The sequence below is a fragment of the Oceanobacillus sp. CF4.6 genome, from assembly GCF_051262635.1.
Lineage (GTDB): Bacteria > Bacillota > Bacilli > Bacillales > Amphibacillaceae > Oceanobacillus.
Genome location: NZ_JBIMEX010000003.1, coordinates 173,015 through 230,685 on the forward strand (window position 1 = coordinate 173,015; position 57,671 = coordinate 230,685).

48 protein-coding genes, 1 pseudogene and 1 riboswitch (2 of these 50 running past the window's edge) are annotated in these 57,671 nt (G+C 39.4%); of the genes and pseudogenes, 18 read left to right on the top strand and 31 right to left on the bottom strand.

The window, feature by feature from the left end:
- From ACHABU_RS07720 to ACHABU_RS07735, 4 genes are all read right to left on the bottom strand, one after another.
- Positions 1-1,122, bottom strand: the 5' portion of a protein-coding gene (locus ACHABU_RS07720) for an acetyl-CoA C-acetyltransferase (RefSeq protein ID WP_435764003.1). It extends 66 nt beyond the left edge of the window; 1,122 of the gene's 1,188 nt are visible here — the first part of the coding sequence; it begins with the start codon at positions 1,120-1,122; the stop codon falls past the left edge of the window.
- A gap of 205 nt (positions 1,123-1,327) precedes the next feature.
- Positions 1,328-3,427, bottom strand: a complete 2,100-nt coding sequence (locus ACHABU_RS07725) for a (Fe-S)-binding protein (RefSeq protein WP_435764005.1) — start codon at positions 3,425-3,427, stop codon at positions 1,328-1,330.
- 321 nt (positions 3,428-3,748) lie between these two features.
- A complete protein-coding gene (gene argS / locus ACHABU_RS07730) occupies positions 3,749-5,419 on the bottom strand; it encodes an arginine--tRNA ligase (protein ID WP_435764007.1) in 1,671 nt (556 codons plus the stop codon).
- On the bottom strand, positions 5,416-5,856 hold the full coding sequence (locus ACHABU_RS07735; protein WP_435764009.1) for a DUF1934 domain-containing protein: 441 nt from the start codon (positions 5,854-5,856) through the stop codon (positions 5,416-5,418). The genes argS and ACHABU_RS07735 overlap by 4 nt, the downstream gene beginning before the upstream one ends.
- Before the next feature lie 183 nt (positions 5,857-6,039).
- Between ACHABU_RS07735 and ACHABU_RS07740 the strand changes: the two genes are divergently transcribed.
- Positions 6,040-8,067 (top strand): transglycosylase domain-containing protein, encoded by a 2,028-nt coding sequence (locus ACHABU_RS07740; RefSeq protein WP_435764011.1) that lies wholly within the window; start codon positions 6,040-6,042, stop codon positions 8,065-8,067.
- Between the two features lie 666 nt (positions 8,068-8,733).
- Here ACHABU_RS07740 and ACHABU_RS07745 read toward each other — a convergent pair.
- The 3 genes from ACHABU_RS07745 to ACHABU_RS07755 form a co-directional block, all read right to left on the bottom strand.
- Positions 8,734-9,258 carry a YwhD family protein gene (locus tag ACHABU_RS07745; RefSeq protein WP_435764013.1) on the bottom strand — a complete coding sequence of 175 codons (525 nt, stop codon included), beginning with the start codon at positions 9,256-9,258 and terminating at the stop codon, positions 8,734-8,736.
- An 84-nt stretch (positions 9,259-9,342) separates the two neighbouring features.
- Complete coding sequence (locus ACHABU_RS07750; protein WP_435764015.1) at positions 9,343-9,834, bottom strand: YwgA family protein; 492 nt, start codon at positions 9,832-9,834, stop codon at positions 9,343-9,345.
- Positions 9,824-11,143, bottom strand: coding sequence for an HD domain-containing protein (locus ACHABU_RS07755; RefSeq protein WP_435764017.1), 1,320 nt, complete (start codon positions 11,141-11,143; stop codon positions 9,824-9,826). The genes ACHABU_RS07750 and ACHABU_RS07755 overlap by 11 nt, the downstream gene beginning before the upstream one ends.
- Before the next feature lie 85 nt (positions 11,144-11,228).
- Here ACHABU_RS07755 and ACHABU_RS07760 point away from each other — a divergent pair, with 85 nt between their 5' ends.
- Positions 11,229-12,083, top strand: a complete 855-nt coding sequence (locus ACHABU_RS07760) for a lipoate--protein ligase family protein (protein ID WP_435764019.1) — start codon at positions 11,229-11,231, stop codon at positions 12,081-12,083.
- A 595-nt stretch (positions 12,084-12,678) separates the two neighbouring features.
- Here the strand turns inward: ACHABU_RS07760 and pta are convergent.
- The gene (pta, locus tag ACHABU_RS07765; RefSeq protein ID WP_435764021.1) at positions 12,679-13,656 is read right to left on the bottom strand and encodes a phosphate acetyltransferase; all 978 of its coding nucleotides are present in this window, start codon (positions 13,654-13,656) and stop codon (positions 12,679-12,681) included.
- Positions 13,657-13,894: 238 nt separating this feature from the next.
- Here pta and hemQ point away from each other — a divergent pair, with 238 nt between their 5' ends.
- From hemQ to ACHABU_RS07780, 3 genes are all read left to right on the top strand, one after another.
- The gene (hemQ, locus tag ACHABU_RS07770; RefSeq protein ID WP_435764023.1) at positions 13,895-14,644 is read left to right on the top strand and encodes a hydrogen peroxide-dependent heme synthase; all 750 of its coding nucleotides are present in this window, start codon (positions 13,895-13,897) and stop codon (positions 14,642-14,644) included.
- Between the two features lie 232 nt (positions 14,645-14,876).
- Entirely contained in the window at positions 14,877-15,338 is a 462-nt protein-coding gene (gerQ, locus tag ACHABU_RS07775; protein ID WP_435764025.1) for a spore coat protein GerQ, read from the top strand.
- A 99-nt stretch (positions 15,339-15,437) separates the two neighbouring features.
- Positions 15,438-15,689, top strand: a complete 252-nt coding sequence (locus ACHABU_RS07780) for a hypothetical protein (protein ID WP_435764027.1) — start codon at positions 15,438-15,440, stop codon at positions 15,687-15,689.
- A gap of 36 nt (positions 15,690-15,725) precedes the next feature.
- Here ACHABU_RS07780 and ACHABU_RS07785 read toward each other — a convergent pair whose 3' ends face one another.
- From ACHABU_RS07785 to ACHABU_RS07805, 5 genes are all read right to left on the bottom strand, one after another.
- On the bottom strand, positions 15,726-16,097 hold the full coding sequence (locus ACHABU_RS07785) for a DUF423 domain-containing protein (protein WP_435764029.1): 372 nt from the start codon (positions 16,095-16,097) through the stop codon (positions 15,726-15,728).
- Positions 16,098-16,121: 24 nt separating this feature from the next.
- Entirely contained in the window at positions 16,122-16,415 is a 294-nt protein-coding gene (locus ACHABU_RS07790) for a YwdI family protein (protein ID WP_435764031.1), read from the bottom strand.
- Between the two features lie 112 nt (positions 16,416-16,527).
- Positions 16,528-16,695: a hypothetical protein gene (locus ACHABU_RS07795; protein ID WP_435764033.1), complete on the bottom strand. Its 168-nt coding sequence runs from the start codon at positions 16,693-16,695 to the stop codon at positions 16,528-16,530.
- 847 nt (positions 16,696-17,542) lie between these two features.
- Entirely contained in the window at positions 17,543-17,857 is a 315-nt protein-coding gene (locus ACHABU_RS07800; RefSeq protein ID WP_435764035.1) for a phasin family protein, read from the bottom strand.
- 13 nt (positions 17,858-17,870) lie between these two features.
- On the bottom strand, positions 17,871-19,514 hold the full coding sequence (locus ACHABU_RS07805; RefSeq protein WP_435764037.1) for an ABC1 kinase family protein: 1,644 nt from the start codon (positions 19,512-19,514) through the stop codon (positions 17,871-17,873).
- Positions 19,515-19,739: 225 nt separating this feature from the next.
- On the opposite strand from ACHABU_RS07805, the gene ACHABU_RS07810 reads away from it, so the two are divergent.
- Positions 19,740-21,083, top strand: a complete 1,344-nt coding sequence (locus ACHABU_RS07810) for a YjiH family protein (RefSeq protein ID WP_435764039.1) — start codon at positions 19,740-19,742, stop codon at positions 21,081-21,083.
- Between the two features lie 148 nt (positions 21,084-21,231).
- Here ACHABU_RS07810 and ACHABU_RS07815 read toward each other — a convergent pair whose 3' ends face one another.
- The gene (locus tag ACHABU_RS07815; protein WP_435764041.1) at positions 21,232-22,239 is read right to left on the bottom strand and encodes an acyltransferase family protein; all 1,008 of its coding nucleotides are present in this window, start codon (positions 22,237-22,239) and stop codon (positions 21,232-21,234) included.
- A gap of 682 nt (positions 22,240-22,921) precedes the next feature.
- The gene (locus ACHABU_RS07820) at positions 22,922-23,776 is read right to left on the bottom strand and encodes a Ku protein (protein WP_435764043.1); all 855 of its coding nucleotides are present in this window, start codon (positions 23,774-23,776) and stop codon (positions 22,922-22,924) included.
- A gap of 112 nt (positions 23,777-23,888) precedes the next feature.
- Here ACHABU_RS07820 and ACHABU_RS07825 point away from each other — a divergent pair, with 112 nt between their 5' ends.
- On the top strand, positions 23,889-25,682 hold the full coding sequence (locus tag ACHABU_RS07825; protein WP_435764200.1) for a DNA ligase D: 1,794 nt from the start codon (positions 23,889-23,891) through the stop codon (positions 25,680-25,682).
- A 209-nt stretch (positions 25,683-25,891) separates the two neighbouring features.
- On the opposite strand, the pseudogene ACHABU_RS07830 reads toward ACHABU_RS07825, so the two are convergent.
- The 4 genes and pseudogenes from ACHABU_RS07830 to chrA all read right to left on the bottom strand — a co-directional run.
- Positions 25,892-25,957: pseudogene (locus tag ACHABU_RS07830) on the bottom strand (hypothetical protein); the annotation flags it as partial.
- Between the two features lie 34 nt (positions 25,958-25,991).
- Complete coding sequence (locus ACHABU_RS07835; protein WP_435764045.1) at positions 25,992-26,756, bottom strand: FixH family protein; 765 nt, start codon at positions 26,754-26,756, stop codon at positions 25,992-25,994.
- Positions 26,757-26,983: 227 nt separating this feature from the next.
- Entirely contained in the window at positions 26,984-27,424 is a 441-nt protein-coding gene (locus ACHABU_RS07840; RefSeq protein ID WP_435764047.1) for an OsmC family protein, read from the bottom strand.
- Positions 27,425-27,463: 39 nt separating this feature from the next.
- Positions 27,464-28,645, bottom strand: a complete 1,182-nt coding sequence (gene chrA / locus ACHABU_RS07845; protein ID WP_435764049.1) for a chromate efflux transporter — start codon at positions 28,643-28,645, stop codon at positions 27,464-27,466.
- Positions 28,646-28,846: 201 nt separating this feature from the next.
- On the opposite strand from chrA, the gene ACHABU_RS07850 reads away from it, so the two are divergent.
- The gene (locus tag ACHABU_RS07850; protein WP_435764051.1) at positions 28,847-29,050 is read left to right on the top strand and encodes a hypothetical protein; all 204 of its coding nucleotides are present in this window, start codon (positions 28,847-28,849) and stop codon (positions 29,048-29,050) included.
- A gap of 629 nt (positions 29,051-29,679) precedes the next feature.
- On the opposite strand, the gene ACHABU_RS07855 is transcribed toward ACHABU_RS07850, so the two are convergent.
- Positions 29,680-30,471, bottom strand: a complete 792-nt coding sequence (locus ACHABU_RS07855) for a TerC family protein (RefSeq protein WP_435764053.1) — start codon at positions 30,469-30,471, stop codon at positions 29,680-29,682.
- 625 nt (positions 30,472-31,096) lie between these two features.
- Positions 31,097-32,839, bottom strand: a complete 1,743-nt coding sequence (locus tag ACHABU_RS07860; protein WP_435764055.1) for a phospho-sugar mutase — start codon at positions 32,837-32,839, stop codon at positions 31,097-31,099.
- A gap of 281 nt (positions 32,840-33,120) precedes the next feature.
- On the opposite strand from ACHABU_RS07860, the gene ACHABU_RS07865 reads away from it, so the two are divergent.
- Both ACHABU_RS07865 and ACHABU_RS07870 read left to right on the top strand, forming a co-directional pair.
- Positions 33,121-34,215 carry an AI-2E family transporter gene (locus ACHABU_RS07865; protein WP_435764057.1) on the top strand — a complete coding sequence of 365 codons (1,095 nt, stop codon included), beginning with the start codon at positions 33,121-33,123 and terminating at the stop codon, positions 34,213-34,215.
- Between the two features lie 31 nt (positions 34,216-34,246).
- A complete protein-coding gene (locus ACHABU_RS07870) occupies positions 34,247-34,432 on the top strand; it encodes an SE1832 family protein (protein WP_435764059.1) in 186 nt (61 codons plus the stop codon).
- 41 nt (positions 34,433-34,473) lie between these two features.
- Here ACHABU_RS07870 and ACHABU_RS07875 read toward each other — a convergent pair whose 3' ends face one another.
- The gene (locus ACHABU_RS07875; RefSeq protein WP_435764061.1) at positions 34,474-36,324 is read right to left on the bottom strand and encodes a cation:proton antiporter; all 1,851 of its coding nucleotides are present in this window, start codon (positions 36,322-36,324) and stop codon (positions 34,474-34,476) included.
- A 306-nt stretch (positions 36,325-36,630) separates the two neighbouring features.
- Here ACHABU_RS07875 and recQ point away from each other — a divergent pair, with 306 nt between their 5' ends.
- A complete protein-coding gene (recQ, locus tag ACHABU_RS07880; protein ID WP_435764063.1) occupies positions 36,631-38,778 on the top strand; it encodes a DNA helicase RecQ in 2,148 nt (715 codons plus the stop codon).
- Between the two features lie 591 nt (positions 38,779-39,369).
- Here recQ and ACHABU_RS07885 read toward each other — a convergent pair.
- The gene (locus ACHABU_RS07885) at positions 39,370-40,614 is read right to left on the bottom strand and encodes an aminopeptidase (protein ID WP_435764065.1); all 1,245 of its coding nucleotides are present in this window, start codon (positions 40,612-40,614) and stop codon (positions 39,370-39,372) included.
- Between the two features lie 305 nt (positions 40,615-40,919).
- Between ACHABU_RS07885 and ACHABU_RS07890 the strand changes: the two genes are divergently transcribed.
- Positions 40,920-41,249 (top strand): winged helix-turn-helix transcriptional regulator, encoded by a 330-nt coding sequence (locus ACHABU_RS07890; protein WP_435764067.1) that lies wholly within the window; start codon positions 40,920-40,922, stop codon positions 41,247-41,249.
- 74 nt (positions 41,250-41,323) lie between these two features.
- Here ACHABU_RS07890 and ACHABU_RS07895 read toward each other — a convergent pair whose 3' ends face one another.
- The 3 genes from ACHABU_RS07895 to megL all read right to left on the bottom strand — a co-directional run bounded on the left by ACHABU_RS07895 (position 41,324) and on the right by megL (position 44,700).
- On the bottom strand, positions 41,324-41,836 hold the full coding sequence (locus tag ACHABU_RS07895; RefSeq protein WP_435764069.1) for an acyl-CoA thioesterase: 513 nt from the start codon (positions 41,834-41,836) through the stop codon (positions 41,324-41,326).
- Positions 41,837-41,870: 34 nt separating this feature from the next.
- Complete coding sequence (gene cls, locus ACHABU_RS07900; protein ID WP_435764071.1) at positions 41,871-43,310, bottom strand: cardiolipin synthase; 1,440 nt, start codon at positions 43,308-43,310, stop codon at positions 41,871-41,873.
- Between the two features lie 205 nt (positions 43,311-43,515).
- Entirely contained in the window at positions 43,516-44,700 is a 1,185-nt protein-coding gene (megL, locus tag ACHABU_RS07905) for a methionine gamma-lyase (RefSeq protein ID WP_435764073.1), read from the bottom strand.
- 169 nt (positions 44,701-44,869) lie between these two features.
- Here megL and rarD point away from each other — a divergent pair, with 169 nt between their 5' ends.
- The 4 genes from rarD (at position 44,870) to ACHABU_RS07925 (ending at position 50,201) form a co-directional block, all read left to right on the top strand.
- Positions 44,870-45,775 carry an EamA family transporter RarD gene (gene rarD, locus ACHABU_RS07910; protein WP_435764075.1) on the top strand — a complete coding sequence of 302 codons (906 nt, stop codon included), beginning with the start codon at positions 44,870-44,872 and terminating at the stop codon, positions 45,773-45,775.
- Between the two features lie 658 nt (positions 45,776-46,433).
- A riboswitch (SAM riboswitch) is annotated at positions 46,434-46,552 on the top strand.
- Between the two features lie 102 nt (positions 46,553-46,654).
- Positions 46,655-48,376: a PLP-dependent aspartate aminotransferase family protein gene (locus ACHABU_RS07915; RefSeq protein WP_435764077.1), complete on the top strand. Its 1,722-nt coding sequence runs from the start codon at positions 46,655-46,657 to the stop codon at positions 48,374-48,376.
- A gap of 272 nt (positions 48,377-48,648) precedes the next feature.
- Entirely contained in the window at positions 48,649-49,554 is a 906-nt protein-coding gene (locus tag ACHABU_RS07920) for an SGNH/GDSL hydrolase family protein (protein WP_435764079.1), read from the top strand.
- An 11-nt stretch (positions 49,555-49,565) separates the two neighbouring features.
- Positions 49,566-50,201, top strand: coding sequence for a YpmS family protein (locus tag ACHABU_RS07925; RefSeq protein ID WP_435764081.1), 636 nt, complete (start codon positions 49,566-49,568; stop codon positions 50,199-50,201).
- A 43-nt stretch (positions 50,202-50,244) separates the two neighbouring features.
- On the opposite strand, the gene ACHABU_RS07930 is transcribed toward ACHABU_RS07925, so the two are convergent.
- The gene (locus ACHABU_RS07930) at positions 50,245-51,225 is read right to left on the bottom strand and encodes a helix-turn-helix transcriptional regulator (protein ID WP_435764083.1); all 981 of its coding nucleotides are present in this window, start codon (positions 51,223-51,225) and stop codon (positions 50,245-50,247) included.
- A gap of 604 nt (positions 51,226-51,829) precedes the next feature.
- Complete coding sequence (locus ACHABU_RS07935) at positions 51,830-52,441, bottom strand: hypothetical protein (protein WP_435764085.1); 612 nt, start codon at positions 52,439-52,441, stop codon at positions 51,830-51,832.
- Positions 52,442-52,723: 282 nt separating this feature from the next.
- Here ACHABU_RS07935 and ACHABU_RS07940 point away from each other — a divergent pair, with 282 nt between their 5' ends.
- Complete coding sequence (locus ACHABU_RS07940) at positions 52,724-54,343, top strand: ABC-F family ATP-binding cassette domain-containing protein (RefSeq protein ID WP_435764087.1); 1,620 nt, start codon at positions 52,724-52,726, stop codon at positions 54,341-54,343.
- Positions 54,344-54,592: 249 nt separating this feature from the next.
- Here ACHABU_RS07940 and ACHABU_RS07945 read toward each other — a convergent pair whose 3' ends face one another.
- Positions 54,593-55,531 (bottom strand): L-threonine 3-dehydrogenase, encoded by a 939-nt coding sequence (locus ACHABU_RS07945; protein WP_435764089.1) that lies wholly within the window; start codon positions 55,529-55,531, stop codon positions 54,593-54,595.
- A 39-nt stretch (positions 55,532-55,570) separates the two neighbouring features.
- The gene (locus tag ACHABU_RS07950; RefSeq protein ID WP_435764091.1) at positions 55,571-56,761 is read right to left on the bottom strand and encodes a glycine C-acetyltransferase; all 1,191 of its coding nucleotides are present in this window, start codon (positions 56,759-56,761) and stop codon (positions 55,571-55,573) included.
- Between the two features lie 198 nt (positions 56,762-56,959).
- Between ACHABU_RS07950 and ACHABU_RS07955 the strand changes: the two genes are divergently transcribed.
- Positions 56,960-57,091 (top strand): hypothetical protein, encoded by a 132-nt coding sequence (locus ACHABU_RS07955; protein WP_435764093.1) that lies wholly within the window; start codon positions 56,960-56,962, stop codon positions 57,089-57,091.
- 84 nt (positions 57,092-57,175) lie between these two features.
- On the opposite strand, the gene ACHABU_RS07960 is transcribed toward ACHABU_RS07955, so the two are convergent.
- Positions 57,176-57,671, bottom strand: the 3' portion of a protein-coding gene (locus ACHABU_RS07960) for a LysM peptidoglycan-binding domain-containing protein (protein ID WP_435764095.1). It continues 299 nt past the right edge of the window; the window shows 496 of its 795 coding nt (coding positions 300-795); its start codon lies off the right edge, out of view — the gene reads right to left on this strand; the stop codon is at positions 57,176-57,178.

Below are 57,671 nucleotides of genomic sequence, written 5' to 3' on the forward strand. Positions count from 1 at the left end.
GCCAAGGCCACCACCACGTCGCTTGAGTTCATGGATTAAAGTTAATATAATACGTGCTCCGCTTGCACCAATTGGATGACCCAATGCAACCGCACCACCATTCACATTAATCTTTTCATTATCGATTCCGGCAATTTTCCCACTTACAAGTGATACTGCTGCAAAGGCTTCATTAATTTCAAATAAATCAATTTCCGCTATGGAATGTCCCGTTTTTTCAAGTAATTTATTTATAACAAGTCCTGGTGTTTGCGGGAAGTTTTTAGCTTCTACAGCTACTTCTGCATGGCCAAGAACGGTTGCCATTGGTGTTTTCCCTAGTTCCGCTGCCTTGTCATCACCCATGACAACAAATGCACATGCACCGTCATTGACTCCAGGTGCATTTCCTGCCGTAATCGTTCCATCTTTGTCAAAAGCTGGTCTTAGTTTTGCTAAACTTTCAACTGTTGTATCTTTCCGCGGTGCTTCATCGGTATCTACAATAATTGGATTGCCTTTACGTACCGGAACTTCAACGGGAACGATTTCTTCGGCAAACTTGCCATCTTCAATTGCTTGGATTGCGCGACTGTGACTGCGGTAAGACCATTCATCCTGTGATTCACGTGTTAGCTCAAATTCCTCCGCAGTAGAATTCCCATAATTCCCCATATGATCGCCGGTAAATGTACAAGTCAGTCCATCATGAACCATCATATCGACAACGCGTTTATCGCCCATTCGGCTTCCCCAACGTGTGTCTGGGAGAAAGTATGGTGCATTGCTCATGCTTTCCATTCCACCCGCTACGATAATATCTTCATCTCCAAGGCGAATCAGTTGATCTGCAAGTGTTACACTGCGAAGTCCTGATGCACATACTTTATTGATTGTTTCGGTTTTCACTTCCCATGGCATGCCAGCAACTCGTGCTGCCTGTCGGGAAGGAATTTGACCCTGTCCACCTTGCAAAACGGTACCCATGATTACTTCATCAATTTCAGAACCGTCCACCCCGGCACGGGTCAATGCTTCCTTAATTGCTTTTCCTCCAAGTTCGGATGCGGTAAGAGGTTTCAACCCTCCACCAAACTTACCAAATGGTGTTCTTGCTCCTGAAACAATAACTGTTTTTCTCATCTATTTTCATCCTTTCTTAAACTATGATTTCGTTTTTGCTATGGCTAATTTACATTTGGAAAAATTGAACTAGCTCGCTTATTTGGTCTACGGATTATTTACGATTTGATTTCCTACAGAACTCTCGATTGAACGCTCGCTCACCAAACTTCGAAATAGAGAGGGGTCTCCAAAGCAAGCCCCTCTATTATTCTAACATGTTAGCTTATGCAGTTTTCGATTGTTCTCCTTCGAATACAGATATTGCCAGAATTTCAGCAACATCCAATGTACTGATATCTTCATCGACCTCTTTTGCTTTTGTTCCATCACTTAACATCGTTAGGCAATACGGACAAGCGCTGGAAATCATCGTCGGTTGAACGGCTAATGCCTGCTCCGTACGGGCAACATTAATTCGGTTTCCGGTTGTTTCTTCCGTCCACATCAGTCCTCCACCTGCACCACAGCACATTCCATTTTCACGGTTGCGATTCATTTCAACTAACTCAAGTCCTGGGATTGCTGTCAAAATCTCTCTTGGCGGATCGTAAACCCCATTATATCTTCCTAAATAGCAGGAATCATGATAGGTTAATCTTTCATTTATCGCCAGCACGGGTTTCAGTTTAGCTGTTTTCACAAGGTCATATAACAGTTGGGTATGGTGATATACTTCTGCTTCGTAGCCGAAATCCGGATACTCATTTTTAAAAATATTATAGGCATGCGGATCAATTGTAACGATCTTTGTGACACCATTCTTTTCAAATGTTTTTATATTTTTCTCTGCAATTTCCTGGAATAAAAATTCATTTCCGATACGACGTGCCGTATCTCCGGAGTTTGTCTCCATATTACCTAAAATTGCAAAGCTTACACCAGCCTGATTCATCAATTTAGCAAAGGCCATTGCAATTTTTTGACTGCGGCTATCAAATGATCCCATTGAACTTACCCAGAAAAGATATTCAAACGTTTTATCCTCTTTTTTCAGTTCTTTAACTGTTGGAATATAAACAGATTCATCTTCATCACGCCATTTGATACGGTCTTTTTTGGATAGTCCCCATGGATTTCCTTGACGTTCAATATTTGTTACTGCACGTTGTATATCGGAATCCATTTTCCCTTCTGTCATGACCAGATAACGACGCAAATCAATAATGGTTCCCACATGCTCATTATTTACTGGACAAGCATCTTCACAGTTTCGGCAAGTTGTACACCCGGAAAGCTCTTCCGCTGTAATCACATCACCGATTAGACTTGCACTTTGAACTGTAGCCGCTGCCTCTTTATTTGCACTTGCCACATTTCCTGTTGCACCTGAAAAAGCATACGATGGAACCCAGGCGGATTTTCCTGTAACTGCCGCCCCTTTTTCTGTCAAATGGTCACGGACTTTAACCATAATATCCATTGGAGAAAGCATTTTCCCTGTTCCAGATGCAGGACAGACATCTGTACAGCGTCCACATTCCACACAGGCATAAAAATCAAGCATTTGATGCTGTTCGAAGTCTTCTACCTTACCGACGCCGAATGTAACCTCTTCTTCACTATCTTCATCAATCTCGAAATCTATTTTTTTCAATTTGCCAGGAACCTGTTTACTTAAGAAAACATTTATCGGCGCTGCAATTAAATGAGCATGCTTTGATTGTGGTACATATACAAGGAAGGACAATAAGGTAATCGTATGTACCCACCAGGCAATATAGAATAATACCGTTGCTGCTCCTTCTGATAACCAACCGAAAGTCATTGCTACTAAACTTGCAACAGGTTCTGTCCATGCCGGGTCATGTCCATGCCAAATCATAGCCATCCCATTACCGAATAATACAGAGACCATTAGTGTTCCAATAAAAATCAGAACAAGTCCTGCTTTAAATCCTCTTTTTAAACGGACGAGCTTTTCCATATAGCGACGATAGAAAGCCCACGCCACAGCTACTAGAATCATTAATGTAACTAGTTCTTGAAAAAATACGAACCCAGGATAGAACATTCCAAATGGTAAATGATTTCCCGGCGAAAGTCCTTTTACGAACATATCAATCGCACCTAATTGAACAAGAAGGAAACCGTAAAACATCATCACATGTATTGTTCCAGATTTTTTATCCTTCAGTAGTTTGGATTGACCGAATACAATCTTCCAGACCCTTTTCAAGCGCAATTTTATTTCGCCATCAAACTCGGATTTATGCCCTAGTCTTATGTAAGCAATTCTTGTTGTAACGACTTTTACAAATAAATAGAGTGCATAAAACGTAATAATTAGAAATGCGATCCAGTTTATCATCATAAAAGTTTCCATTTACTGCGCCCCCTTTGTTTTTGTTCTACTTTAAAATGATAGCGATTCCATTTTTCCGAATAAATAGTTTTATAAAAATACTTACTACTATTTTAAACCTGAACGATCATTCAGTCAATAGATTTCTGTTAAAATTCCGAATCTTTGTATAAGGAAAAATCCAGGAGTTTGGCGATTCGCCGTTAAAACTCCCGGATTGGCTGATAAAATCGGAATTTCGCCGATAACATTTAAAAAGCACCGATATTCTTGTGAAATTCGCCGATAAACTGCACCGTGCATGCGCACTAAGGTCCCTTGCTTATGCTTCCGCATTTGTTACTACATTTTCTCTGGTGCGGATACGCCGATTAGTGCCATTGCATTTGCTAGTGTTAAGCGAACTGCTTTCATGAGGGCTATGCGTGCATTGGTTCTTTCTTTGTTAGCTGTGTCGAGTACTTTTTCCGCATTGTAGAAGCTGTGCAGCAGTGATGCTAGATCGAATACATATTGTGTTACCTTATGCGGTGTATGTTTCTCTGCTGCATCTGTTACGATTTGCGGGAATTCGCCTAATTTCTTCAGCAAATCCATTTCTTTTTCTGCTGTTAGCAGGTTTGTATCAAAGTTATCATCTGCTGCAAAGCCTTTCGTTTTAGCTTGCTCAAGCATGGTACAAATACGGGCGTGTGCATATTGTATATAAAAGATTGGGTTATCGTTGGATTGGGCACGCGCCAAATCCATGTCAAAATCAAGCTGAGAATCATTGGAGCGTGTTACAAAATAATAACGAACAGCGTCAACGCCAACTTCATCCATTAACTCTCTTAATGAAACAGCCTTCCCTGTGCGTTTGCTCATTTTAACTTTTTCTCCGCCTTCAAAAAGGTTAACCATTTGAATAATTTTCACGTCAAACTTTTCAACCGGGTACCCAAGCGCCTGGATAGCAGCGCGCATTCTTGGAATATATCCATGATGGTCTGCTCCCCATACATTAATAATATAATCAAAGCCACGATCCAATTTATTTTTATGGTATGCGATATCCGGAGTCAAATAAGTATAATTGCCATCCTGTTTAATCAGCACTCGATCCTTGTCATCGCCAAGGTCGGTTGTACGAAACCACATTGCACCGTCTTTTTCATACGTAAATTTACCTTCTTCCAATGTATGCAATGCATCGGTAATTTTGTCATTTTTATAAAGTGACCGCTCCGAAAACCAGCTATCGAATGTAACACGGAAATCCTGCAAGTCTTTTTCGATACTCTTCAACGAAGCGTTCAAGCCGTATTCTTTAAAATGTGTCAGACGTTCGGATTGATCTTTGGTAACAAATTCTTTTCCATGTTCTGCAACGAGTTTCTTTGCAATATCAATAATTGCTTGTCCATGGTACCCATCCTCCGGCATTTGCACATCTTCCCCAAGTTCCTGAAGATAACGCGCTTCTACAGAAAGTCCCAGGTTGTCGATTTGATTACCTGCGTCATTAATATAATATTCACGTTCCACTTCATAGCCAGCAGCGGTTAGCACATTACAAAGCACATCACCGAATGCTGCATTACGAGCATGTCCCAAGTGAAGGTCGCCTGTAGGATTAACCGAAACAAATTCTACTTGGACGCGTTCGCCATTACCGGTATTTGTTTTACCGTAATTTTCTCCTGCTTGTAGGATTGTTGGAATAATTTCTCCTAGAAAATCATTTTTCATAAAGAAATTAATAAACCCTGGTCCAGCAATTTCTACTTTTTCGATGGAAGCTTTGGACTGATCCAGATTCGCTACGATAGCATCAGCAATTTGACGCGGCGCTTTTTTTGCAATACGTGCCAGTTGCATCGCCATATTTGTTGCAAAATCACCATGTGCTTTATCTTTCGGTTTTTCAAGAATAATCGCCGGCAGTTCTTCTTCTGTTGCAAGCTTTGCCATAATAACAGCGGCTGCGATTTCCTGTTTCAATGTGTTTTCTGTTTGTTCCAAAACGTTCATTGATTTTCCTCCTCTTTATATATCAACTCTAGTTTATGTTTTCGCTTATCCTGTCCATTTAATTGAACGTTATAGTTAATGGTCAGGTGACCTTCCACGGAATCGCTTGCCACCTTATATGCAATCGTTTCGGTAAATGTCTCCATATGTATTTTCCCATGGGCATGATGATATATATTCTCTGTTAGTTGGTTTGCCTTAAATTTCTGATTCATAATAATTGCACCAGATCTATTTATACTGACTTTTTGTTTCTGGATCGTAATTAAATTTTTAATGATGGATCCGTCATCTAACTTTTCCTCAAAGATCAATACATCCAAATCTTTTTTTCGGAAATAATTGCCTGACTGGATTTGGTCATTGTACTCCTTTTGACCATTATCTTCAATGACAGTACGGAGTTTAATGTTTACTCTCTTTTGGAATGAATCCATTTTATCGCCTCTATCTATCACTTTAATGTCCCTATTATAGCGATAAATGATAGGGATAATCAATGTTTATATCGTTTTTGTCTAACAATAGGTAAATATAGAAATTTCTGCTTCCTGCGTTTATATCCAATTGCAGTATCCCATAATGGGAATACTAACATTTTTATATTGGAGATTACGATTATGCGATTTTGGCCTAAAAAGCTCATTCATAAACTGATACTTTCTCTTTTTGCTTTAGGGATTCTTTCTTTGGCTACCATTTATTTGCTGGCTTTCCTAATGGGGCCACCTCAGCTTGCTGGGGACCAGGCAACAATTATATATGACCAAAACGATACGATTATTGGTGAAAAACGTGATGTACTGATAAAGCATTGGGTCCCATTAGATGACATACCACCCCTAGTTGTCGATGCAACTGTCATGATAGAGGATCAGCGTTTTTTTGATCATCAAGGATTTGATTATAAACGGATTGGTGGGGCAATTCTGAAAAATATTACGAGTGCTTCTTTAAAAGAGGGTGCTAGTACACTAACACAGCAATATGCGAGAAATTTATTTTTAACTCCAGAAAAGACATGGACACGTAAAATAAAAGAAGCTTTTTATACCGTTCGGTTGGAAATGTTTTATTCCAAAGAGGAAATTCTCGAAGGCTATTTAAATACGATATACTACGGGCATGGTGCCTATGGAATACAATCGGCGAGCAACTACTTCTTTAACAAAGCGGTCACAGATTTAACATTGGCGGAAGTTTCCATGCTCACGGGGATTCCTAAAGGTCCTACCTATTATTCTCCATTAAATAATGAGGAGAATGCAAACCAACGGCAACGACTCATTTTACAAACATTGCGCGGGAAAAATATTATTTCTGAAGCAGAGCAAGCAGCTGCATTAGAAGAGAAACTGGTCTATTCTGTCACCCCTAAAAACCCAGGAGCAGCCCCTTACTTTCAGGATGAGGTGTTACAGGAAGCCTCTCGGTTGCTCGATCTTGACCAGAGTGAAATAAGGGCAGCCGGTTATCAAATCCATACCACATTAAATAGTGAATTTCAAAAGCATCTGGAGGAAAACATCCTTGAAACGATCAAGGGTACGAGCGACGTCGAAACAGCAGCAATTTCAATGGATCCTCATACTGGAGCGGTTTTAGCGATGGTAGGTGGAAGAGATTATGAGAAAAGCAGTTATAACCGGGCTGTGGATGCAAAAAGAATGTCTGGTTCCACTTTTAAGCCGCTTTTGTATTATGCTGCATTACACCATGGTTACACCGCAAGTACACAGTTAATGAGCAAACCGACCGTTTTTGAAATGGAAAATGGAGACGTTTATCAGCCAAGCAACTTCAATGGCTATTATGCCAATGAACCGATTACCTTGGCACAGGCGCTTGCCTTATCGGATAATGTGTACGCTGTAAAAACAAATATGTATCTTGGGCCTGAAAAGTTAGTGGAGACGGCAGAACAATTTGGGCTAAATGGAGATTTTCCAGCTGTTCCCGCATCGGCACTTGGTACGGCATCTGTTTCGGTCGAAAACATGACGGCTGCATATGGCATGCTTGCCAATGGGGGACAGAAAGTTGCTAGCTATACGATTGAAGAAATTATCAATCGACACGGAAAAAAGGTTTATGAAAAGAAGTTGGATACACGTGAGAAGGTGCTCGATCCTAAAAAAACATTTATTTTAACACATTTAATGACGGGCATGTTTGATGAGGAGATGAGTGGCTACACTTCTGTAACAGGTTCCGGGATAACAAATCAGCTGACAAATCTATACGCAGGAAAATCCGGAACAACAAATTCCGACAGTTGGATGATTGGTTACAGCCCTTCCATTGTTACCGGAATCTGGACAGGTTATGATGACAACCGCAACATGGAACTTGTTTCGGAGTCAGCCTATGCAAAGGAAATTTGGGCAGCGTTTATGGAAGCGGCACATGAGGGGCAAGCACAAGGTGCATTTGCCATGCCATCCGGAGTCGTTGGCATTCCGATTGATCCTGCCACAGGAAAACGTGCCACACCAGACTGTGGGACGAGTAGAGTGATGTATTTTGAAAAAGGCACCGAACCGCGGAGCTATTGTTCTGAACATGATTCTTCGGAGGAAGAAATAGAGCATCTGGAGGATAGCGAAGAAAAAGGCGTTTTCGAGCGATGGTTTGATGTGTTTTTCTAAAAGCTCTTTGATGAATGTTTGGTTGCTTTATAATTCTCGTAGTTGATATAAAATGCGAACTAGGATAGAAACTTCGACGACCGCTCTGGGAAATACACTGCGCTTTCCACGGGCGGCTGGTGAGCCCCTTCATGCTGACGCATTTCAGTGTCTCACCTATGCCTCTCTTCCCGTTGGAGTCTCCGTGTATTTCCCAGAGCTGGTTAGAGGTTGCTGACAATTACTATAGCGGGTTCTAAAATAACATCATACAACTTTACCAGTCCGGGTGAGCGGCGGGCGGTGACTCCTGCGGGAAAAGCACGTGTCCGAAGACCCCGCAGCGGTGGATTTTCCGCGAGGAGGCTGAGGCCGTGCCCGCGGAAAGCATCCGCCCAGAGCGATCCCGGACGGCGGGATAGTAGTTAATTCTTAGTTTATATTTTTTGCAACAATAACAACAATCATTTTCGGTAGGCGAGTAACCGTAGTCTAAAATTCTTAGAAAGCAACCTTCTAAAAATAAGCAAAAAAACAGCCAACTGTCAGGATAAGTCCGTCTTATCTGATCGTTGGCTGTTTTTTTGTCCTAGCAAACATGAGTTAGCCCATGTATCCATATTTTACAAACTTTTAATGAAAAGTACAAGAACTTCGGATAAGTTTCACCATTTAGTCACAATTTCGTTATTTTATGGATAACGCATCCTTCAGTTCGTCAGTCGAGTTATTCCACATGTCTTCATGAAACTCCACAAGGAATTCTTTAAGTAACTTCTTCGATTGGTCATCCATATGTTCAACAATAATTTTACCTTTGAGCGATTTTTCCATATGTGTAACATGTTGTGCCATAGATTTATATGCACGCTTGATTTCACGATCAACGCGAATTTCACTTCCTGTTACTCCCCCATAATAAGGGCCGTTCTCTCCACGTTCCACATTTACCCAGACAATCCAATATAGTTTGCCATTTGGAACTTCATCTCTCTCTGGAATCCATTTCACTCGGCGTTCTATTTCACTGCGTGCATGCATCGCACCCATGTCAACGTAGGCTTTATTTTCATTCGGGTCGACAATGACCGGGGACATATTTTCCAGGCTAATTGTACCAGCACCGTATCCACCATGGCCATCTGTGGAATCATCCTTGATAATCGTAAAGGAATTTTTCTTCTTTTTATCTGAAGATTGATCTGAACTCATCTAGCATACCTCCTATTACTTACTAATAATTATTGTAGCATAGGTACTTCCTGCTTTTTAGTTTTTTGCCTTCGTTGCGGTTTACTACTTTAATGTAGCAATAAAGTTAACTGCTTCCCGTATTTCTTCATCGCTGAACTTTTGCTTTGGCTTTACCGTATGGACCTTTTCGATATTCTCCTCCAATGACAGGTGGTCGAAATAAAACATTGTTGAAACTAGCTCAAGGAATCGTGAGCTCTTCCCTTTAAGCATGTCCACTTTTGCAGTCATATCCGGCATATTCAATGAAAATTGATGCAGAAAATCTTCCCCTGCAGCTGTAATTTGATAATTATATTGATAATAATTGCTTTTATCCTCTTTTTCTTCCTGCAAAAAACCAAGATTGCATAGCTCTTCCACACGTAGTGTCAGTTCTTCCGAATAGGGTCCATAGAAATGGAACTGGTATTTTTCTTCAAACGGTATATGGCATTTCTGCAGAATATAAATCATCTTTTGTAGCTTCTTACGCCCTGTTACTTCATTAGCCACGGAAAAGAATTGCATTATTTTTGCATGATTATTCAACATCTTCCTTCGCTCCTTGCGCGTACAAAATTTCCTTGATGCGTTTCTTGAGAGTTTCATCCTTCAGTTCGTTCAGTCGATCTTTAGGAAAATACAATTTATGGTCTGTTCTTTTTTTACCCGAAATTGCTTCCACGATATCCGAATGTCTGGAAAGTTCTTTCAAACTTCCATCCGGCATTAACAAATTAATTGGTAAACGCTCCTCTTCTTCCCCTGGACGATAGAAATCATATGGAAGATCAGAGGATGAATCCACAACAAGATAATAATCAGGATCAATCGCTGCTTGTTGGAAAAGTTTATAAAGCTCTAGCCAATCATCCATCTGCAGGTTCGGATTGAATTCAACATATTTGAATAAGCGCCTGTTCATGAACCGTTCACATAAATCGCATAAAATTTCGTCGTCTTCTTCCTGCCAAAGTTGGAAATAATAATGAACAATCATCTCATCCAGCTTCAAGTAAGCTTTAAGATCAACTTCTCCCTCAAAAAAGGAGACGAAATGGGTCGGCTTTAGTTTAAATGTAAATTCTTTTGTTTCATACAAATATTTTGCTCGATGGAGGATTTTCGATAGGATTACTTCCGCACTCCGTGTTACTGGGTGGAAATAAACCTGCCAGTACATTTGATAGCGACTCATAATATAATCTTCAACAGCATGCATTCCGGTTGATTTAATGACAACCTGATCATCTATTGGACGCATGACTCTCAAGATTCGTTCCATATCAAAGTGACCATAACTAACACCGGTAAAATACGCATCCCGCTGCAAATAATCCATTCGGTCTGCATCTATTTGGCTGGAAATCAAGCTGACTACTAGCTTATCCTCATAGGTTTTTGCAATGACATCTGCAACGTTTTGAGAAAAGCCCGTACTGACGCGTTCCAGTATTTCATTTATTTTCGTGTCTCCGATAACAATTTGTTGGGTGAAATATTCATGATCGAGTTTAAACACCTTTTCAAAGGAATGTGAAAAAGGGCCATGACCCAAATCATGCAAGAGTGCAGCACAGAGACAAAGCAATCGTTCATCTTCATTCCAATGGGGACGATCCTGGAAATTATTTATAATCCGGCGTACAATTTCATACACACCAAGCGAGTGATTGAAGCGACTGTGTTCAGCGCCATGGAAGGTCAGGTTCGTTGTTCCTAGCTGCTTCACCCTGCGCAGTCTCTGGAATTCAGGTGCTGCGATTAAATCCCAGATCACGCGGTCCTTCACATGGACATACCGGTGGACAGGATCTTTAAATACCTTTTCTTCCGATAATTTTTCGTCTTTATATGACATTCGATTTTCCCCATCCGTTCTTTTTCGGCGATTTTAGTTTATTATATAATAGATAATCAGCGGATTAAAGGGTAAGGAGGCAATTATGAAAAACTGGAAAGAAATAATAAGTCATTCGACATTTCGATATATGGATCATTCTAATGAGAAAACGTTCTATAAAAAGCCTTACACTGCACTGACTTCATTTGCAGTCGATGATGCTCTGGCAATGTCTGTCAGTAATGGAGAATCCCCACCAGCAATACGACTTTGGGTGCATCCACCAACAATTGTACTTGGTATTCCGGATGCCAGACTCCCTTACTTGGAGGAAGGTGTACACTATTTGACGGGACAAGCATATCATGTCGTCGTCAGAAATTCGGGCGGACTTGCGGTTGCGCTTGATCAAGGCGTTCTAAATCTCTCACTCGTTATTCCCGGTGTCAAGCACCTGTCCATCCAGGACTGCTATGATGCAATGGTAAGCTTTGTCCAGTATATGCTCCGTGACTTGACCGACGCCATTGAAGCTTATGAGATTGTTGGTTCCTACTGTCCCGGTGATTATGATTTGAGTATTGGTGGCAGAAAATTCGCTGGCATTTCACAGCGGCGTGTAAAAGACGGTGCAGCCGTGCAAATCTATCTTGATGTGGAAGGAAACAGTAAAAAGAGGGCTTCTGTCATTCGGCATTTTTATGACCTTAGCAAAAAGAACGAAGCGACCAAATTTGATTACCCGACAGTAGAGCCAGAAGTGATGGCATCCTTATCGGAACTGCTCGGTGTGCAACTCACTGTGGATGAAATGAAGCAAAGAGTCCATGCCACATTGGATGACTTTAGTGAGGAAATCGTTGAGACGGATTTTACCGATGCTGAAATTGCTGTTTTTGATAAAAGGTATGCTTTGATGGTAAAACGGAATGAAGTGATCGCTTTGATGCAGGAGTAAAAGCTATATTTGATTCGCGAAACTCCCACTCTCCGCCCCACAAAAAGCTGTTTTTGACACATTATCTATAAACTACGAAGTAACTGAACTGCTTGTTTTCTATCAGTATGCAGAAACTTCGGCGACCGCTCTGGGAAATATACTTCGCTTTCCGCGGGCGGCTGGTGAGCCCCTTCATGCTAACGCATTTCAGAGTCTCACCTATGCCTTTCCTCCCGCTGGAGTCTTCGTATATTTCCCAGAGCTGGTGTTAAGCCTACAAAAGATTAACAGCTTAGTGATATTAGATAAAAATCGTATCACAACTTCACCAGTCCGGGTGAGCGGCGGGCGGTGACTCCTGCGGGAACAAATGTTTTCGGTGGGGCGAGTAATCGCAGTCCCAGCACGTGTCCGAAGACCAGAAGAGTGGTTTTCTCTTCGGGGCTGAGGCCGTGCCCTAAGGATGCGCATCCGCCCAGAGCGATACCGGACGGTGGGACAAGCAGTTACTTCGCATTTCATCTCAACTACGAAAATTGTAAAGCAACAAACATTATGAAAAGAACCCAAAAAAAGTCCTGCATCAAATTACCATGCAAGACTTTTTTGATATTTACTCAGCTACTGCCTGTGCAGCAGTAATGATTGCTAAATTATATACATCTTTTGAGTTACAGCCACGGGAGAGGTCGTTAACTGGTTTATTCAAACCTTGCAAAATGGGCCCGACTGCTTCAAATCCACCTAGGCGTTGTGCAATTTTATATCCAATATTTCCTGCTTCGAGACTAGGGAAAATAAATACATTTGCATTTCCTTTAAGTATGGAGTCTGGTGCTTTTTTCTCTGCTACACTAGGTACAAATGCAGCGTCAAATTGTAATTCCCCATCGATCATAAGCGCAGAATCCTTTCCTTTGGCTATTTCAAGAGCGTTTAAAACTCTTTCTGTTTCTTCCGATTTTGCTGAGCCATTTGTGGAGAAACTTAACATAGCTACACGAGGATCTACATCAAATAAACGAGCTGTAACTGCACTTTCAACAGCGATTTCAGCAAGGTCCTGACTGTCTGGAGCAATGTTGATTGCACAATCCGCAAACACGTATTTTTCATCATTGCGAACCATGATAAATACACCGGATGTTTTTTTAATCCCTTCTTTTGTTTTGATAATCTGTAATGCCGGACGAACCGTATCAGCAGTTGAATGAGCTGCACCACTTACAAGTCCATCTGCTTTATTCATATATACAAGCATGGTTCCGAAATAATTTTCGTCAAGCAGAATTTTACGTGCATCTTCTTCTGTTGCTTTCCCTTTACGGCGTTCGACAAAGCTTTTAACCATTTCTTCCATTTCTGCATAATCACTTGGTTCAAGAATCGTACAGGTGGATACGTCTACACCAATTTCCCTCGCCTTTTTGCTGATGCTTTCTTTGTTTCCGATGATTATCGGAGTTAAGACCCCAGCAGAAGCTAACTGACTGGCTGCTGTTAGAATACGTTCATCGAGACCTTCCGGAAAAACAATTTTCTTACCCTTTGATGATACTTTATCTGTTAATTGATCAAATAATGTGCTCATAGTAAAACCTCCAAGTTAAAATACACTCCTACTTTCAGTGACAATCATAAACGATTTAAATGGATATTTAAAGAATAGAGCGCCTGTAAGCTAACAATTTTTGACAAAGAATCGACAAATAATGTAAATCACTGACTTTGAGACCCCTTTCATATGATTAGAATACCCTTATTGTGCTATAGTAAAAACATAACAAGTTATTTTATATAAATCAGGAATTCAGGAGTGATTAAACAATATGGCTGAAGCAGTAATAACAGTTGATGGTTGGTCCGCATTGCATGATACTCGTACATTTGACTGGACCTCATGGAAATTAACATCACTAGAAGAAAGAGAAGCAGCAGTAAAAGAATTCAAAGAATTAATCACAAAATGGGAAGCAGTTGAGGAAGCAAAAGAAGGCAGCCACGCTTTATATAAGGTTGTCGGTAATAAAGCTGATTTAATGTTCGTATTCCTTCGTCCAACAATGGATGAATTGGAAGAAATTAAAACAGAAATCAATAAATCTAAAATTGGCGATTTTCTTATCCCTGGATACTCCTATGTATCCATCATTGAAATGACGATGCATAATCCAATGGATGAAGGTAAGGACCGCGAATTATCACCATATGTAAAAGATCGCTTGAGACCTATTATGCCAAAATGGGAACATGCATGTTTCTATCCAATGGCACGTCGCCGTTGGTCGGATGCAAATTGGTTTGAGATTGATAAAGAAGAAAGAACAAAATTACTCTATGATCATGGAATGACTGGTAGAAAATACGCTGGAAAAGTAAAAGAAATCATTACTGGCTCTATCGGACTGGACGAGTGGGAATGGGGCGTAACACTTTTTGCTCATGATCCATTACAGTTCAAGAAAATTGTTTATGAAATGCGTTTTGATGAAGTAACTACAAAATATGCTGAATTTGGCGATTTCATCGTAGGTAATTATCTTCCAAAAGAAAACGTGGATGCGTACTTCACTTTATAATAACCATAATTTTAAAAGACTTTCCTTCTTTCATCTACAAGAAGGAAAGTCTTTTTTTTGTCATCATTTTTTATGTCTAGGCATACAATTCTTTAGTGAGTTCAGCATTACAATCAGCCCGAATAAGGAATGGCTTCTAGGAGCCAAAACTGACCGAATCAGATTAATGACCAAGGGGAAGTTACGCTTCTTTCCCGAAAACTTAAACGAGAAATCCACAGGAGGTTTTATAATGAGTGAGAATCAAGGTAACATCCATCCGCAATACCAACAACCTAGTCAAGGAGGTCCATATTACTACTACCCTTCAGCTCCCCCGGCGCATTACCCGATGTATAATACAAGACAGTTTCCGCAGCCTCAACCACAGCAACAAACACAGCCGCAACCTCCAGAGATACCAGGTATGCTCCCCTTGCAGCAGTCATACATTGAAAACATTTTACGTTTGAACCGTGGAAAACTTGCTACCTTTTATTTAACATTTGAAAACAATACACAATGGAACGCAAAGACTTTTACGGGGATTATTGAAGCAGCTGGCAGGGATCATATTATTTTAAGTGAGCCGGATACTGGAAGAAGGGTCCTTTTACTCATGATTTATTTAGACTATGTCATCTTTAATGAGGAAATCGAATATGACTATCCATACGGCCAGCAGCAACAGATGGCCGACTTCCCACCAAGGTAGAATGCGGTGTATGTCCTGTAAAAATATGAAAAAAGGATGACACCGATTTAATCGGGTCATCCTTTATTCCATTTGCTTCACTTGAGAGAGGCGATTATGATGAGACATCCCTATAGAAAGTTAGTTCAAATGGAATTAATTTCACTTTTATTTGCATGTATCATTGGTTTTTCAGCTTTAATTGCCGGTTATATCATTATTGTGTTTTTATCGATTTATCTGGTTGTACTGAGTTTATTTTGTGACGCCATGATTTTAATGTATACGCGTCATTCTGTTGAAGGTGGGAAACAAGCTGTTCGTGGTGCGATGTTGTTCGTGTTCACGACTTATTTCATATTTCAATTATAGAAGATGTTCAAAACGTCCGCCTTTTTGAACATCTTCTTATACGTTTTTCATAACTGCAATTCCAACGAGAACCCAGCCTATCAGAAAAGCCACTCCCCCAATTGGCGTGATCATTGCAAAAGTTTTGATCGATGTTAGTGCGTATGTATACAGGCTACCGGAAAATAAAATGATGCCGGCAAAGAACATCCAGCCTCCAATTGTTAATAGTCCGTCACTTTGGAACCTCGAAAGTAACATTCCTGTGATGAGGAGTGCCATCGTATGGAACATCTGATAAGTAACTGCCTTCTCCCATGTGGCAATGGCTTTTTCTGATATTCTGCCTTCCAAACCATGTGCACCAAATGCACCCAGTGCCACCGCTAAAAACCCATTTATTATTCCCAAAATCAAAAATAGTTTCATATTCTATGTACCTCTTTTCTACATTTAAAAATCAAAGATAGATTTCCCGTTCGCTTCTTCGTGATTAACAATTGGTTTTGTTGCTTGCTTTTGCTGAACTTGTTTACTGCCGGGCTGCTCACCAATCATTGCTTTCATTTCTTCTTTCGTAAATTCAGTTTCTTGTTCTGCCTTTTGATCTTCCTCGAGGAAAAGATCGCTTAATAAGCGAACATTAGCTATGTGCGCTACCATTTTTGCATGAGAATGCTGACTCTCTTTCGCCTGATATAATTCATCAATCATCTTTTTTATAATTGTTCCATTTGTTATTGCCATCGTATCGCTCCTAACTTACCATTTCCAATGCCATCATTATATCATGATTGGATGTCGATTTATAGAAAGGCTGACTCCAATAGAAAAAGCCCTTGGAATTCAAGAGCTTCAATTATGAGTTCATGGTACATAAAATAAATTCTTTTTGTTTTAATTCAGCTTCCAGTTGTTCTTTGGTATAGCGTTCATACATCCATTGCAAAAATCTAACTTCATCTTCCTGCAAATTTCTGCCAAGCTTCACTGTCATACCGTTACAAATACAAAAAAAGCTTTTCATCCCGCTAACACTCCCCTTATACTGTACCACTGAAGATTATGTGTTCATTATAATGGTTCTTTTTATAAGAAGCAACATTAAATTTAAAATTAACAGAATTTACTGATTAGGTTACTTACTCAACTTTCACAAAAAATAGATAAGTTAGCCTTTGTCGAATTAGGAGGGCTCGTGATACATTGCTGAAGTTGGCTATGGATTAACTGTTTGCACGAAACAGTCCGGATACATTTTGACTCCAAGGCTCTTTTTTAATTTTGTTGCTTATTATCATCGCATTTTATATAAAATACGAAGTAACTGAACACCTTGCTAAATCTGGTAAAATAAGGGTATTTTCGTAATGTTTATCTTTTAATCATCGGAGAGTTGAGATGAAATGTGAACTATGATAAGTAACTTCGGCGACCGCTCTGGGGAAATATACTGCGCTTTCCGCGGGCGGCTGGTGAGCCCTCCTCGTGCTTCGCGTCTTTAGGGGTCTCACCGATGCCTTTCCTCCCGCTGGAGTCTTCGTATATTTCCCCAGAGCTGGTTTTAAGCTTATAAACGATTAGCTCCTTGGTTATTGATGTAAAAACCGGATCACACAGCTTCACCAGTCCGGGTGAGCGGCGGGCGGTGACTCCTGCGGGAAAAGCACGTGTCCGAAGACCCCGCAGAGTGGGTTTCTCGAGGAGGCTGAGGCCGTGCCCTAAGGATGCGCATCCGCCCAGAGCGATCCCGGACGGCGAGTAGAGACATTCTAAGTACCCCAGTTACCTATTTGAACCTCCTTTATTGGTGCGAAGTTGAGTTATTTAATAAACAAAAAGTGAACCCCCGTAAAATGGAGGTTCACCTTCTATTAATTTGGTTGATTTAATTTTTCTTCCAATTTTTCTTCCAGCTCTGTGAGACGAGCTCTTAGTTCATTTATATCTTCTTTCGTAGCAATTCCGTTATCTTTCGCCATTTTACTCATTTGTTCGTAATTTTTGGAATTCCACTCATCCTTTTTCATGGCGCCTTTATCAACAAAATTCTGCATTACTGTTTTAGCCTGCTCTTGGGTTAGTTCATTTTTGTCGACGAGTTCTTTTAGTTTCAGGCTTAATTTCTCCTTGCCACTGACTGCAGCACCAAGACCAAGTAAAAATCCCTTTTTTAAATAATCACTCATTTTCAACACTCCCTTATTTTCTGGATCGAATCAACCTGTAATGGTTTACGAAAATCAAGTTCAGTAAAAATAAAGATATCCCAGCAAGCACAAGTCCAATGATGGCCATACTATTCAGTTGGATACTGAATCCCCATATCGCAATGGCAACTCCTGTTACTACCATCATAAAGGAAAGTACCTCCATTAGTAAATAAAATTGATGTTTCATTTGAACATGATGCTTTTCTTTATCCCACTCTCTATCCTTTTCCCCACTTTCCAGGAAATTTAACAATGCCTTTGGATAGGACCTTACTGGTTCGGTTAGATTTTTGGCATATTGCTTCGTTACCGATTCTACAATACTTTTTCTGCCAAACCAATTTTTGATTTTCGGAATCGCCCATTTCTTCAAATCCATTTCAGGATAAATGGAGAATAAAATCCCTATAACAATAGAAACTGCCCGTAATAAATAGGCATAATCGGCAGGCAATTGTATCGGCTGGTCTTTAACGATCAAACTGATATCTTCACCTAATTGATTCATTACCTTTGAGTCAATATTTTTAAGTGATCCATCTGAGTACATATCAACCGTTTCTTTAATTACTTTTTTTAATTTCTTCTTATCCGCATTTGGAAGAATAAAGTTCATCTGATCAAGGGCAGAAAGCACGATATCATAATTCTCGATAATGAATCCTTGCACAAGTAATTTAAATTGCTCGGTATCCTCTTTTTTAATTTCTCCAATCATTCCAAAGTCAATGATTGCAATTGTTCCGTCTCTTCGCACAATGATATTCCCAGCATGTGGATCCGCATGAAATTTCCCTGGGTGGAGGAACTGATCAATATAATGATCAAACAAAATTTTTGTTGTTTTCTCTATATCTATATGATGCTGTTGCATAAAGAATGTATCTGTTATTTTTGCTCCATCCACCCATTCCATCACAAGAACCTTTTCCGTACATAAGTTTTTAAAATAGTTAGGAATGTATATATCCGGTTGGTCTTTATATCGTTCTCTGAAATATTCTCCGAACTCCAATTCCTGTTCATAATCCAGTTCACGGTTCATAACCAAGACAAGCTCTTTATATAGGGAATTTAAATCCGCTTTCTTACCAAAGGCAGTGAAGACTTTTAGAATCCAGAAAACAATTCTTAATGCAATAAAGTCTTTATGAAAAACTTCTTCAATTCGGTGACGTCGAACCTTTATTGCAACTTCGGTACCATCTGTAAGAACGCCTCTATACACGTCTCCAATCGAGGCAGAAGCAATTGCCTGATTCTCAAGTTCTGAAAGGTGGTTAAAAATATCTGTTCCCCATTCTTTCCTTATCGAAGAAAGCGCCGTTTCATATGGCATTGGTGGAACATGATCCACTAATTCACTCAGCTCTTTTATAAAAATATCCGGCATAAAATCAGTCCGTGTACTTAAAAACTGACCAAGCTTTATGAGGATGCCACCAAGTCTCTCTGCTTTTTCCCGGTATTCAACTGCCATGTGGTATAACATATCGTTCCATTTATGGACGGTCTTCTTATCCCAGAATTTGTTTTTAAATTGAAAGTAATAGATTTTTACAATGAATTTAATAGCCATCCATACGATAATGGTACTGCGATAAAGAATATTATATTTGAATAGCTTCCCCACTTACAACACCCCATCATTGTTTACCCCAAATAGCCATCTTCTAATACATTTAACGATATCTGATAATAATAGGTTTGTACAGAACGAAATAGATGTGAAATTGGATAACTCCTAATGGGTAAATTTTCAACGGATATTCGCTTGAATATATTTACAGCGAGTTGTATAATCATACAGTTGGATTTATCCACGATTTTTTTGGGTATTAGAATGTTGGAGGTTATTATGAAAAATTATACGATGATAGATCATTTGAAATTTATTATCCCTTCGCTGATTGGTATCTTTTTATTTATGGTGCCTATTAATACAGCGGATGGCGTAACAATACCGATAGCTATTTTGGCAAATTGGATTCAGGCATTACTTGCAGACCAATTATCTGCAATTATGATGGTAATTATTGTTATTACAGCAATTATGACGTTATTTGCAAAAATTGCTGGGAAGAAGGCTTTGGCTAGAACACCATTCTTTCAGCAATTATTTTATAATAGTAATTTTTGGACGATAACAAGGGTCGTTGCAGCTATTTTTGCAATAATGGTTTACTTCCAGCTTGGTCCTGAAGCGGTTTACGGTGAAAATACAGGGGGCATGTTATTAAACAGTTTACTTCATGTGCTGTTTGCCGTTTTCCTGTTTGCTGGTTTATTTTTACCGCTGCTTATGAACTTTGGGTTATTGGAATTGTTTGGAACGTTGATGACGAAAATCATGCGTCCACTATTCCGCCTGCCAGGAAGATCTTCGGTAGATGCTCTGGCTTCCTGGGTTGGTGATGGTACGATAGGAGTGCTGCTTACAAGCAAGCAGTATGAAGAAGGATATTACACGAAGCGGGAAGCAGCCGTAATTGGTACTACTTTTTCGATTGTATCCATTACGTTCTCTCTCGTTGTCCTGACAGAGGTGGGACTTGAACATATGTTTGTTCCATTTTATGTGACGGTAGCATTCGCAGGATTTATCGCAGCATTAATTATGCCGCGTATTCCACCGTTATCTCGAAAGACCGACACGTATGTTAGTGACGCTTCCACAGGTATAGATGAAACGATACCTGCTGAGGATAATGTGTTTACGTTTGGTTATAAAAAATCATTGAATCGTGCCAAAAAGGAAACAAGTGTATATCAGTTCTTTAAAGAAGGAGCACAGAACATTCTCGACATGTGGATGGGTGTTGCACCTGTAGTAATGGCATTCGGGCTTGTTGCGCTCATTATCGCTGAATATACTCCTGTCTTCCAATGGCTGGGAGCGCCTTTCATCCCATTACTCGAACTGATGCAAGTTCCATTCGCTGCTGAAGCATCCGAAACAATTTTAATTGGCTTTGCAGATATGTTCTTACCTGCAATCATCGGTTCAACCATTGAAGCAGAGATTACTCGTTTTATCATTGCTGCACTCTCTGTAACACAATTAATCTATATGTCTGAAGTTGGAGGGCTACTGTTGGGTTCCAAGGTACCCGTATCTTTTAAAGACCTATTCATTATCTTCCTCCTGCGTACAATCATCACGTTACCGATCATTACGTTGATTGCACACCTTATATTTTAGAAAACAGTAGCCAAAACGAAACAAAAAAACAAAAGCAGGCGTTCCTAACTTAAGGATCGCCTGCTTTATATATATTTCAAAAAAGGGGGTAACTGGTTATACGTTTTAACTGCCATAATGTTTCATGTTTTATAATATAAATTTAGTTTTAAGTCTGTACGGATTTCCTTTTCTTCATTACCTTTTTTATCATCGAAGCTTTACCTTCAATAAATGGCTGCCACAGACCAAGGACCGGCTTACTGGAGAGGATCACTACGATTAATGCTGAAATTGCTGCAAGTCCTAGAACATCAAACACATGATTCACCTCAAATAGATTATGTTGACGGATATACTGGACAAAAAATCCGTGTAGTAAATAGACATACAATGTTCGTGTACCGAGCTTGGTAATCCATCCTAGATTCTTTTTCGGAACCCACGAAAGAATACTCACGATCATAATCGCTGCTGTCATATAAACTAGTAATCTGGCAATTCCCCCATAACTCTCCATACCTAAGTCACTATAGGATTTTGAAGCAAGTAACCATCCTGAATTAATTTTTGGCAAGTAATAAATGGCGAATGCCATTCCTGCCATAACAATAACAGAAGTGATTTTTACAGCTCTGTGTTTTATCCACATGACTTGTTTTTCTGTTAACCAAAAACCGATTAAGAAAAACGGGAAAAACACAAATGTACGTGACAGGCTAAATGTGTGACCAATCTCACCGAAGTAACCTACAATCAATCCGATTATCACTGCTATCGAGATACTCATTGCAACTGGTATTTTTTTAAACCAATATAAAAGAATATGCCAGCTGAATAGACTGAGCAAGAACCATAATGACCAGTGTGGATAAAATATATCCGCCTGCCAACCCGCCTTCCCGATAAAAAAGTAATAGATTGTATATAGGACTTGGAAAATAAGGTATGGGATCAATAGCTTTTTAGCTAAATTCAACATGTAATCTTTATTTCCTGAGCCTTTCGCAAAGAATCCTGCCAGTAGAATAAAAGCCGGCATGTGAAAGGTGTAAATCCATGTGTATAATGTATTCATCTCCTTGGAACCCTCTACAAACGGCTGAATAATATGGCCAAAAACGACTAAAAAGATCAATAAAACTTTTGCATTATCAAAAAATGGGTTTCTTTTCATACGTACTCATCCTCTAACATTGTCTGTTGACATGTAATAAACACTTTACCCTATTTTTATGTAAAAAACATACAAGATGAATCAATTTCATCGTTTTGTCATTACTTTGTTAGCGGGTTGATAAAATGAAGCAGGTTTGTAATCTGCAGGAAAATATATTTTTTCGATAGCTGAATATTGTGTATAAACTGCGAAGTAACTACTGATTTTCTATCAGTATGCAGACACTTCGGCGACCGCTCTGGGAAATATACTTCGCTTTCCGTGGGCGGCTGGTGAGCCTCTTCATGCTAACGCATTTCAGAGTCTCACCTATGCCTTTCCTCCCACTGGAGTCTTCGTATATTCCCCAGAGCTGGTATTAAGCCTACAAAAGATTAACAGCTTAGTGATATTAGATAAAAATCGTATCACAACTTCATCAGTCCGGGTGAGCGGCGGGCGGTGACTCCTGCGGGAACAGCACGTGTCCGAAGACCTGAAGAGAGGTTTTCTCTTCGGGGCTGAGGCCGTGCCCGCGGAAAGCATCCGCCCAGAGCGATCCCGGACGGCGATAGAAGCACACGATTTTGGATATCAGCTAGTAGTTACTTCGCATTTTATCTCAACTGCGAGGATTATAGAGCAACAAACATTACGAAAAGAGCCTTTCAATGAAAAAAGCCTCCTTGATTGGAGACTTTTACGTTGCGGCCTTTTTCTTTGGTGCAGTTGTTTTTGCTTTGCGTTTGGGCTGTTTTGGTTGTTTTGGCTTCGGCTTTTCTGATTTGGCTCTTTCCAATGATGCTTGCAGTGCATCCATTAGATTGGTGACATTGTCTGGAACCGGTTTGTCTGTTGCAGTTTCTGTTTGTTCCTTATTTTTCTTTTCCTCAATTAAATCGAGTAGAGCAGTTCGGTAATCATCATTATATTTTTCCGGTTCAAATTCGGTTGTTAATTGTTCAATCAGCATTTTGGCTGTATCCAATTCTTTAGCTTCTATTTTTACCTCTTCTGGGATATTCGGTACATCCTGCACGCTACGTACCTCATCGGGATAATGGATTGTTTCGGCAACGAGTGAGTTTTCATATACACGAATGACTGCCAGTTGTTCTTTGGAACGGATAATCATTTTTGCAATGCCAATCTTTCCAGTATCGTTCAACGCACTACGCAGCAAGCTGTATGCTTTGCTGCCTCCTTCATTTGGGGAAAGGTAATAACTTTTTTCAAAATAGATTGGATCAATATCTTCCAGTTTGACAAAGTCGACAATTTCTACGGCTTTATCTTCCTGCTCTTTCTTTAATGCTTCCATATCTTCATCGTCCAAAACAACAAATTTATTTTTAGCATATTCGTACGCTTTTACAATATCTTCATTTTTAACTTCTTTTTCGCAAACTGGGCATACCTTTTCATATTTTACAGGTGACTTGCATTCTTTATGAAGCTGTCTGAGTTTTACATCCTTGTTTTCGGTTGCAGCATGCATTTTCACAGGAATATTAACTAAACCAAAGCTAATCGTTCCTTTCCACATCGTATGCATCGCGTAACCCCCTTTTTCGTTAGTTTGCTATAACCATAATTTTTTATTCCATTCCGGTTATTATCCCTAAAAAGAGCCATTTTAATAACAGGAGGTGTTTTCATTGGAAATAATGAAGCCTGTTGCAAGCTCTGAAATTCCAAATGAGGATGCATGGATCTATGAAGTAAAATATGATGGTTTTCGTTGTGTATTGTCGTGGGATATAGATGGAAATATTCGATTAACGAGTAAAAATAATAAAAACCTTACTGAAAACTTCCCGGAAATTATTGATTTTTGTAAGGGCAACTTTACATCGATGGAACCATTTCTGCCCTTCACACTGGACGGGGAACTTGTTATTTTAAATCATACGTATCAATCCAGCTTCTCAAGCATTCAAAAAAGGGGAAGATTGAAAAATAGAGAATCGATCCAACAGGCAGCCCGTATGAGACCAGCCTTATTAATGGTCTTTGATTTACTGGAAATAAAAGGGACTTCGACGAGAACACAAAATTTCTCAATGAGAAAGAAAAGTTTGGAGAGCTTATTTGCAAAATTAGAAGTTGGCGATATGATGAAGTTGGTAAAAAGTTTTCCAAATTTATCACAGATCACTAGCGCAGTGTTCGAATCAAAGGCTGAAGGCATCGTCGCTAAGCGCAAGACAAGTAACTACATATCCGGAAAAAGCCATCGCGATTGGTTCAAAATAAAAAACTGGCGTAAGATCCAAGTATTTCTGACAAAATACGATCTGGAAAACAGTTATTTTGAAGTGGCTGTTTTTAAGGATGGAGATATAATGACAGTAGGTAAATGCAAGCACGGATTGGATTCTGAATCTTTCCAGACATTAAAGGAGCTCTTTTTGTCGAATGGGGAAAAAGATGGACAGGTCTATACACTTCCACCTGCAATCTGCGCGGCGATCCATACACTTGATTTATATCAAGGTGAATTGCGTGAGCCCGAGTTTGCCAACCTCTTGCCAAATGGTAAACCGGAAGAATGTACTTGGAATCAATTACAACTCGACATGGCGATGCTGCCAAAGAATATTAATCTAACAAATACAGACAAATTGCTATGGCCAGATGCATCCTACACCAAAGGCAATCTCCTCACCTTTATCCGTGAAATATCTCCGTACATGCTCCCATTCCTGCATCATCGAGCATTGACCGTTATTAGGTGTCCGGACGGAATCGACAAGGAGCATTTTTTTCAAAAGCATCTACCGGATTACGCTCCTGATTTTATTACTGGTGTACCTTCTGGGGATGACAAAGTGATTGTATGTAACAATCTGGAATCTCTTGTATGGTTTGCCAATCATGGTTCTGTTGAATATCATATTCCATTTCAAAAGGTCCACAGTACGGTTCCGACAGAAATTGTATTCGATCTCGACCCACCGGATAGGGAGCATTTTTACTTAGCTATCGAGGCAGCCAAGCTTATTCGCACATTGCTGAATGATCTCGAACTGAAGTCTTTTGTTAAAACTTCCGGAAATAAAGGACTGCAGATTCATATTCCGATTCGGGAAGGGAGTATGACTTATGAAGAGACAGCAATATTTACGCAAGCGATCGCCTGGACAATTGAAAACACGTCTCCAACTTTATTTACTACCGAACGAATGAAGAAAAACCGAAATGGCAGATTGTATATCGATTATGTTCAGCACGGAAAGGATAAAACATTAATCGCCCCTTATTCGACACGTATGACAAAGGAAGGTACGATTGCTACTCCATTATTTTGGGATGAGGTGAAAGAAGGATTACACCCGACACAGTTTACAATTGATGTTGTGGTCAAACGTGTTCAGGAGTTAGGTTGCCCTTTTGCTGATTATTTTGAGACTGCTGCGGTTCAGAAATTGGATAAGGTATTGAAGTTAGTGAGAAGCTGAGCCATTTGGTGTGGTAGTTCCATTTGTTAGTGATTTGAAATCCATTTGCTGTAGGTTTTTCTTCTGTTTTTCATTTTTTTCGGGCATTGGACCCTCCCCTCAAAAAAACAGGCTGTCTATTGCAGGCAGCCTTAAGGGAGGAACATTTACCAGTCATTTAAATTTGTGTTTTCTTTAAATCAGCCATTGCTAGTCATATTCTATGGAACCTACAATGCTGCAGATCCACCATCAATCGAAATCACTGCTCCATGAATATAGGATGCTTCGTCACTTAGTAGAAACGCAACGACATTTCCTACTTCATGATTATTTACCCACTTCTATCTTATATTCCTGATGTTCATGTAAACCTTCATCATCTTCAACATGAATAATGACTGTATATGATCCATTTTCAACAAATGAATAAGGGCTCGTATATTCACCTGGAACAGATTCTTCCGTATCTACCCAATCATGCTTCTCTGAATTACTATCATTTACAATTTCATAACGAACATCGGCATTCTCAAAAGCTTCGTTGTCCATTTGTAAATGAACTGTCAAATCGATTTCTTGATTTACTGTGATTCCTTCAGGTTCCATAAAGTCCATTTCAAACCCATCATTATTTCCGGAATGTTCATGATGCCCATCATCCTCGTGGTTTTCTTCTCCTTGGTCAGCACTTGCACCTTCACCAATGGTAATCGATTTCTTTGGCATCGTGTGTATAGCCCTTGCACTTGTGTGTGCATACATTTCATAAACTCCATCGTGGTCAAATGACACTTCAGTAGAATATGTTCCGTCTCCATTATTAGTTGCATCAACCTTTATACTATCTTCTTCATTTCCCTTTTCCCAATACTCAAATTTTACCTCATCCGCATCTATAACTTCCTCATCACCATATGTAACAATTGCATTCAGTTCAATTGTTTCACCTGCAGCAGCCTGCTCAGGAACATCAAATTCAACATCAAGTGATTTCAGTTCTTCATCCTCAGTTTCCGTTTCAGCTGTGCCATTACACGCAGCTAAAACACAAATTAACAATATAAACATAAATAATAAACTTTTTCTTGTCATTTTTAAGTTCCCTTCTTTCATGATTCTCGTTCAAGAATAAAATCATCTTTAACTAACATCGATTACCTTAGCTAAAGTAAAACATTCTAAAACAAAATGTATCAGCAAGGGGGTTACTAATCAATAGATTTTATGTGAACAATATGGTAAAACACTAAGAAAACCATCAAAGTTAACGATTTTGAATATAAAAAGATCGCTCCACCAACTTGTGCAGCGATCTTTCATTATTTTAGATTAGGTTGTAGTTCCAGCTCAACATTTCCTTGGATTGCCCGTGAAATCATACAGCTTTTCTCTGCCTTTACGACAAGCTTCTCTAATTTTCCCTGTTGTTCATCTGTAGCCGTTTCTTTTAAAGAAACGGTTGGACGGTGAATAATCTTTTTGTATGTAATGATTCCTCGCCTTACCTCAACAATCCCCTCTGATTCCAGCGACATTTCATGCAGTGGCAGTTCTGCTCGTTCAATCAATGCTGCCAATGTAATGATGTAGCAGGTTGCGGCTGCACCTAATAACATCTCATCCGGATTAGTACCGATTCCAGGGCCATCCATTTCAGGTGGTATGGAAATTTTTGTTTTTAAATTGCCTGCTTCGATATAGCCTTCACTATTTCTTCCGCCTGGCCAGTCTGCTTTTAAATGAAAATGATGTTCTGCCATTTCAATCACCTCTTATTTCTATCTTATCGCAGCTCGCTTCTAAACGAAAATAAAAGCAATCAGCTCCCCCAACAGGACACCGATGATTACAATCATCCATGCCGGCTTTTTCCAGAAATGCAGTAACGCAAACAGAATTGCCGCCATCGCAAAGTCTGCACCGCTACCAACAGAGCTTGTAAATACAGGATCATAAAAGGCAGCCAGTAATATACCGACAACGGCAGCATTAACACCTGTCAGGATCCCTTGAAAGCTCGAGCGATTCCTTAATTCATTTAAGAAAGGCAATGCACCAATAACCAACAGGAAGGAAGGGAGGAACATTGCAATCGTCGCAACAATTCCTCCGGCAATCCCACTCATCATCGTGCCTAAATAACTTGCGAACGTAAATAATGGGCCTGGAACAGCCTGTGCCATCCCATATCCAGCTAGAAATTCCCCGCTAGTTACAAGACCATTTGGAACCACTTCCTGCTCAAGGAGCGGCAACACTACATGGCCACCACCAAAAACAATGGAACCAACTCGAAAGAAGATATCAAAGATGGTAATGTAATTATTTGTCACCACCTGTGATACAATCGGCAGACCTATTAACAATACAGCGAGAATTGCTAACGATATCACACCCTGGGTTTTCGTAACAGTTACTTGAAACGGATTGACCTTAGGCTGTACCTGTTTGGAAAACATAAAGTAACCAACAAGTGCAGCGGCTATAATAATTAGAATTTGAATAAATGCTGATGGAAACAATAGCATGACCAGGGCGGCCGCCAGTGCCATTGCGATCCTTGGCCGATCAGGAGTGAGATTTTTTCCCATTCCAATTAGTGCATGCGCGACAACAGCTACCGCAACAATCTTCAGGCTGGAAATCCATGTTGCATCTCCTAATGAAAAGGACTGATACAGCAGTGCAAATACGATGAGAACAACAATAGAAGGAATGGTAAACCCGAACCAGGAAACAATTCCACCCATTAATCCACCACGAAGCATTCCAATTGCGATGCCTACCTGGCTGCTTGCGGGGCCCGGCAAAAATTGGCAAAGTGCAATAATATCTGCGTACATTTTATCATCGAGCCATTTCTTTTTATCTACATATTCATCTTTAAAATAACCTAAATGAGCTACAGGTCCTCCAAAAGATGTGAGACCAAGTTTAAACGACGTTATCAAAATTTCAAGTAACGATTTATTTTTCCCCATAAGTACCTCCTGCTAAGATTCAACTCATAAATTACCATACTTTTAACTATTTTGCAGTAGATTTACAAGAATTTAACAATGAAACCTTTTAAAGGCTTAAAACGTAATACGAAGTACCAGATCAGAAAGGCGGAAACCATTTATGCACGATAAGATGAATGCCTATACAAATTACTATTATCAATTAAATGATGCGATAAAATGGAAGGTTTCAAATGGCAAAAAGACATGAATCTAATTATGGCCATTGACTTGTATGTTAGTGGGAAACTTGATAATAACAGTGTTGCTGAAGCTAGCATCCATACAACTCTCGAAACGATACTCCAGACACAGCAGGCTGTAATGGTTGCCACCCTAGCATCTACGACAGCTGCTAACAATTCAAATAATGGCAGCAATTAAGCTGAAACCATAATGGAAGTTGGTTTCCATTATAAAAGTTAAGCTCCTAAGTTTTGTTTCTTTTGATTCTCTATTAAGATTAAATGCGAACTAGGATAGTAACTTCGGCGACCGCTCTGGGAAATATACTTCGCTTTCCGTGGGTGGCTGGTGAGCCCTCCTCGTGCTTCGCGTCTTTAGGGGCCTCACCGATGCCTTTCCTCCCGCTGGAGTCTTCGTATATTTCCCCAGAGCTGGTTTTAAGCTTACAAACTGATAACTACATTAGTGATTTATAAAATTCATATCACCGAGCTTCACCAGTCCGGGTGAGCGGCGGGCGGTGACTCCTGCGGGAACAGCACGTGTCCGAAGACCTGAAGAGTGGTTTTCTCTTCGGGGCTGAGGCCGTGCCCGCGGAAAGCATCCGCCCAGAGCGATCCCGGACGGCGGGAAAAGCAGTTACTTAAAGAAACCAAACAACCACCAGTTACTTCGCATTTTATAGATTTTATGTCATAAACATTTTTTTCAGAGGGACGAGTAATCGCCAAACTTTTGGAATACAACCTAAAGTTGAGAAATCAAACGAACCCATAATAAAAAGCAATCTGCTCCTTTACAATAAGGAACGGATTGCTTTTTATTTGTTACGCTGTTTTTTCTTTTTTCCCTTTTGAACCAAACCAGCCAACTAGAGCAATTAGTACTAATACAACATAGAAAATCGTTTTCCATAATGTGGAATGCGGGAATTCATGAGGGATCCACGCAATATCAGGATGTGCCATTACGATAACCGCTAGTTTCACACCAACCCAACCAACAATCAGGAATGCTGCTATTTCCAAACCTGGCCGGTCATGAAGCAAACCAACGAATATATTGGCAGCAAAGCGCATGATAATCAGACCAATCATACCACCCGCAAAAATTACCGCGAATTGACCTGCATCCAAGCTTCCGACCGTACCCAATCCTGTCGCGGGCAGTGCTACCGCTAACGCGACTGCTGCCAAGATAGAATCCACTGCAAACGCCAAGTCAGCAAATTCGACTTTAACAACCGTAAGCCAAAATTCCTTTTTAGAAGCCTCTGGTTCGTCTCCAGTTTTAATCGGCTCCTCAAGTTTCTCAATGTCATCCTTGGCTTTGGGTTTAAATTTACCATATAAGTTCTTAATCGATATGAACAATAAATATGCCGCACCAAGTGCCTGAACCTGCCATACATCGACAAGGAATGAAATAATGAATAACGAACCGAAACGCAGAACAAATGCCCCTGCCAACCCATAAAATAAAGCCCTTTTCCGTTGTTTTTCAGGAAGATGTCGTACCATAATTGCTAATACAAGCGCATTATCTGCTGCGAGTAGCCCTTCTAGTCCGATTAAAACAACTAAGACCCATAAATATTCCAATAGTAATTCTGTTCCCATGTATACTCTCCTTAAAAATATAGTCTCATTAGCAGATAAAAGCACAAAAAGAGACCTTTACCTGCGAATGGGTAAAGGTCTCGCTAACAACGTGCGTTGCCAATTGAGCCGGAGATATAATCTCGTAATGACGACTTTAATTGTGCAGCTACTCCCCTTTAGGAAATATTAATCTATTAAACATTAAACCCTTTTTAGCTTTAATTGTCAAATCCCTACGCGGTAATTTCTTATAAACTGTTTTCCAGAAGATTGACCATGCAGTTACTCGTTCCACCGAAAAGAATTGTTGTTTTTTACAATAATTCTATAAACTCCGAAGTAACTGCTGGTTGGTTTCTATCGGTATGCAGAAACTTCGGCGACCGCTCTGGGAAATACACTTCGCTTTCCACGGGCGGCTGGTGAGCCCCTTCATGCTAACGCATTTCAGTGTCTCACCTATGCCTCTCTTCCCGTTGGAGTCTCCGTGTATTTCCCAGAGCTGGTATTAGCCTACAAAAGATGCAAGAGCACATTTCTCCTGAAAATAAATCTAAAGTTACTTCGCATTTTATCTCGACTTTGCAAAGATTAAAAAACAACAAATATTACTAAAATAGCCTTCTTCATATCATAGTCTCTTCTATCTTGGTTGGTTAACCATTTCATCTAACATTTGATCCATCGTTTCCTTCAATGATTGTAGGAGTTGCTTACTATGATGATGGCTGTTTCCCCGAACTCCATAGTAGCATTTAAGTTTTGGCTCTGTACCGGATGGACGCAAGCAGACCCAACCATCCTGTTCAAGTATGAATTTCATCATGTTTTCCTTTGGAAGGTCAATGGTCTCTCTCGTATTATCAGCTACTATTATACGCTCACTGCTTAAGTAGTTTTCTATTTTCTCCACTTTAATTCCAGCAATTTCTTTTAATGGATTGGTCCGAATTTCATTCATAATAGTAGCAATCCGGTCAGATCCTTCTTTCCCTTTTAGCGTTAGTGAAGACATTCCCTCTAAATAATATCCATGCTTTTCATACAATACATCCAATGCATCAAACAATGTTTTTCCTTGCTGTTTCCAATAATAAGCCATTTCTGTTGCCATCATTGCTGATTGAACTGCATCTTTATCACGAACAAAACTGCTGATCAGATACCCATAGCTTTCCTCAAATCCGAAAACAAATGTTTCACCTGTCGAATCAAACTGATTAATCTTATCTCCGATGAATTTAAAACCTGTCAATGTATCTATGGTCTCCACTTGGTTTGCATCCGCTATTGCCCTTCCAAGTTCTGTCGTAACGACTGTTTTTATCATGCGGGAGTTTTGGTATATTTTTCGGTCACTGTGTGTCAAAATATAATCGAGAAGTAATGACCCAAGCTGATTACCTGTTAGGACTTGGTATTCCCCTGCTTTATTTTTAACCGCAACGCCTAATCTGTCTGCATCAGGGTCCGTACCTAGCAGGATGTCTGCATTGGTATTCACCCCTAGCTCCATAGCCATTTTAAAAGCCTGATGCTCTTCTGGATTTGGTGATTGAACAGTTGAAAATTCAGGATCTGGCTTTGCCTGCTCCTCTACAATTGACACATTCGTGAAATTCAGCTGTTCCAAACCTTTCGTAACAAGGTGATAGGATGTTCCATGCAATGGTGTAAAAACAATTTGCAAGTCTTTTTCCTGTTCCTGTACTTCAGAGCTCATTTTGGTAATTTGCTCCAGACGAGACAAGTATGCATTGTCTAGTTCAATTCCGAGCCAGCTAAGTAAACCCTTTTCTTCCAAATCCGCTTTTTCCAAATATGGAACCGTCAGCTCATCTTCTGTCTGTTTTATCGTATCGATAATTTTATCTGCTTCTTCTGGTGTAATTTGCCCACCATTTTCATTGTATACTTTAAAACCATTGTATTCTGGTGGATTGTGACTTGCTGTGATCATGATTCCAGCAGCAGTGCTTAAGTAACGAACTGCGAATGACAACAATGGTGTTGGTCTTAGTGATTCAAATAGATGTGTTTTTATTCCATAAGATCCAAGCACTTTTGCAGATTCTATAGCAAATTCCGGCGACATATATCTGGAATCATAGGCAATAACAACGCCTCTGTCTTTCACATTTACACGGTTAGCCAATAGGTAGTTTGCCAGGCCATTAACCGCTTTTCTAACGGTATAAATATTCATCCGGTTGATACCGGCACCAAGCAGACCTCTTATTCCACCTGTCCCGAAAGCCAATTCTTTGTAAAAGGCATCTTCCAGTGCAGCCTTATTATCCTTCTTGTTATGTAATTCTATTTTTAAAGATTCATCGAGATGTTTAAATGAACTCCACTTTTTATATGTATTTTCCCAATTCTCCATACGATAGCCCCCCGTACATCTATTTGCCAAAATTTTAGCACACTTTTGCACTTTATACTATAAGGACGGGTTCCAAAAGGAGGTTCAAAAGACAGTTCAGCTAGTACGAATGTGAAACATTGTTGTGTCATTCTTACCGGACTTTTTGAATATCCTCTATACGTCTAGTTTAGTTACTACCATTTATGGAAATAATCTAATAGATATATAGAAACTTTCTATTATCTCTTTTTGCAGGTAATATAGAAGTATACGAAAAAGTTGAGAAAGTAGTGATTTTAATGGTGCATAAACGCTGGTTCCGAGTTTTTATATTTTTTATTCTTCTCTTTTTGCTGATTTTATTAATTTCTAAAACAACCTTTATATTTATTCCAATTATACAAATTATGGGTGCAGTGGCGTTCCCTATCATTGGAGCTGGGATTTTTTATTACTTAACAAAGCCGATTATGCTCTTCTTTGAACGGCATAAAGTTCCACGTATCTTATCTATCCTACTCGTGTTCGTATTGATTATTATTGTTTTAACGATATTTGTACTATTTATCTGGCCAATTGTCAGGGATCAGGTTACGAATCTTGTAAAGAGCATACCTTCGATGATAAACATGGTAGAAGATTTTATCGATTATTGGCAAAGGAATTATACAGCTATTCCTGAACAAGTAATTACTGCAATTAACGATTTTACAAATAATCTTCCAACTATTATTGAGAGTACACTCGAATACTTATTTGGATTTATCAGTGGGTTTATTGGACATGTCATCAGTTTTGTTGCCGGTGTTGTTTTAATTCCTTTTTTCCTGTTTTTCATGTTAAAGGACGGGGAAAAACTCGTTCCATTTATCACTCATATTTTCAGTGAGAAAAAGGCAACGAATATCCGTAATCTGCTAGGTAAGGTAGATCATGTATTGTCTTCCTTTATACAAGGGCAGCTTATTGTCAGTTTTGTTGTCGGGATATTATTATTAATCGGCTATTTTATTATTGGACTTGACTATGCTTTGGCACTTTCATTGTTCGGAATGTTAACAAACGTTATACCGTATCTTGGACCATTCATTGCAGTGGCCCCTGCCTTAATTGTCGGCGTATTTCAGGATCCAATGAATCTGGTATGGGTTTCTATTATCATGCTGGTGGCACAACAGATCGAAAGTAACTTGATTTCACCAAATGTAATGGGACAGGCATTGGATTTACATCCACTTACCATTATTACAGTTATTCTGGCTGCGGGTAGTATTGCAGGATTTATCGGGATTCTGTTTGCAGTACCATTCTATGCCGTGTTACGTACGATTATTGTCCACTTTTATAGTACCTATGTGGAATCCAAAAAAGATAAAGATGATGCATTAATTTAAGGATATAGAAAAAAAAGGGGAGATTTTATATATGACGAAAGAAGAATTACAAACAAAGTTGGTTGAATTAAAATCAGATTATGTCCGTATTCAAAGTGACTTGGATAAATTGGAATATGTAAAAGGAAGGGTATCATCTGCAGAAGGGCAACTAATTCGTCTCGAAGGTGAAATTGCAGAAGTAAATCGACAGTTGGATGAACTAGAGGAAGCATAAAGAATAGGGAGCAAACCAAGTTTCTGGTTTGCTCCCCTTTTTTATTGATTCGAATTGCGGTTATTATCTAATTTAGCCTGAATCTTGGATTTCTCCTTACTTGGAGGTGTTAAACTTACGATCGTGTCTCCTGATACTGGTACGGTTCGCATTTCCTCAGAGAAGAATTTCAGTTGCCCGGAAGGTTTCACTAAATAAAGGAAAACAGTAGATGGATCTTTGTCTTTCTTATAAGCCTCCAGGTTATATTGCTCTGTCAGTGTTGTCTGACGTACAACAAAACCACTTTCCACTTTTTTATTCAAATCTTCCAGTAAAAACTTCTTATCAAATAATATTCTTCCGCCTACTTTGGACACAACACCGCTCGAGTAGCCATTATCAAACTGTGTGTAAGGACTTACCTTAAATACGTTTGTTCTGCCATATTCCGGTAAGAATGTTGTACAGACTAAAGAATTAAACGAACGCCCACTTGTCAGGGCAAGCATGTAATCATAAGGGATTGTATCCAGGTGATACTCTGTCTGTTCGGAAAGCATATCCCCATGAAAAGTTGGGACACCAGCTTTTCTTGCCAGACTCAGGTGTTCCCATGAAGCGTCCACAATGATAGCTGGTATTTTTGCTTTTGTTAATGATTTTGCTAATTCTACGGTAAATGGATTACTACCGACAATTAACGCTCCCGGATTTCCTTCCATCGAGAGATTTAACTTTTTCGCTAACCAGCCAATAGAAAAACCATGTGCTAAAACAGTAAAGAAAACGAGTGCAAAGGTCAGTGTTGTCAAAATGGATGCATCTTCATATCCAGCATCAGCTAAAACCGTTGCAAAGTAACCAGAAACTGTTAGTGCAACAATTCCACGTGGAGCAATCCAACCCAGTAACGCTTTTTCATTGAAAGACAGCCCTGTACCGATTGTTGATAAAAAGATGGACAAAGGTCTTACTGCAAACATCATTAATAATACGTAACCAATAATATTCGGACTGAAAACATGGAGAATCGTTTCCATTTCTAAAGAGGCTGTCAGCATAATAAAGATGGTCGATGTAAGAAGAACAGAAATGTTTTCCTTAAAGTGACGCATATCCGATATCGAGCTAATTCCCATGTTCGCTAATGTAATTCCCATCGCTGTAACAGATAAAAGACCAGTTTCATGCATAATTTCATCTGCAACAGTAAAACAAAGGATGACCACGACAACAACGGCCGAGGATTTCAGAAACTCTGGCACATGGCCTGTTTCAAACATCCACCCCAGTCCACGTCCAAGCGCCCAACCAAGGATTATTGCAAATAGCGATGCAGCAAAGAACAATAAAAGTTGTGATGGATCGGGGTTGTCAGCAGTGATGAACGTGATAATTTCAAATGCAAAAACTGCCAGTAATGCTCCAATTGGATCAACGATAATTCCTTCCCATTTCAGAATTTTAGCCGGTCTTGCCTTTAATTTTGACTGCCTTAGCAGCGGCATGATTACAGTGGGTCCTGTCACGATGAATAAACCACCAATGACAAACGAAACTGCCCACGAAAGCCCAGCTATATAATGAGCTGTCAGGGAACCAAGGATCCAAGCAATAAATGCGCCAACCGTAGATATTCGAAAAACCGGTTTCCCAATTCCCCGCAACTCCCTAAAACTTAGATTCAAACTTCCCTCAAATAGAATGATTGCCACTGCTACCGAAATGAGCGGACTATATAGTGGTCCAAAATCCTGCTCAGGGTTTATTAGGCCGAAAATCGGACCAATGAGTAATCCTGTAACTGACATTACAACGATTGCCGGCAAACGATAACGCCATGCCACCCACTGTGAACCAATTCCAAGAAATACAATCATCATAATTTCAAATAACAAAGATGGTACCATGCCATACCCCCTTATTCAGATTTCCCTAACTAACGCGTTGATAATATAGTCAAATGACAACCTACACGAAATGAGCGTGATATTTATAATGATATTTTATAGATGAATAAGCAAAATGTAAATTAATTAAGCCGTATTGTTATTTGACTATGAGGAATTGTCAATAATATTTAATGAATTGTTGATCATAAATATATTTTATTTTAAAGAGATGTGCGTATAAAATTCTATTTCCAACCAATTTCGTGCACAATGGAAAAAATATGTTAGGATAAGTTTATACATTTTATAAGGAGGCTCTGCAGCATGTTAGTGAAAGAAAAAAAAATCCTGCAAACTTATTTTGGCTACGAATCATTTCGCCCCGGACAGCAGGATACGATCGATCATATTTTACAGTTCAATAATACACTCGCTGTCATGCCAACCGGTGGTGGTAAATCACTATGTTACCAGATTCCTGGTCTATCCATGGACGGAACTGCAATTATTATATCCCCTTTAATCTCTCTTATGAAGGATCAAGTAGATGCTCTACAGGCGTTGGGTATCCCCGCAACCTTCATCAACAGCTCACTTTCAATAGGTGAACAGCAAACTCGATTACGTGATGTGGAGAAGGGCCGGTATAAATTTGTCTATGTTGCACCTGAACGCTTTGAATCCGGTTCTTTTGTAAATGTAATTAAACGTATCCCCCTTGCACTCGTTGCGTTCGATGAAGCACATTGTATATCCCAATGGGGACATGATTTCAGACCAAGCTATCGCTCCATCGTCCCCAACTTAAAAAGACTGTCCAATATTCCTGTCTTTGTGGCATTAACCGCTACAGCAACAGAGGAAGTTATTTCTGATATTAAGGAACTATTAAATATTACGGACAACCATGTCGTCAATACCGGATTTGAGCGAGCTAATTTATCATTCCATATTGTAAAAGGTAAAGATAAATCGTCTTACATACGATCATTTTTAGATGAACATCAAGAAGAGTCTGGAATTATTTATACTGCTACCAGAAAACAGGCAGACGCTTTGTATGACCAGCTTTCCAAACGCGGGATTACCGTTGCCAAGTACCATGCCGGATTATCGGAAGAAGAACGCAAGCAGGCACAGTCTGCATTCATCCATGATGAAAAGTCGATTATGATTGCAACGAATGCATTTGGCATGGGAATCGATAAGTCTAATGTTCGCTATGTCATTCACTATGCAATGCCTATGAATATCGAATCCTATTATCAGGAAGCAGGAAGAGCTGGACGTGACGGTGAACCAAGTGATTGTATCCTGCTCTTCTCCCCTCAGGATGTGCAACTGCAGAAGTTTTTAATCGAGCAATCCCAGATGGACGATGCTTCCAAGCAAAATGAATACCGTAAATTACAAGCAATTATCAATTACTGTCATACACATGGTTGCCTGACTTCATTTATTTTGGATTATTTTGATGATACCGTAGTAAAGGCAACATGTGGTCGGTGCAGTAACTGCGTGGAGCGCCAGGAAAAAGTTGATATTACGGAAGAAGCGCAAATGATCTTATCTTGTGTGAAACGAATGGGAGAACGGTTCGGTGTTGGAATGACTGCCAAAGTTCTGAAAGGGTCAAAAGATAAAAAAATAAAAGATTTCCGTCTCGATAAAATTCCCACGTATGGAATTTTGTCTGCCTATACCGAGAAAGAGCTCACCGAACGAGTTCACTTTCTTATTGCAGAGCAACTACTCGGAACCGAAGAGGGACAATATCCGACATTACGGTTGAATAAAAACTCCGTAGATGTGTTGAAAGGGAATCGGCATGTTGAGATGTATACAGCTCCAATTCCAACGAGTGACGAAGCTGATTACCATGAGGACTTATTTACAAAACTCCGCGTACGAAGGAAGCAAATTGCAGATGAGAAAAATGTACCGCCATATGTACTGTTCTCCGATGCAACCTTGAAGGAACTAAGTCGCTATTTCCCCACCTCTAAAGAAGACATGCTGGAGATCAAGGGAGTCGGTGAAAGGAAATACGAACAATATGGTGACGACTTCTTGACCGTCATCAAGGAATGGCGAGCAGCCCACCAGGATGTGAAACAAAAAATAAGGATTAGTGATTCTGCAACGAGCCGACCAAAGGCAAAGAAAACCGGTGATGATCGGCCGAGTCATTTGATTAGCTATCAAATGTTTCAATCAGGAAAATCTATTAAAGATATTGCAGCAATCCGCGACTTTTCAAAAATGACTATCGAGAATCATATCTTCAAAGCATTTCAGGATGGCTACCCGCTCGCATGGGGAATCTTTTTTGATGAGACGGAAGAAGCTGCTGTGATTGCTGCGCATAGTCAACTTGAAGAGAAGAAGTTGAAGCCACTGAAAGAAGCATTACCAGAAGAATATGATTATACGAAGATTAAAGCAGTTTTGATTAAAAATGATTTGATGTAAAAGGAACCGCCCGTAAATATATATAACGCTGGACGGTTCTTTATTGGCCTAAACACGGAATAAAAATAGCGATGCACCTCCCAAGAGATGCATCGCTTTTTTTATCTAGGTACTTTTCTTAATGTCTGTTACTTTATAAACCTCGCAGTTGAGATAGAATGCGACGTAACTGCTTTTCCCGCCGTCCGGGATCGCTCTGGGCGGATGCTTTCCGCGGGCACGGCCTCAGCCCCGAAGAGAAAACCACTCTTCAGGTCTTCGGACACGTGCTGTTCCCGCAGGAGTCACCGCCCGCCGCTCACCCGGACTGGTAAAGCTGTATGACGATATTTTAGCTACACCCGTTAATGTAGTAATCGTCAGCAATCTTCTAATTAGCTCTGGGAAATAAACGGATACTCCTACGGGAAGAGAGGCTCACCAGCCGCCCACGAACCGTAAGTATATTTCCCAGAGCGGTCGCCGAAGTTTCTGCATACGGATAGAAAACCAGCAGTTACTTCGTAGTTTATAGATTTTGTGACAAAACAACAATTTTCGGTGGGGCGAGTAACCGTAGATTCAAAACTTTTACTAAAAAGCCTTTATTTATTACTCGCCTTTTACATTCAGTGCCCATGTTCCATTACGGAATACGGCTTCGGTTGTACCGTCTGCTCGTACACCATCAATGTCCATCTTTTCGGATCCAATCATGAAGTCCACATGGATGAGACTATCGTTTACACCATGCTTATCTAGCTCTTCACCACTCATCGCAGATCCACCTTCCAGATTAGTTGGATAAGCTTTTCCTAAAGCAATATGACAAGAAGCGTTCTCATCAAATAATGTATTATAAAAAATCAATCCGGATTGGGATACAGGTGATTCATGTGGCACTAATGCAATTTCACCAAGTCTGCGTGCACCTTCATCAGAGTCGAGCAGATGCTTTAGTACCGCTTCCCCTTGCTCTGCTTTGAAATCAACTACTTGTCCATCCTTAAAGGTAAGACTGAAGTTATCAATCAGGCTGCCACCATAGTTAAGCGGCTTCGTACTGGCAACTGTTCCATTGACACCATATTTGTGAGGCATTGAAAATACTTCTTCTGTTGGAATATTTGGATTGAATGTAACACCGCCTTCTGAAACAGCCGATCCACCTTTCCATCTATGACCAACAGGTAGTTCCAATTCCAAATCTGTTCCAGGTGCTTTAAAGATAAGCTTCTTGTAATTTCTGTCATTCAATACTTCACGTGCAATTTTTAATGTCTCATTGTGTGCATCCCAGGCTGCGATTGGATCTTCCTGATCAACACGGACAATTTTCAAGATGGCATTCCATAGGCTATCGACTGCATCTCCTTTTGATTGTTCCGGGAAGATTTTTTGTGCCCAATCCCCGGATGGAATGGAAATAATGGACCAGGTAATTTTGTCGTTCATTGTATATTTACGGAAATTTACCATTGCTTCCGCTGCTGCTTTATTTGCCTTTGCTACACGGGAAGGATCTATGTCTTTTAATAAATCGGGATTTGTTGAACGAATGTTTAATACTGCTCCACCATCTTCCGCAAGTGCATCATGAAGTTTTACTCTCCATTCCGGATAGTCGGCAATCACTTCTTCGGGAGCGTTTTCATATCTCAACAACGTCAATTCGTCATCAGTCCAGTTAATATGTACGTCTTTCGCACCTAATTTATAAGCTTTGCGAGCAACAATCTTTGTGAAATCCGCTCCCTCAATGGGGGCATTAATCATCAACGTTTGTCCTTTTTGTAAGTTTACTCCTGTTTGTAACGCTAACTCCGCATATTTTTCCTGAGTCTGTTGGCTCACCATAATTTAACCTCCACAAGATATTCGTATTATGTGTTACTAAAACAACGCATCGTATAACCAGGATACCTTATCACTATCTCTCTACACACACTATATACCTATTATTTCATATTATCCGGAAAATTACCAAAATCCATCTCCCTCTATGAAGTATTTTAGTCTGTATTATCCTAAAAGTTTTCAATTCTATTTACGTTATAAAGGTATTATGTTAAAATGTAGAATAAGTTACTTTTTGTAATTCATGTAGAAATAATGACAATAACTCCTATAAACGCTATTTATAAAAGAATGAGGTGATCTTCATGGAGATCTTATGTCCAAGGTTTGAAAAGGCTATGGGGCTTCTTAGTACACGTTGGGTTGGTTTAATACTGTTTGAACTATTAAAGGGCACGAAGCGCTTTTCAGAGATGGAAACAGATTTGCCCATAAGTGGAAGACTACTCTCTGACCGATTAAAGTTACTAGAAAAAGAAGGTATCGTTGAACGCAAAATCTATTCCGAATTTCCTGTTCGTATCGAATATTCCTTATCGGACAAAGGAAAAAGTCTAGAACCAGTCATAAAAGAAATTCAACACTGGGCCAATAACAACGTTACAACGGAAGAACTGGAAGACCAAAACGCTTAATAAAAACAGGACTGCCAAGGCAGTCCTGTTTTTAAATTCATTAATGGCTATCTAGTCGCCTTCGCTTTTGTACATTATTCCATTGCATATTTCGTTCCGAATGTTTTGGCTAGTTCTTTGGAGTTCTTCCTTCTTTCTTCGCGACGTTCCGCCCGGAGTGGTGCGCTCTCATGAAGCATTTTTTCGTGATCTGATTCGGGATAAACGGCTGCGACCGGGACTGGTTTACCGCCAGAATCAACTGCTACAAATGTCATAAAGGCTGTCGTACATACTTTTCTTTCTCCTGTTACGATATCTTCAGTTATTGCCTTTGAGAAAACCTCCATCGACGTGTGGTGTGTCCATGTCACAAATGCCTCTATGGAGATGTAATGCCCAACTTTTACCGGTGCAAGGAAATCAACCGAGTCTGTTGATGCTGTCACTACGAGGTTTTTGGCATGTTTTACTGCAGCAATTCCAGCAATATCATCTAAGTGTGCCATTAACTTGCCACCAAAAAGTGTTCCATAAGCGTTTGTGTCAGGTGGAAGGACGTGTGTTGTTTTTAATGCAATTGATTTTGAACATGGCTTTGCTTCCATGTGAATTCCTCCTAACAATTTCTCGTTGTACGAACTATAGGACCGGAGAGATCAATCTGGAAATGGACTCCTTAAAACGTACCCCTACCGATCTCTTTTCATAAAGTTTTTTCGTCATCTGTGTGGATAACTCAATATCTTCGTTAAATTTCTGAACCAACTTTTCGGCGATAACTGGATTATATAAGAATGCATTTACTTCAAAGTTCAGTCGAAAGCTGCGAACATCAATATTTGCAGTACCTACCGATGCAATTTTTCCATCTACGATAATTGTTTTCGCATGAAGGAATCCATTTTGATAAATAAATATTTCTGCTCCAGCATTTAAAAGGTCGCCACTATTAGAAAGTGTTGCCCAATAGACAAAGGGATGATCGGGTTTATTCGGGATCATGATTTTTACATCTACTCCCGATAATACTGCTATCCGTAATGCATCACGAAGACTCTCATCAGGGATGAAATAGGGAGTTTGAATATACACATATTCCTTTGCGGCCATAATCATTTTAATATAGCCATTCTTAATTTGTTCCCATTCCGAATCCGGACCACTGGAAACAATTTGTACACCAATATCACCACTGGGACTTGTATTGTAAAAATGCTCATCATAATGAACTTTCTCGTGGGAGGCCTGATTCCAATCAAGAATGAAACGCGTCTGCATGTTTTGCACAGCATCTCCTGTCAGCCGTAAATGTGTGTCCCGCCAGTAGCCAAACTTCTTGTTTTTACCAAGATATTCGTCACCAACATTGAATCCACCGATATAGCCGACCTTTCCATCAACAATCGTCAATTTCCTGTGATTTCTAAAATTAATCTTGAGATTGAAAATAAACTTTGAAGGGAAAAAGGCTTCCACCATGACACCAGCATTTTTCAAACGTTTTATATAGCTTTTTTTTAATGAGCGTGAACCCATGGCATCATACAATAAACGAACATCTACACCTTCGTTCGCCTTTTTGATTAGCACTTCAGCCAGGCGTTCGCCAAGCCCATCACTGCGTATAATATAATATTGTATATGAATATGGTTGGTCGCTTTTTGTAGATCCAGAATTAATGCATTAAACTTTTCTTCTCCATCGGTAAGAATATCGACATGATTATTTTGCGAAAAGATGGCATCATCATTCCGTAAATGCAGATATACCAAATCTCCGTATGGTGCTAATTTCTGGTTATTAAAGATATGTTCCTTTTCTTCAATTAATCTTAGTTGTGCTTGAACAGTTGTTTTGACACCCATTCTACTTCTTTTATCCCACGTAAAAATCCGCCGTTTGCTTATTGGTTTGCCAAAGACCAAATAAAGGAGAAATCCTGCAATTGGTATAAATAGAAGGACCATTAGCCAAGCCCATGAAGAAGTGGGATCTTTTCTTTCCAAAAATACAATAGAAGCCCCTAATGCTATATTTAAAAAAATGATAAGTCCTAATAAAAAAGATAGTATCTCCATGACTGATAGCCCCCCTCCTCTCTCTAGAGTATATGTAATCTTCTACATTATAATATAGCATAGAAATTTATTCCAAGATAATTAAGACAAATTGACAACGTTAATGCCTTTCATTTCCGCAGCTTTTCCCGACTTATAATCGATGCAAAAATAAAACACGCCTACTCCAGTTTTTACTGGTTCAGACGTGTATAGGTATACCCTTTTATATTTTATTTAAAGCCTGCTCCAAGTCAGACCAAATATCCTGCCATGCTTCCAGACCGACAGAGAGTCGAAGCAATTGATCAGTTATTCCCATTCCTTGACGGGTTCCAGCGGGAATTACTGCATGGGTCATTGTGGCAGGGTGCTCAATTAATGATTCTGTATCTCCAAGACTCACCGCAATCTTTAAGAAGGTTAAATGGTTCAGTACTTGCTGTGCCGCTTTTTTATCTCCTTTGATTTCAAAGGAGATAACCCCTCCCCCGCGTTTCATCTGCTTTTCCGTGATAGAAATATCAGGGTTCTTTTCGTCACCTGGATAATAAACATACGCCACCTTTTGATGATCCTTTAGTTTTTCCACGATTTTTTCTGCATTATCACAATGACGATCAAGTCTAACTGGCAATGTTTTGAGACCTCGAAGCAAAAGCCAGGCATCAAATGGGGATATCACACCACCAATATCCTTTTGTGTTGTGCATGCAACTAAATCGATAAATGATTCTTTTCCTACCGCCAAACCGGCAATAACGTCCCCGTGTCCTCCGATATATTTCGTTGCACTATGAATAACGACATCACAACCAAGGTCTAGTGGGCGTTGTAAATATGGGGTAGAAAACGTATTATCAACGACTACAGGTATCTGATATTCGCCTGCAACTTCAGCTACCATCTGTAAATCGATGAGCCTCATCGTCGGATTAATTGGTGTCTCCACATAAATCACAGCAGTTTCAGGTTTAATGGCCGCTCGGAGTCCAGCTTTTGTTTTCATATCTGTGTAATCCGTAATGATATTGTATTTTTCTTCCATCATCGTTAATAGTCCAAATGTACATCCGTACAATCCAGAAGAACATACAATGTGATCATTTGCCTTTGTCAATGCAATTAGTACAGCTGAGACCGCCGCCATGCCTGACCCAAAAGCAAGACCTTTTTCACCGTTTTCCAATGCTGCTATCCGATCTTCAAGGACACGAACAGTCGGGTTACCAAGTCGGGAGTAAATATATCCCCCTTCTTCACCAGCGAAGCGACGTTCTCCTTGTTCTGCATTTTCAAAGGTGTAGGTAGAAGTTTGAAAAATTGGTGGAGTGAGACTTCCAAGCATCGTTTTTGAATCATAGCCCTCATGAATGACAGCAGTTTCAAAATGGTCCTGTTTCTTTTTCATGAAATGACTCCCTTCACATACATTTACAATTAATAGCCTTTACTACTATCATAAAGGAAATCGCAATTATTTGAAAGCGTTTTCTTTATTAGTCTCCAAGCCTAGTTATTGCTTTATTCATTTTTTCAATCTACTATTATCATAGTCTCATTTAAAAAGGAGAAAAAAGATGGATAGTCGTCAGACAAAGCTAGGGATTCTATATACATTTAGTGCATATCTCCTATGGGGTTTTCTTACAATGTACTGGAAACAGCTCGAATATGTTCCTGCTGGCCAAATTCTAGCGTATCGCATTGTGTGGTCATGTGCTTTTATGCTTCTGCTCGTTATTTCATTAGGAAAATGGCTGCCATTCATTCAGGAATGCCGTGCAATTATGAAGGATAGAAAAAAGTTATTGGGTATTACTGCAGCTTCCATCGTCATCAGTATGAATTGGTTTTTATTTATTTGGGCCGTTGTCAGTGGCCATGTACTACAGGCAAGTCTGGGCTATTATATTAATCCTTTAATCAGTATTTTACTTGGAATAATAATCTTAAAGGAGTCCGTCTCAAAAGGACAGGTCATTTCTTTTATCCTTGCTGCAACTGGTGTGCTTTATCTTACTTTCAGCTATGGTGTTTTCCCATGGGTATCTCTGATGCTGGCCACATCGTTCGCATTATATGGCTTGTTGAAAAAAACGGTGGATATTGGTGCTTTGTATGGTTTAACGATTGAAACAATGATTGTTGCACCAGTTGCCCTTATTTATTTATGGATGATTCCAGTAAATTCCTTTACGATTCAGCCATTTATTACCGCTACAAATCTATATTTAATTGGAGCTGGAATCGCAACAGCTGTTCCTTTATTACTCTTTTCAAGTGGAGCCAAACAGATTCCTTTAGCTATGGTAGGTTTCCTGCAGTACATTACACCAACGATGATGCTTATTTTAGGTGTATTTCTCTACAATGAAACGTTCACCACGGCTCATTTAATTACATTTATTCTTATATGGACTGCACTGTTCATCTATATGTTCTCTGTCTACAAAAGACCAAAGAGACAGACCGAATCGGAATAGCTTGTGTAAATTCCAACAGTTAACTGGGATAAACTAGAATATCTTTAATAACCACTTTGGTAACCTTGGTTATTGTTTAAAGCCTTTTAATCATCGCAGAGTTGAAATAAAATGCGACTTAACTTTAGGTTATATTAACAGACATGCGCTATTGCTACCGTCCGAGATCGCTCTGGGCGGATGCTTTCCGCGGGCACGGCCTCAGCCTCCTCGCGGGAAAACCACCGCTGCGGGGTCTTCGGACACGTGCTTTTCCCGCAGGAGTCACCGCCCGCCGCTCACCCGGACTGGTGAAGCTGTTTTATGAGATTTTTATAGCAATCACTAATGCAGTTAATAGTTTGTAAACATCTAATCAGCTCTGGGAAATACACGGAGACTTCTGCGGGAGCAGAGGCATAGGTGAGACAACGCAGCGCTTTAGCGCAAGTTGGCTCACCAGCCGCCCGCGAAAAGCGCAGTGTATTTCCCAGAGCGGTAGCCGAAGAAACTTGCTTCCATTATTAGCTAAAGGTCTATCGCAAATGGCAGTTACTTCGTAGTTTATAGAAAATGCGATGGTAAAAAGGAATTAAGTGATTTAAATATTAATTTTTCAGAAACCTTATTGACAATTATTCGAATACATTATATAATCACATTAATTTAATAAAGCAATCTCTTATTGAGAGTGGTGGAGGGAATAGGCCCTGTGAAACCCGGCAACCATAGAGCAGACTTGTCTGTTGTTAAAGGTGCTAAATCCTACAGGTCATCGATTGATCTGGAAGATAAGAGGAGGACTGATTCGTACATACGCCCTCTTCTTAGGAAGAGGGCTTTTTGCTTATCCTCTTCCTCAAGATATGAAGAAAACGAATTAAATGGGAGGAATTACTTATGACAAAATTTCATGTTCAAAATTCAGAAACCGTATTACTTCACGGTGGCCAGCAGCCAGATCCAACAACAGGTTCACGGGCAGTTCCAATCTATCAAACTACTTCTTATGTATTCCGTGACACGGAACATGCACAAAATTTATTTGGTTTGGCTGAGTCGGGGAATATTTATTCAAGAATAATGAATCCGACAGTAGATGCATTTGAACAACGAGTAGCCCTACTCGAAGATGGCATAGGCGCTGTAGCAACTTCATCAGGAATGGCGGCAATTACGCTGGCAATCTTGAATATTGCAGGCTCTGGTGATGAAATTATCGCAGATAGTAATCTATATGGCGGTACATACAATCTATTTGCAACGACACTTCCACGTTACGGAATAAACGTCAAATTTGTTGATGGAACCAATCTAGATGAAATTGAAGCAGCAATAACTGATAAAACAAAAGCTGTTTTCGGAGAAATTATAACGAATCCAAGTCTTTATGTATTTGATGTAGAAAAGGTTGCAGATATTGCCCATGCACACGGCATTCCTTTAATTATTGATAATACCTTTGCCACACCATATATTACGAAACCAATTACGTGGGGCGCTGATATTGTTGTTCATTCTGCAACAAAATGGATTGGTGGACATGGGACAACGATTGGCGGCATTGTGGTAGACGGCGGAAGATTCAATTGGGATAGTGGACGTTTCCCAGGATTTACAGAGCCTGATGAGAGCTATAATGGATTAAAATATAAAGATCTTGGTCCAGCTGCTTTTATTACAAAATTACGTGTTCAATTATTACGTGATATTGGAGCTTGCCTAAGTCCACAAAATGCATTTCTACTTTTACAAGGTCTCGAAACGCTTCACTTGCGTATTGAAAGACATACAGAGAATGCACAAAAGGTTGCACAATATTTACAGGAACATCCTGCAGTGGAATGGATTAGTTTCCCTGGCCTGACAGAACATCCTTCTCATAAGCTTGCACAGAAATATTTCAAATTCGGCTATGGTTCCATTATAACTTTCGGTATTAAAGGTGGTCGTGATGCCGGCAGAAAGTTGATTGACAGTGTAAAGCTATGGTCACATGTTGCCAATGTTGGAGACGCAAAATCATTAATTATCCACCCTGCCTCAACAACACATCAACAGTTAAGTGCTGAGGAATTGAAAAAAAGCGGTGTAACGGAAGAGCTTGTTCGTCTATCCATTGGGCTCGAAGCTGTTGAGGACATACTTGCAGATTTGGATCAGGCAATCGGCAATGCAACGGGACAAACAGGTTTAACGAACGTGTCAGAGGATGATGAAGCAATTAAATGGCTCCTTTCATCACCATTTGACCGTAGTAACGGATTGCGTCAAAAGGTGATTGCAAGCATCGATATTGATCATGCTTCCAGAATCACTTTGGAAAAACAAGGATTCAAGGTTATCCAAATTGGAGAAGGTTCGGAGGAAGCGTATGAGAAATTAACAGCGTACCCCTCTCCCATTGATGCATTATGGGTAAACAGTAAGGAACTCCCTTCCACTATTATTGAGCAACTAATTAATAAAGAAGGGAAAATTATCTTTGCCGAGCATACAAACAATCAAGAAACATTAGAACATGCCCAAGCTGCGGGAATAATCGTGATTACAGGTAAAAATCCTGCAGAAGAAGCTTTGGCCATCCGTAGTAATTCATCGAGGGCGACAATAACCGTTTGATGAAGACTGGTTTACAAATCCATAACTTAGGGAATGTTCTTTAACACCATAACAAAAAATCGCCTTCTTCAATGAAGGTGATTTTTTTAGTTCAAAAGTTTAACTTTTTATTTTAATGATTACACTATCAAAGGGATGTTTATAAAGGTATTATTAGAGTTGGAAAACCGATCGAAAAATTTCATAGATTGGTATTTGCTTCCCTAGGGTATATGATTAGAATAGCATTCATTTACATAAGATATAACAGATAACTGCTTAGGTGTGATGACATGAAGAAAAAAAGTATATTTATTATTTTCGTATTCGTTATTGTTGGTACGGCCATTATTTATTTTATAAATCAATCAGATTCGAAAGTCTCTGAGCCTTTTATGAAATCCGAAGAAGCGGAAAAAGAGTCACAGTTGGAAGAACAGATAGCATCCGAAGAAGAAGAGGAAACGAATGAGGCTGAATCGGAAGAAACAGAACAACGGACATTTCCACAGATTATAGCTGAAACAGTACAAAGCACGGTGGACTTCTTTACAAACAAGGAGACTCATATTGTTGCTATCGGCGATTCCCTCACACAAGGTGTTGGTGACGAAACAGAACAAAACGGGTATGTGGGGATTTTGGATCGGACGATAAATGGCAAAAAGCAAATTGCTCAAATTGATAGCTTCGGAAAGCGTGGAAACCGGACAGATCACCTATTAATGCGTTTGGAAGATGATGAAATCGCGAGTTCTATTAAAGATTCTGATATCGTATTAATTACCATTGGTGCCAATGATATTATGCAAGTAGCTAAAGAAAACTTCACCAATCTGGTAATGGAGGATTTTGTTTTTGAACTGGATAATTATGAGAAAAGACTCCGTGAAATATTTGATGAAATTCGCAGATTAAACCCGGATACTAAAATATACCTGCTTGGGTTTTATAACCCATTCAAACAATATTTTCAGGATATAAAAGAACTGGATTTAATCGTCGAAACTTGGAACACTACCGGAAATAATGTTGTGAGCGACTATGAAAACACAACTTTTATACCTACCGAAGATTTATTTTCTGCTACAGATACAGAACCAGAGACAGCCCTATTTGCTGATGATAATTTCCATCCAAACTATGAAGGATATTATCGGATTGCCGAACGGGTGCTTGAATATATTACGATTAGATAAGGATGAACGCTATGAAAGAAAGAATACAGCGTTTGAAGATGAAGAATAAATGGAAAAAGCTTTTTTATAGCTTACTTGCCTTTAATATTTTTATCATTATACTGCTGCTTGCACTCATTTTCTGGCCTGTATCACAAAACGAAATACCAGTTACGGAAGAACAAATGGAACAGGATAGCTCTGAATTTGTTATACGGACATCGAAACAAAATCTGAACAGTCTAGTCAATGCCTATATTGAAAAGTTACTAGGAGATACAAGACATCATTACAGAATCTCCTTGGAAGATGATGTACATCTGATTGGTGAGCTTCCAGTATTTTCAACAACTGTTCCGCTATCCGTTCATTTTGAACCCTTGGTCCAGGAGAATGGCGACCTGATTTTAAAACAACGATCCATCTCGGTGGGGTTACTCGAGCTCCCGAATCAGAAAATCATGGAATATATGGATAAATATCTTCCTATGCCTGAATGGGTTACCGTTAATCCAAAAGAACAGGAAATATATGTTGCCGTTACAGATATGGATATTCAAAGTAACTTTCAAGTTGCCGTACAAACAATTGATTTAGAGGCCAACAATCTTGCCTTTAAATTAAAAATTCCTTATGAAACATTAGGGATCGAAATGCTAAGAGATTAAATGAAAAGAGCTGCATGAAAAAATGCAGCTCTTTCTCTGTAAACTATTCATATACTTCCATCATCTTTTGAATTTGACTTTTCATCCGTTCTTTCAGATGTTCAGGCTCAAGCACTTTTGCCTTATTCCCCCAAGTCAAAATCCAATTAATTAATCCAGCCGATAGCTTTGCCTTTGTTTTTAGAACAAAATAATTTTCATCGAGCTCTTTCATATCTGCTTCTTGTCCAAAACGATCGAGCACTACATTCACAAGATCTTTATGAAATCGAATTTTGATCCAAATTTCCTCTCCCGCAAACATATGGAAGCTTTGATTGACATAGTCTTGCAGATTAAAATTATTACGGACAAATTTAGTTTCACTTATTTCAATATGACGTATTCGATCAAGGCGATAATGTCGCATTTGATCATTTTGTTGAAAACGGCCAATCAGATAATAGTAATCATTTTGCCAAATTAACGCATAGGGTTCCACGAAGTATTTGTCACCATCTCTGTTGTATTCAAATTCTTTATGTATGTTGTATTTCCCATATTGATAGGTAAGTACCCTCTTCTCCGATATAGCTCTATGTACAAAATCAATATTGAGTTTTACCATCTCATAATCCATACTTGATGTTTGGCTAAATAGGATAGGTTCCGGCAATGTATTTGCTATTCGCTTGCTTGTTAGTTTTTTCACTTTATCAATCAGATTATTTTTTTCCTTTTCTGTAATAAAGCGTGCCGATAATATCGCATCGATAATTAATCGTAACTCGTATGTTTCAAACAGACGTGCCTGGTGACTATATAGAATCTTCCCAAACTTTCCTGTGTTGCGTACTATTTCAAAGTCTGTCTCATCCAATATTTCCAGGTCCCGTTTGATTGTCCGCTTGTCAAAACTCGTATCTGGCATCTCCAACTGCAATCTTTCAATCATTTCCTGAATTCCCAATTCATTCTGTTCATCGGTTTTTTCAAATAACAACTTTCTTAAATTTAATAACCGAAAATTACTTTCACGTTCCATAACCTCATCTCCTAATGGATAGCTTAACAGATTTACGCATCCTTAATAAAGACTCTTCCATAAGTCTTTTTGCTTTAAATCTTCTCAGTTGAGATAAAATGCGAACTAGGATAGGGAACTTCGGCGACCGCTATGGGAAATACACTGCGCTTTCCACGGGCGGCTGGCGAGCCCCTTCATGCTAACGCATTTCAGTGTCTCACCTATGCCTCTTCCCGTTGGAGTCTCCGTGTATTTCCCAGAGCTGGCTAGAAGGTTGCTAATAATTACTATACTTGTGTAGCTGATATAGCAACATACAGCTTTACCAGTCCGGGTGAGCGGCGGGCGGTGACTCCTGCGGGAACAGCACGTGTCCGAAGACCAGAAGAGTGGTTTTCTCTTCGGGGCTGAGGCCGTGCCCGCGGAAAGCATCCGCCCAGAGCGATCCCGGACGGCGGTAAAAGCACAGGTCTCCTCAAAATAAATCCAAAGTTACTACGCATTTTACAGACTTTATGAAATTATAATATTTCTTTTCAGTAGGATGAGTTGTGTGCAGTGCCTTTTTTCTAGAAAATAGCTTAATAAATGGAAAAAGAACCATTTACAGAGTATATGGTTCTTACTTTATGACCAAGCGCTTAAATCGATTAGATAATAGAAAAATAAATGATTGCTTTGGCAAGGTCTCTTCGATAAGAATTTCTCGTTGGTCTTGATAGTCTTCAAGTACTCCTTGATATACCAATTGCATACCAGGGTAATTGCGAATATCTGTAGGTGTAATAAAACAGGCTGGCTTTTCAAACTTAAACTTATCCAGATCTCTTAAAACAGTCGCAACGAATTGGGAACAAAACAGGGCAGATTTACGATTAATTTCAATATCCAGCATTACACCAAACAATCCAATAAAATTATATTTATAGTATTCTTTCCTTGTTTCAATCTCTTTAATATTTTCAATAACAGCGGAATAATCTTCGTCCGAAACTGGAAAACTGTATATTTCACAGGTTGCCTTTTTTAGAAACTCACTTTCAATATTTTCTTTTATAAACCCTCCGATAAACGGGTTTCTTGGTTGCTTTCTTCCAAAACTGTATAATTCATTGAGTTGTGCATCAAAACCGATGGATACATGGTTCAGTGACTTCTTTGTATAATAATTGATTGCTTTCGATAAATAGCTTCCCGTATCCGTAAAAAGGAAATAAATCATCTTTCCACCCATTTACGTTCCCCCTTTCCAAAGGTAGGGCGATCCTTTTATTCCTCTTTTAAACAATAGCCTTTTGTACTACTATTACAAAAAATCAGGAAATATACAAGGATTTTTTTAAACACTTTATAAAATAACTTCCTATTTATATAGCATATGAAACTTTTAAGTAATTGGAAACTGTGAATACCTATGGATATATCTAAAACATTTAACCACGATATCTTGCAATCTTACGCTAAATAACGTAAGCTTACGATGATTACTATTTATTTATTGGAGGAAAAACCAAGAATGATAACTGTTAATAATGTAAGTTTACGATATGGCGATAAAAAATTGTTTGAGGATGTAAATCTTAAATTTACACCTGGAAACTGCTACGGGGTTATTGGTGCAAATGGTGCAGGAAAATCAACTTTCCTGAAAGTATTATCTGGTGATGTTGAACCGCAATCAGGCAACGTTTCGATGTCTCCTGGCGAGCGTCTCACTGTTTTGAAGCAGGACCATTATGCTTTTGAAGATCATGATGTCATTGACACTGTATTAATCGGTCATGAGAAATTATATAAAGTAAAACAGGAAAAAGATGCCATCTATATGAAAGCTGATTTTTCTGAGGAAGACGGCATGCGTGCAGCAGAACTTGAAGGCGAATTTGCTGAAATGAATGGTTGGGAAGCAGAATCTGATGCAGCTGTATTACTGAAAGGTCTTGGAATGGAAGAGTCACTTCATAGCATGAAAATGGCCGAACTTCCCGCTGACCAGAAAGTAAAAGTTTTGCTTGCTCAAGCTTTGTTCGGCAGCCCGGATATCCTACTTCTTGATGAGCCGACAAACGGACTTGATATTCAGGCCATTCAATGGTTGGAAGAATTCCTGATTAACTTTAAAAATACAGTTATTGTTGTCTCGCATGATAGACACTTTCTGAATAAAGTGTGTACACATATTGGCGATGTTGACTTTGGTAAAATCCAAGTTTATATCGGGAACTACGATTTCTGGTATGAATCAAGTCAACTTGCAACACAAATGGCACAAGATGCAAACAAGAAGAAGGAAGAAAAGATTAAAGAACTACAAGCTTTCGTTGCAAGGTTTAGTGCAAATGCATCTAAATCAAAACAGGCTACTTCTCGCAAAAAAATGCTTGAAAATATTTCATTGGATGACATTAAACCGTCTTCTCGTAAATATCCATATATCGCATTCACACCTGAACGAGAGATTGGGAATGATTTACTGCGGGTCGAAGGGTTAACGAAAACGATTGGAGATGTGAAAGTTCTCGATAATGTCAACTTTATCGTGAATAAGGATGATAAAATTGCATTCGTTGGTAAAGATGATGTCGCTAAAACAACTTTATTGAAGATTTTAGCTGGCGAAATCGAGCCTGATGCGGGAACATATAGATGGGGAGTTACAACGTCACAGTCCTATCTTCCAAAAGATAACGCGAAATACTTCGAAAACGGAGAACTTACATTAGTCGACTGGCTTCGTCAATATTCTCCAGAGGATGAGACAGAAACATTTTTACGTGGATTCTTAGGAAGAATGCTATTCTCTGGCGAAGAAGCCATGAAAAAAGCGAATGTATTATCCGGGGGAGAAAAAGTACGTTGTATGCTATCTAAAATGATGCTATCCCACTCCAATGTACTTTTGCTTGATGAGCCAACAAACCATTTGGATTTGGAATCGATTCAATCATTAAACAATGGATTAATTAAATTTAAAGGATCTATTCTGTTCACATCACATGACCATCAGTTTATTAACAGTATTGCAAACCGCCTAATTGAAATTACACCAGCTGGCATTGTTGATAAAGAAATGAGCTATGATGAATATGTTTCAGACCGCAAGTTACAAAAACAAATAAAAGAAATGTATGCTTAATATAGAATCGGTTGCGACCGAATAGAGAAAACCGACTAACCCTGCTCACGATGCAGACGTAGTCGGTTTTTCTTTTCATTTCTGAAATGATAGCCAGATAAATAGGGTCTGCTATTCTTGCTTACTTATCAGCGATTTTAATGGGTTTATCAGCGGACTCTCGGGTTTATCGGCGAATTTTTTGTTTTATCGGCGTTTTTCCAATTTTATAAGCGACTTAGCAATTTTTAACGGCGAATGCCTCCCCCACTATTTTTCCCTAATCTTATCCAGCATGTCTCCTGTCATACGATCAATATCATATTCTGCCTTAAATCCCCATTCATTCTTTGCTGCTTGTGAGTCTATCGAATTCGGCCAGCTTTCCGCAATTTTTTGTCTGATTGGATCTACATTATAGGAAAGTTTAAAATTAGGTATTTGCTTTTGAATTGCATTTGCAAAATCTTCCGGTTCAGCTGACATTGCAGAGATATTAAATGCATTGCGATGTTTCAGCCTTTCTGGATCCGCTTCCATAAGTTGGATGATTGCATTCAATGCATCCGGCATATACATCATATCCATATAGGTTCCTCTTGCAATATAGGAAGTGTAAGCATTATTTTTTACTGCTTCATAATAGATTTCGACAGCATAATCGGTTGTTCCCCCACCTGGTGGCGCGACATAGGAAATCAATCCAGGGAAACGCAATCCACGAGTGTCCACACCAAAGCGGTTATAATAATAATCACATAACAGCTCCCCAGCTACTTTATTGATGCCGTACATCGTTGTCGGACGCTGCAATGTATCCTGTGGTGTTTGGTCCCTTGGTGTAGTCGGACCAAATGCACCAATTGAACTCGGTGTAAAAAATTTTAAATCAAGTTCTCTGGCTGTTTCCAATGCATAAATCAGGCCACCCATATTAATGTCCCATGCTACTTTTGGGAATGCTTCCGCCTTTGCAGATAAAAGGGCAGCAAGGTGCATCATTGTATCTACCTTATACTTTTTCGCAACTTCAACTAATTGGTTTGCTTTGGTAACATCGACGACTTCAAATGGACCTTTATCTTCTATTCCATCTACGCTCCGTATATCCGTACCGATTACATTATCAAGTCCATACGTTTCACGCAATTTCTCCGTCAGTTCTGAACCAATTTGGCCAAGAGCACCCGTCACTAAAATTTTTTTCATTTTATAAATCCCCCACGGAACCGATTCTCTTCAATCCAGTTAGATGAAGCCCATTTCTTTACCGACTTTTTCATAGATGTCTATTGCTTCATCAAGCATTTCCTTTGTGTGTGCAGCAGTTGGCATATTACGAACCCGACCTGTTCCACGCGGAACCGTTGGGAAAACAATGGCCTTCGCATATACACCCACCTGAAGAAGCCGTTTACTGAATTCCTGGGCATTTTTTTCATCACCAATAATACATGGCGTAATTGGTGTTTCACTATTACCTATATTAAAGCCTAATTTTTTTAGACCATCTTTAAGATAATTTCCATTTTTCCATAGCTTTTCATTTAACTCCGTACTTTCCATTAATAGCTCCATTGCTCGTGTACTTGCCATTGCATCTGCTGGAGAAACTGCTGTAGAAAATAGAAATGGACGCGAACGAACTTTCAGCCAATCGATGAGATTTTGCTTACCAGCTATATATCCGCCAACAACGCCGATTGCTTTTGACAAGGTACCCATTTGAAAGTCCACTTTATCCTGGAGTCCAAACTGTTTAACAGTCCCTGCACCTTTGCCTGTAACACCAGATCCATGTGCATCGTCCACATACGTAATCAAGTCAAGTTCCTCAGCAATTTCAACGATTTCCGGAAGTTTTGCGATATCTCCATCCATCGAAAATACACCATCAGTAATTACCATGATTTTATTGTAACGCCCCGAATCAACCGCTTCTTTTGCTTTTTGACGTAAATTATTCATATTCGAATGCTCAAACGGAATAATTTTCGCCTTTGATAAGCGGCATCCATCAATAATTGATGCATGATTGAATGCATCTGATAGAATGGCATCGTTTTCATCCATTACCGCCGAAATAGCAGCCATATTACAATTAAACCCTGATTGATACGAGATAGCCGCTTCCGTCCCTTTAAATTTGGCGATTGTCTCCTCCAAATGGATATGGAGGTCAAGCGTACCGTTTATCGTACGAACTGCTCCAGCACCGACACCGTGAGAATCGACAGCTTTTTTTGCCAGTTTTTTCAATCGTTCATCGGTAGCGAAGCCGAGATAATTATTGGATGAAAGATTGATAAGTTCTTTCCCCTCTACTTTAATAACCGGGCCGTTTGCACCTTGAACGGTATCAATTTCATTGTAAAGGCCTCTGTCTTTCAAATCGGCAATATTGATATTTAAAAAACTGTTCAACGTATTACTGCTCATATGTTAAATCCTCCTTACGTAAGTAGGCTCTGTTTATCATAAATTTACCATAAACAGTTCCGTGTTATGACTTTAACTCCTCAGAATAGAATAAAACTTTTAATACTATTTATATATTTAATGTATTTCCCTATGGTGATTTGTATGCGTATCTACTATACTAATCATATAGATATTAAATGCTGGAGGAAATGCTAAATGAGAAAGGTTTTGCTTGCTTTATTTGCAACGATTATTGTCGTAATTGGCTTTGCTGGATATAATGATTTAACTGACACACCAAACGAAGTGATTGAGAAGAAAGATTATTCTACTGAAATTAAACTATAAATACTTTATATATGTTTAAAATTCACACAAAAAGGAAAGCACCTAATATAAGTGCTTTCCTTTTCTTATTACTGACAATAATTATTATTTTACAATTGTTACGTCAACTGTTTGAACACCCCATGCAAAAGCTTCATCTTTTGTTGGGACATGTAAATCGATTTTATTTCCTTGAATAGCGCTACCGATATCAGCCGCAGTTGCATAGCCATAACCATCAACATATACTTCTGAACCTAATGGGATTACATTAGGGTCTACAGCGATAACTTTGGCATTTGGGTTTTCATTTAGATCGACACCAGTATACGTAACCCCAGAACAGCCATCACATTTTGCAGTATATGCTGTTGCTGACACTGAAATGGTTTTTCCTTCAGCAGTTTGTTCTGATGTGTTATCTACTTTTTCAGATTTAACTTCTACCGTATTTTCTGTACCTTGTTTGCTAGATTTCTCTTCTTTTTTTACAGGTGCTTCTTCAGCTACTGCTTCTGTTTCAGCTGGCTTTGTATCTTCCTGATCTATGTTAACACCTTTAATATATAAATCTTGATCGATTACGATTAAATCCGTTTTT

Excerpts from the sequence above, each read along its gene's own strand:
- ACHABU_RS07725 (WP_435764005.1), bottom strand. The coding sequence starts at position 3,427 with ATGGAAACTTTTATGATGATAAACTGGATCGCATTTCTAATTATTACG.
- argS (WP_435764007.1), bottom strand. The coding sequence starts at position 5,419 with ATGAACGTTTTGGAACAAACAGAAAACACATTGAAACAGGAAATCGCA.
- ACHABU_RS07735 (WP_435764009.1), bottom strand. The coding sequence starts at position 5,856 with ATGGATTCATTCCAAAAGAGAGTAAACATTAAACTCCGTACTGTCATT.
- ACHABU_RS07740 (WP_435764011.1), top strand. The coding sequence starts at position 6,040 with ATGCGATTTTGGCCTAAAAAGCTCATTCATAAACTGATACTTTCTCTT.
- ACHABU_RS07745 (WP_435764013.1), bottom strand. The coding sequence starts at position 9,258 with ATGAGTTCAGATCAATCTTCAGATAAAAAGAAGAAAAATTCCTTTACG.
- ACHABU_RS07750 (WP_435764015.1), bottom strand. The coding sequence starts at position 9,834 with ATGTTGAATAATCATGCAAAAATAATGCAATTCTTTTCCGTGGCTAAT.
- ACHABU_RS07755 (WP_435764017.1), bottom strand. The coding sequence starts at position 11,143 with ATGTCATATAAAGACGAAAAATTATCGGAAGAAAAGGTATTTAAAGAT.
- ACHABU_RS07760 (WP_435764019.1), top strand. The coding sequence starts at position 11,229 with ATGAAAAACTGGAAAGAAATAATAAGTCATTCGACATTTCGATATATG.
- pta (WP_435764021.1), bottom strand. The coding sequence starts at position 13,656 with ATGAGCACATTATTTGATCAATTAACAGATAAAGTATCATCAAAGGGT.
- hemQ (WP_435764023.1), top strand. The coding sequence starts at position 13,895 with ATGGCTGAAGCAGTAATAACAGTTGATGGTTGGTCCGCATTGCATGAT.
- gerQ (WP_435764025.1), top strand. The coding sequence starts at position 14,877 with ATGAGTGAGAATCAAGGTAACATCCATCCGCAATACCAACAACCTAGT.
- ACHABU_RS07780 (WP_435764027.1), top strand. The coding sequence starts at position 15,438 with ATGAGACATCCCTATAGAAAGTTAGTTCAAATGGAATTAATTTCACTT.
- ACHABU_RS07785 (WP_435764029.1), bottom strand. The coding sequence starts at position 16,097 with ATGAAACTATTTTTGATTTTGGGAATAATAAATGGGTTTTTAGCGGTG.
- ACHABU_RS07790 (WP_435764031.1), bottom strand. The coding sequence starts at position 16,415 with ATGGCAATAACAAATGGAACAATTATAAAAAAGATGATTGATGAATTA.
- ACHABU_RS07795 (WP_435764033.1), bottom strand. The coding sequence starts at position 16,695 with ATGAAAAGCTTTTTTTGTATTTGTAACGGTATGACAGTGAAGCTTGGC.
- ACHABU_RS07800 (WP_435764035.1), bottom strand. The coding sequence starts at position 17,857 with ATGAGTGATTATTTAAAAAAGGGATTTTTACTTGGTCTTGGTGCTGCA.
- ACHABU_RS07810 (WP_435764039.1), top strand. The coding sequence starts at position 19,740 with ATGAAAAATTATACGATGATAGATCATTTGAAATTTATTATCCCTTCG.
- ACHABU_RS07815 (WP_435764041.1), bottom strand. The coding sequence starts at position 22,239 with ATGAAAAGAAACCCATTTTTTGATAATGCAAAAGTTTTATTGATCTTT.
- ACHABU_RS07820 (WP_435764043.1), bottom strand. The coding sequence starts at position 23,776 with ATGCATACGATGTGGAAAGGAACGATTAGCTTTGGTTTAGTTAATATT.
- ACHABU_RS07825 (WP_435764200.1), top strand. The coding sequence starts at position 23,889 with ATGAAGCCTGTTGCAAGCTCTGAAATTCCAAATGAGGATGCATGGATC.
- ACHABU_RS07835 (WP_435764045.1), bottom strand. The coding sequence starts at position 26,756 with ATGACAAGAAAAAGTTTATTATTTATGTTTATATTGTTAATTTGTGTT.
- ACHABU_RS07840 (WP_435764047.1), bottom strand. The coding sequence starts at position 27,424 with ATGGCAGAACATCATTTTCATTTAAAAGCAGACTGGCCAGGCGGAAGA.
- chrA (WP_435764049.1), bottom strand. The coding sequence starts at position 28,645 with ATGGGGAAAAATAAATCGTTACTTGAAATTTTGATAACGTCGTTTAAA.
- ACHABU_RS07850 (WP_435764051.1), top strand. The coding sequence starts at position 28,847 with ATGGAAGGTTTCAAATGGCAAAAAGACATGAATCTAATTATGGCCATT.
- ACHABU_RS07855 (WP_435764053.1), bottom strand. The coding sequence starts at position 30,471 with ATGGGAACAGAATTACTATTGGAATATTTATGGGTCTTAGTTGTTTTA.
- ACHABU_RS07860 (WP_435764055.1), bottom strand. The coding sequence starts at position 32,839 with ATGGAGAATTGGGAAAATACATATAAAAAGTGGAGTTCATTTAAACAT.
- ACHABU_RS07865 (WP_435764057.1), top strand. The coding sequence starts at position 33,121 with ATGGTGCATAAACGCTGGTTCCGAGTTTTTATATTTTTTATTCTTCTC.
- ACHABU_RS07870 (WP_435764059.1), top strand. The coding sequence starts at position 34,247 with ATGACGAAAGAAGAATTACAAACAAAGTTGGTTGAATTAAAATCAGAT.
- ACHABU_RS07875 (WP_435764061.1), bottom strand. The coding sequence starts at position 36,324 with ATGGTACCATCTTTGTTATTTGAAATTATGATGATTGTATTTCTTGGA.
- recQ (WP_435764063.1), top strand. The coding sequence starts at position 36,631 with ATGTTAGTGAAAGAAAAAAAAATCCTGCAAACTTATTTTGGCTACGAA.
- ACHABU_RS07885 (WP_435764065.1), bottom strand. The coding sequence starts at position 40,614 with ATGGTGAGCCAACAGACTCAGGAAAAATATGCGGAGTTAGCGTTACAA.
- ACHABU_RS07890 (WP_435764067.1), top strand. The coding sequence starts at position 40,920 with ATGGAGATCTTATGTCCAAGGTTTGAAAAGGCTATGGGGCTTCTTAGT.
- ACHABU_RS07895 (WP_435764069.1), bottom strand. The coding sequence starts at position 41,836 with ATGGAAGCAAAGCCATGTTCAAAATCAATTGCATTAAAAACAACACAC.
- cls (WP_435764071.1), bottom strand. The coding sequence starts at position 43,310 with ATGGAGATACTATCTTTTTTATTAGGACTTATCATTTTTTTAAATATA.
- megL (WP_435764073.1), bottom strand. The coding sequence starts at position 44,700 with ATGAAAAAGAAACAGGACCATTTTGAAACTGCTGTCATTCATGAGGGC.
- rarD (WP_435764075.1), top strand. The coding sequence starts at position 44,870 with ATGGATAGTCGTCAGACAAAGCTAGGGATTCTATATACATTTAGTGCA.
- ACHABU_RS07915 (WP_435764077.1), top strand. The coding sequence starts at position 46,655 with ATGACAAAATTTCATGTTCAAAATTCAGAAACCGTATTACTTCACGGT.
- ACHABU_RS07920 (WP_435764079.1), top strand. The coding sequence starts at position 48,649 with ATGAAGAAAAAAAGTATATTTATTATTTTCGTATTCGTTATTGTTGGT.
- ACHABU_RS07925 (WP_435764081.1), top strand. The coding sequence starts at position 49,566 with ATGAAAGAAAGAATACAGCGTTTGAAGATGAAGAATAAATGGAAAAAG.
- ACHABU_RS07930 (WP_435764083.1), bottom strand. The coding sequence starts at position 51,225 with ATGGAACGTGAAAGTAATTTTCGGTTATTAAATTTAAGAAAGTTGTTA.
- ACHABU_RS07935 (WP_435764085.1), bottom strand. The coding sequence starts at position 52,441 with ATGGGTGGAAAGATGATTTATTTCCTTTTTACGGATACGGGAAGCTAT.
- ACHABU_RS07940 (WP_435764087.1), top strand. The coding sequence starts at position 52,724 with ATGATAACTGTTAATAATGTAAGTTTACGATATGGCGATAAAAAATTG.
- ACHABU_RS07945 (WP_435764089.1), bottom strand. The coding sequence starts at position 55,531 with ATGAAAAAAATTTTAGTGACGGGTGCTCTTGGCCAAATTGGTTCAGAA.
- ACHABU_RS07950 (WP_435764091.1), bottom strand. The coding sequence starts at position 56,761 with ATGAGCAGTAATACGTTGAACAGTTTTTTAAATATCAATATTGCCGAT.
- ACHABU_RS07955 (WP_435764093.1), top strand. The coding sequence starts at position 56,960 with ATGAGAAAGGTTTTGCTTGCTTTATTTGCAACGATTATTGTCGTAATT.